Annotated in this window: 43 protein-coding genes, 1 other RNA gene and 1 riboswitch (1 of these 45 running past the window's edge); of the genes, 26 read left to right on the forward strand and 18 right to left on the reverse strand. The window is 71.0% G+C overall.

The window, feature by feature from the left end:
* Positions 1 to 1,021: 1,021 nt before the first annotated feature.
* Complete coding sequence (locus ACIRL2_RS21845; RefSeq protein ID WP_402234080.1) at positions 1,022 to 2,254, reverse strand: IS256 family transposase; 1,233 nt, start codon at positions 2,252 to 2,254, stop codon at positions 1,022 to 1,024.
* Positions 2,255 to 2,889: 635 nt separating this feature from the next.
* Between ACIRL2_RS21845 and ACIRL2_RS21850 the strand changes: the two genes are divergently transcribed.
* Together ACIRL2_RS21850 and ACIRL2_RS21855 are read left to right on the forward strand one after the other, a co-directional pair.
* The gene (locus tag ACIRL2_RS21850) at positions 2,890 to 4,035 is read left to right on the forward strand and encodes a histidine kinase (protein WP_402234082.1); all 1,146 of its coding nucleotides are present in this window, start codon (positions 2,890 to 2,892) and stop codon (positions 4,033 to 4,035) included.
* Positions 4,032 to 4,769 carry a response regulator gene (locus ACIRL2_RS21855; protein ID WP_402234084.1) on the forward strand — a complete coding sequence of 246 codons (738 nt, stop codon included), beginning with the start codon at positions 4,032 to 4,034 and terminating at the stop codon, positions 4,767 to 4,769. The genes ACIRL2_RS21850 and ACIRL2_RS21855 overlap by 4 nt, the downstream gene beginning before the upstream one ends.
* Positions 4,770 to 4,872: 103 nt before the next feature.
* Here the strand turns inward: ACIRL2_RS21855 and ACIRL2_RS21860 are convergent, their stop codons facing one another.
* From ACIRL2_RS21860 to ACIRL2_RS21880, 5 genes are read right to left on the reverse strand one after another with little or no spacing between them, the layout of a single operon-like run.
* On the reverse strand, positions 4,873 to 6,168 hold the full coding sequence (locus ACIRL2_RS21860; protein ID WP_402234085.1) for a DUF58 domain-containing protein: 1,296 nt from the start codon (positions 6,166 to 6,168) through the stop codon (positions 4,873 to 4,875).
* Positions 6,169 to 6,174: 6 nt separating this feature from the next.
* Positions 6,175 to 7,143: an AAA family ATPase gene (locus ACIRL2_RS21865; protein WP_402234086.1), complete on the reverse strand. Its 969-nt coding sequence runs from the start codon at positions 7,141 to 7,143 to the stop codon at positions 6,175 to 6,177.
* Entirely contained in the window at positions 7,140 to 8,282 is a 1,143-nt protein-coding gene (locus ACIRL2_RS21870; protein WP_402234087.1) for a DUF4350 domain-containing protein, read from the reverse strand. Before ACIRL2_RS21870 ends, ACIRL2_RS21865 begins: the two co-directional genes overlap by 4 nt.
* Entirely contained in the window at positions 8,279 to 8,944 is a 666-nt protein-coding gene (locus ACIRL2_RS21875) for a DUF4129 domain-containing protein (RefSeq protein ID WP_402234089.1), read from the reverse strand. Before ACIRL2_RS21875 ends, ACIRL2_RS21870 begins: the two co-directional genes overlap by 4 nt.
* Positions 8,941 to 10,446: a hypothetical protein gene (locus ACIRL2_RS21880; RefSeq protein WP_402234091.1), complete on the reverse strand. Its 1,506-nt coding sequence runs from the start codon at positions 10,444 to 10,446 to the stop codon at positions 8,941 to 8,943. Before ACIRL2_RS21880 ends, ACIRL2_RS21875 begins: the two co-directional genes overlap by 4 nt.
* Before the next feature lie 381 nt (positions 10,447 to 10,827).
* On the opposite strand from ACIRL2_RS21880, the gene mtrA reads away from it, so the two are divergent.
* From mtrA to ACIRL2_RS21910, 6 genes are all read left to right on the forward strand, one after another.
* Positions 10,828 to 11,505 (forward strand): MtrAB system response regulator MtrA, encoded by a 678-nt coding sequence (mtrA, locus tag ACIRL2_RS21885; protein ID WP_026219725.1) that lies wholly within the window; start codon positions 10,828 to 10,830, stop codon positions 11,503 to 11,505.
* A gap of 16 nt (positions 11,506 to 11,521) precedes the next feature.
* Entirely contained in the window at positions 11,522 to 13,294 is a 1,773-nt protein-coding gene (gene mtrB, locus ACIRL2_RS21890) for an MtrAB system histidine kinase MtrB (RefSeq protein WP_395863438.1), read from the forward strand.
* Positions 13,291 to 15,066, forward strand: a complete 1,776-nt coding sequence (locus ACIRL2_RS21895; RefSeq protein WP_395863436.1) for an LpqB family beta-propeller domain-containing protein — start codon at positions 13,291 to 13,293, stop codon at positions 15,064 to 15,066. The genes mtrB and ACIRL2_RS21895 overlap by 4 nt, the downstream gene beginning before the upstream one ends.
* A gap of 681 nt (positions 15,067 to 15,747) precedes the next feature.
* Positions 15,748 to 16,113 carry a phosphoribosyltransferase family protein gene (locus ACIRL2_RS21900; protein WP_402234312.1) on the forward strand — a complete coding sequence of 122 codons (366 nt, stop codon included), beginning with the start codon at positions 15,748 to 15,750 and terminating at the stop codon, positions 16,111 to 16,113.
* Positions 16,001 to 16,681 carry a ribosome hibernation-promoting factor, HPF/YfiA family gene (gene hpf, locus ACIRL2_RS21905; RefSeq protein ID WP_395863432.1) on the forward strand — a complete coding sequence of 227 codons (681 nt, stop codon included), beginning with the start codon at positions 16,001 to 16,003 and terminating at the stop codon, positions 16,679 to 16,681. The genes ACIRL2_RS21900 and hpf overlap by 113 nt, the downstream gene beginning before the upstream one ends.
* A gap of 219 nt (positions 16,682 to 16,900) precedes the next feature.
* Positions 16,901 to 17,611 (forward strand): response regulator transcription factor, encoded by a 711-nt coding sequence (locus ACIRL2_RS21910; protein WP_052174179.1) that lies wholly within the window; start codon positions 16,901 to 16,903, stop codon positions 17,609 to 17,611.
* Positions 17,612 to 17,868: 257 nt separating this feature from the next.
* On the opposite strand, the gene ACIRL2_RS21915 is transcribed toward ACIRL2_RS21910, so the two are convergent.
* Positions 17,869 to 19,077 carry a winged helix-turn-helix domain-containing protein gene (locus ACIRL2_RS21915; protein ID WP_402234094.1) on the reverse strand — a complete coding sequence of 403 codons (1,209 nt, stop codon included), beginning with the start codon at positions 19,075 to 19,077 and terminating at the stop codon, positions 17,869 to 17,871.
* Between the two features lie 28 nt (positions 19,078 to 19,105).
* Positions 19,106 to 19,636 (reverse strand): GNAT family N-acetyltransferase, encoded by a 531-nt coding sequence (locus ACIRL2_RS21920; RefSeq protein ID WP_395863428.1) that lies wholly within the window; start codon positions 19,634 to 19,636, stop codon positions 19,106 to 19,108.
* A 139-nt stretch (positions 19,637 to 19,775) separates the two neighbouring features.
* Between ACIRL2_RS21920 and secA the strand changes: the two genes are divergently transcribed.
* Positions 19,776 to 22,544, forward strand: coding sequence for a preprotein translocase subunit SecA (secA, locus tag ACIRL2_RS21925; protein ID WP_395863427.1), 2,769 nt, complete (start codon positions 19,776 to 19,778; stop codon positions 22,542 to 22,544).
* A gap of 159 nt (positions 22,545 to 22,703) precedes the next feature.
* On the opposite strand, the gene ACIRL2_RS21930 is transcribed toward secA, so the two are convergent.
* Complete coding sequence (locus tag ACIRL2_RS21930) at positions 22,704 to 23,297, reverse strand: Rv3235 family protein (RefSeq protein WP_395863425.1); 594 nt, start codon at positions 23,295 to 23,297, stop codon at positions 22,704 to 22,706.
* Between the two features lie 275 nt (positions 23,298 to 23,572).
* Here ACIRL2_RS21930 and ACIRL2_RS21935 point away from each other — a divergent pair, with 275 nt between their 5' ends.
* The 3 genes from ACIRL2_RS21935 to pruA are packed head-to-tail and all read left to right on the forward strand — an operon-like array spanning position 23,573 to position 26,405.
* Positions 23,573 to 24,034 carry a DUF6912 family protein gene (locus tag ACIRL2_RS21935; protein ID WP_402234097.1) on the forward strand — a complete coding sequence of 154 codons (462 nt, stop codon included), beginning with the start codon at positions 23,573 to 23,575 and terminating at the stop codon, positions 24,032 to 24,034.
* A gap of 26 nt (positions 24,035 to 24,060) precedes the next feature.
* Complete coding sequence (locus ACIRL2_RS21940; RefSeq protein WP_395863421.1) at positions 24,061 to 24,720, forward strand: HAD family hydrolase; 660 nt, start codon at positions 24,061 to 24,063, stop codon at positions 24,718 to 24,720.
* A 56-nt stretch (positions 24,721 to 24,776) separates the two neighbouring features.
* Entirely contained in the window at positions 24,777 to 26,405 is a 1,629-nt protein-coding gene (gene pruA / locus ACIRL2_RS21945) for an L-glutamate gamma-semialdehyde dehydrogenase (protein WP_395863419.1), read from the forward strand.
* Between the two features lie 64 nt (positions 26,406 to 26,469).
* On the opposite strand, the gene ACIRL2_RS21950 is transcribed toward pruA, so the two are convergent.
* Positions 26,470 to 27,033 carry a DJ-1/PfpI family protein gene (locus ACIRL2_RS21950; RefSeq protein WP_395863417.1) on the reverse strand — a complete coding sequence of 188 codons (564 nt, stop codon included), beginning with the start codon at positions 27,031 to 27,033 and terminating at the stop codon, positions 26,470 to 26,472.
* Between the two features lie 360 nt (positions 27,034 to 27,393).
* Between ACIRL2_RS21950 and ACIRL2_RS21955 the strand changes: the two genes are divergently transcribed.
* Positions 27,394 to 32,277, forward strand: coding sequence for an NAD-glutamate dehydrogenase (locus ACIRL2_RS21955; protein WP_395863415.1), 4,884 nt, complete (start codon positions 27,394 to 27,396; stop codon positions 32,275 to 32,277).
* A 79-nt stretch (positions 32,278 to 32,356) separates the two neighbouring features.
* Here the strand turns inward: ACIRL2_RS21955 and ACIRL2_RS21960 are convergent, their stop codons facing one another.
* From ACIRL2_RS21960 to ACIRL2_RS21980, 5 genes are all read right to left on the reverse strand, one after another.
* The gene (locus tag ACIRL2_RS21960) at positions 32,357 to 32,782 is read right to left on the reverse strand and encodes a hypothetical protein (protein WP_395863413.1); all 426 of its coding nucleotides are present in this window, start codon (positions 32,780 to 32,782) and stop codon (positions 32,357 to 32,359) included.
* Between the two features lie 241 nt (positions 32,783 to 33,023).
* The gene (locus ACIRL2_RS21965; protein WP_395863412.1) at positions 33,024 to 33,944 is read right to left on the reverse strand and encodes a carbohydrate ABC transporter permease; all 921 of its coding nucleotides are present in this window, start codon (positions 33,942 to 33,944) and stop codon (positions 33,024 to 33,026) included.
* Positions 33,941 to 35,302: an ABC transporter permease subunit gene (locus tag ACIRL2_RS21970; RefSeq protein WP_395863411.1), complete on the reverse strand. Its 1,362-nt coding sequence runs from the start codon at positions 35,300 to 35,302 to the stop codon at positions 33,941 to 33,943. The genes ACIRL2_RS21965 and ACIRL2_RS21970 overlap by 4 nt, the downstream gene beginning before the upstream one ends.
* Positions 35,303 to 35,311: 9 nt before the next feature.
* On the reverse strand, positions 35,312 to 36,658 hold the full coding sequence (locus ACIRL2_RS21975) for an ABC transporter substrate-binding protein (protein ID WP_402234100.1): 1,347 nt from the start codon (positions 36,656 to 36,658) through the stop codon (positions 35,312 to 35,314).
* Positions 36,655 to 37,866, reverse strand: coding sequence for an ABC transporter ATP-binding protein (locus tag ACIRL2_RS21980; protein WP_395863407.1), 1,212 nt, complete (start codon positions 37,864 to 37,866; stop codon positions 36,655 to 36,657). The genes ACIRL2_RS21975 and ACIRL2_RS21980 overlap by 4 nt, the downstream gene beginning before the upstream one ends.
* Positions 37,867 to 38,024: 158 nt before the next feature.
* Positions 38,025 to 38,113: riboswitch (ZMP/ZTP riboswitch) on the forward strand.
* Between the two features lie 32 nt (positions 38,114 to 38,145).
* On the opposite strand from ACIRL2_RS21980, the gene glyA reads away from it, so the two are divergent.
* Positions 38,146 to 39,426, forward strand: a complete 1,281-nt coding sequence (glyA, locus tag ACIRL2_RS21985) for a serine hydroxymethyltransferase (RefSeq protein ID WP_395863405.1) — start codon at positions 38,146 to 38,148, stop codon at positions 39,424 to 39,426.
* 120 nt (positions 39,427 to 39,546) lie between these two features.
* Here glyA and ACIRL2_RS21990 read toward each other — a convergent pair whose 3' ends face one another.
* On the reverse strand, positions 39,547 to 42,177 hold the full coding sequence (locus ACIRL2_RS21990; RefSeq protein ID WP_395863403.1) for an FHA domain-containing protein: 2,631 nt from the start codon (positions 42,175 to 42,177) through the stop codon (positions 39,547 to 39,549).
* Between the two features lie 345 nt (positions 42,178 to 42,522).
* Here ACIRL2_RS21990 and ACIRL2_RS21995 point away from each other — a divergent pair, with 345 nt between their 5' ends.
* The 4 genes from ACIRL2_RS21995 (at position 42,523) to ACIRL2_RS22010 (ending at position 48,688) form a co-directional block, all read left to right on the forward strand.
* Positions 42,523 to 44,019 (forward strand): serine/threonine-protein kinase, encoded by a 1,497-nt coding sequence (locus ACIRL2_RS21995; RefSeq protein ID WP_402234102.1) that lies wholly within the window; start codon positions 42,523 to 42,525, stop codon positions 44,017 to 44,019.
* Positions 44,020 to 44,168: 149 nt separating this feature from the next.
* On the forward strand, positions 44,169 to 46,235 hold the full coding sequence (locus tag ACIRL2_RS22000; RefSeq protein WP_395863399.1) for a protein kinase domain-containing protein: 2,067 nt from the start codon (positions 44,169 to 44,171) through the stop codon (positions 46,233 to 46,235).
* A 37-nt stretch (positions 46,236 to 46,272) separates the two neighbouring features.
* Positions 46,273 to 47,385, forward strand: a complete 1,113-nt coding sequence (gene prfB, locus ACIRL2_RS22005) for a peptide chain release factor 2 (RefSeq protein ID WP_395863397.1) — start codon at positions 46,273 to 46,275, stop codon at positions 47,383 to 47,385.
* A 346-nt stretch (positions 47,386 to 47,731) separates the two neighbouring features.
* Positions 47,732 to 48,688 (forward strand): hypothetical protein, encoded by a 957-nt coding sequence (locus ACIRL2_RS22010; RefSeq protein ID WP_402234105.1) that lies wholly within the window; start codon positions 47,732 to 47,734, stop codon positions 48,686 to 48,688.
* A gap of 380 nt (positions 48,689 to 49,068) precedes the next feature.
* Here ACIRL2_RS22010 and ACIRL2_RS22015 read toward each other — a convergent pair whose 3' ends face one another.
* Complete coding sequence (locus tag ACIRL2_RS22015; protein ID WP_402234107.1) at positions 49,069 to 49,257, reverse strand: hypothetical protein; 189 nt, start codon at positions 49,255 to 49,257, stop codon at positions 49,069 to 49,071.
* A gap of 236 nt (positions 49,258 to 49,493) precedes the next feature.
* Between ACIRL2_RS22015 and ftsE the strand changes: the two genes are divergently transcribed.
* The 5 genes from ftsE to ssrA all read left to right on the forward strand — a co-directional run bounded on the left by ftsE (position 49,494) and on the right by ssrA (position 53,646).
* Positions 49,494 to 50,183, forward strand: a complete 690-nt coding sequence (gene ftsE, locus ACIRL2_RS22020) for a cell division ATP-binding protein FtsE (protein ID WP_020553326.1) — start codon at positions 49,494 to 49,496, stop codon at positions 50,181 to 50,183.
* 56 nt (positions 50,184 to 50,239) lie between these two features.
* Positions 50,240 to 51,145, forward strand: coding sequence for a permease-like cell division protein FtsX (gene ftsX, locus ACIRL2_RS22025; protein WP_395863391.1), 906 nt, complete (start codon positions 50,240 to 50,242; stop codon positions 51,143 to 51,145).
* 163 nt (positions 51,146 to 51,308) lie between these two features.
* A complete protein-coding gene (locus ACIRL2_RS22030; RefSeq protein ID WP_402234109.1) occupies positions 51,309 to 52,562 on the forward strand; it encodes a peptidoglycan DD-metalloendopeptidase family protein in 1,254 nt (417 codons plus the stop codon).
* Positions 52,563 to 52,656: 94 nt separating this feature from the next.
* Positions 52,657 to 53,136 carry an SsrA-binding protein SmpB gene (smpB, locus tag ACIRL2_RS22035; RefSeq protein ID WP_395863485.1) on the forward strand — a complete coding sequence of 160 codons (480 nt, stop codon included), beginning with the start codon at positions 52,657 to 52,659 and terminating at the stop codon, positions 53,134 to 53,136.
* A 140-nt stretch (positions 53,137 to 53,276) separates the two neighbouring features.
* Positions 53,277 to 53,646, forward strand: a transfer-messenger RNA (tmRNA) gene (ssrA, locus tag ACIRL2_RS22040).
* A gap of 51 nt (positions 53,647 to 53,697) precedes the next feature.
* Here ssrA and ACIRL2_RS22045 read toward each other — a convergent pair.
* Positions 53,698 to 54,312 carry a TetR/AcrR family transcriptional regulator gene (locus ACIRL2_RS22045; protein WP_395863387.1) on the reverse strand — a complete coding sequence of 205 codons (615 nt, stop codon included), beginning with the start codon at positions 54,310 to 54,312 and terminating at the stop codon, positions 53,698 to 53,700.
* Between the two features lie 124 nt (positions 54,313 to 54,436).
* Between ACIRL2_RS22045 and ACIRL2_RS22050 the strand changes: the two genes are divergently transcribed.
* The 3 genes from ACIRL2_RS22050 to ACIRL2_RS22060 form a co-directional block, all read left to right on the forward strand.
* Positions 54,437 to 55,495 carry an ABC transporter permease gene (locus ACIRL2_RS22050; protein ID WP_402234110.1) on the forward strand — a complete coding sequence of 353 codons (1,059 nt, stop codon included), beginning with the start codon at positions 54,437 to 54,439 and terminating at the stop codon, positions 55,493 to 55,495.
* Between the two features lie 439 nt (positions 55,496 to 55,934).
* Positions 55,935 to 57,341, forward strand: a complete 1,407-nt coding sequence (locus tag ACIRL2_RS22055) for an NAD-dependent malic enzyme (RefSeq protein ID WP_395863383.1) — start codon at positions 55,935 to 55,937, stop codon at positions 57,339 to 57,341.
* A 235-nt stretch (positions 57,342 to 57,576) separates the two neighbouring features.
* Positions 57,577 to 57,671, forward strand: the 5' portion of a protein-coding gene (locus ACIRL2_RS22060) for an HU family DNA-binding protein (RefSeq protein ID WP_355539945.1). It continues 187 nt past the right edge of the window; the window shows 95 of its 282 coding nt (coding positions 1–95); the start codon lies at positions 57,577 to 57,579; the stop codon falls past the right edge of the window.

Raw genomic sequence — 57,671 nt, forward strand, 5'->3', positions numbered from 1 at the left:
GCGGTGCCGTGAGGTACTTCGGCGGGCGTTTCCGAAGGGGCCGGGCCCGGGTGGCGCACCTTCGGTGCGTTTGGGAGGTCACCACCCGGATCCCGGGACGACTTCGGGCACCCTGCTCCTCGCCGACCTGGGGTTTTGGCGTCACGAGCCGGTGAGAACGGTGTCGAGGGCGGGTTCGCGTCTCGGGGAGGCCAAGGTCCGCATTCGGCGAGCGTTTCCGACGGGGCCGGGGCCGGGCCCTGTGGAGGCACCTTCGGTGCGTTTGGGAGGTCACCACCCGGATCCCGGGACGACTCCAGACGCGAGCCATCGCTGCTGACCTGGGGTTTTGGCGTCACGAGCCGGTGAGAGCGGGTGTCGAGGGCGGGTTCGCGTCTCGCGGAGGCCAAGACCCGCACCCGAGGCCGCACACTTACGCACCCACTACACGCCGAAGCGCCCTGGCCCACCGCACACGGCACCCCGAAGAACCCGACGGCACCGCCCCCGCCCGAAAACGGGACCCCTGGGCACCCGGGCGGCGAGAAAGCCTCCTACGGAAAGCCGGAGCCCCACCTCCCCGAGACGCAAACCCGCCCACGACACCCGCTCTCGCCCTCCCACGACGCAAAACCCCAGGTCAGTAGGGGCCCTTGCGCCCGAGGCCGTCTCGGGATCCGGGTGGTGACCTCCCAAACGCACCGAAGGTGCGCCACCCGGGCCCGGCCCCTTCGGAAACGCCCGCCGAAGTACCTCACGGCACCGCCCCCGCCCGAAAACCCACCCACCCGGAAACGTCACTTCGGCATACGCAACCCGACCCCCTCCCCCCGCCACCGCCCCTGGATGCTTTTTCTCCCGACCAACACCCACATCTCGCCGGAAGGACCGGGCCTCCATCGGGCCATCGGACGATCGGCAGATGTGATCGGAGTGGGGTCTCTGCTTTTTGGGGAGTATCAGGATTTAGGTGTACGGGGTCTCGTTTGAGTGAGTCTGGGTTTCGACTCGGTTTCGTTCGTTCGGTCGTCGCCGGTTCGGCTCAGGTGCGTCCGGCGGTGACGCGGCCGTCGAAGGCGAGGTCGAAGGCGTTCAGCGCGGCCTTCCACTTGTTGGACCAGCGCACGCGTCCCTTGCCGGTGGGGTCGAGGGCGAGGGTGGCGAGGTAGAGGCGTTTGAGGGCGGCCTGTTCGTTGGGGAAGTGCCCGGAGGCGTTGGCCGCGCGGCGGTAGCGGGCGTTGATCGACTCGATCGCGTTGGTGGTGCAGATGATGGTGCGGATCTCGCGGTCGAACGCGAGGAAGGGCACCATCTCGGCCCAACTGCGTTCCCACAACCGCACGATCGCCGGATACGAGGCCTCCCACGTCGCGGCGAACTCGGCGAGACGTTCGTGCGCCGCGCCCTCGGTCGCCGCCGTGTAGACGGGCTTGAGGTCTCGCGAGATCGCGGACCAGTCCTTCCTCGACGCGTAGCGGAACGAGTTCCGCAGGAGGTGGACGATGCAGGTCTGGACCACGGTGGCGGGCCAGACCGACGCGACGGCGTCGGGCAGGCCGTTCAGCCCGTCGCAGACCAGGACACAGCAGTCCTTGACGCCCCGGTTCTTGAGTTCGCCCAGGACCTGGCCCCAGTACTTGGCGCCCTCGCCGCCGTCGCCGATCCACAGTCCGAGGATGTCGCGGTAGCCGTCGACGGTGACGCCCAGCGCCACGTAGACGGGGCGGTTGGCGACCTGGCCGTCGCGGATCTTCACGTGGATCGCGTCCACGAAGACCACCGGGTAGACCGGGTCGAGCGGGCGGGTGCGCCACTCGTTCATCCCGCCCAACACCTGGTCGGTGACGGTGGAGACGGTCTCCTTCGAGGTGGTGATGTCGTAGACCTCGGCCAGGTGCGCGACGATCTCCCCGCCGGTCAGGCCCTTCGCCGTCAACGAGATCACCATCTCGTCCAACGCGCCGGTGCGGCGGGAGTGGACCGGGACCAGGCCCGGGCGGAACGTCCCCGCCCGATCCCGCGGGATGTCCAGGGTGACCGGTCCGACCTCGGTGTTCACCGTCTTGCGACGGGTGCCGTTGCGGGCGTTCCCGCCGCGGCGTGCGCTCGCCGCACCGGTCCGGGCCTGCTCGACACGGAGATGCTCGTCCATCTCGGCGTCGAGTGCGTCCTCCATCAGGTGCTTCGCGAGTGCCTGCAACAGGCCGCCCTCACCGAGCAGACGCACCCCGCCGGCCCTGGCCTGCTCGGCCGCCTTCTCCGCGAGTTCGGCCACGGGGCCGCCGTCAACGTAGTGTCCACGCCCTGCCCGGTAGCCGGCGCGGACGTTCCCAAAACGCCCTCCACCGCACTCGACCCGGTCGTCGTAATCGCCACATCGGTCATCGGATACTCCCTTTGCTCAGGGTGTACACCGAGTCCTTGATAGTCCCGCTTTTTGGTAGAGGCGCGTGGAAAGTGGGCGCGTCTACGCTCTCTGGTGATCATGGCGATGGATGGGGGAGACACGCCGATGGGCACTGCTGCCGATGGAGGGTTCCGAGTCGAGGTCGGCGCTGAAGTCCGCACCGGAGGCCATGTCGCCGTCAGTGGGATTCGGGGTGGGATATGACGCTCGGGAACAGGACCGGGACCAGGACCAGGACCAGGATCGACAGGCTCGGGATGTCCGGCGGTCGTGCTTTGGCGGTTGTCTGTGTGGTTGCCGTCGTTGGTGTCGGGCTCGGGATTGGTTTTGGGCAGAGTTCCTTTGCGGTGGTGCCGACCGTGGCCGGCGGTGCGGTGGCGCTGTGGGCCGTGTTGTGTCGGCCGCGGCCGGGGGCGTGGCTTTCGTATGTGTGTGTCGGGCTGGGTGGGCTCTGTTTGATCTCCCTCCTGGGGCAGGTGTGGTCCTCGTCGACGGAGTCGGGCATGTGGGGGCTCGCCCGGGTGGCCGTACTGCTGGTTCTGGTCGGGGTGTGTGCGCGTTGGGAGCCGCGGCGATCCGCAGGGGGAGCGATCGGGGCGATGGGGGCGGCGGTCGCGCTGTGGTCGCTGCCGTTGGCGGAATGGCGGGGTGGCCCCCTGGAGGCGTTCGGCGCGGCGGTGTTCTGGGGGCTTCCGGTGGTCGGGGCGGTGGTCTTGGGCGGGTATCCGCGACTGGTCGAGCGGCGGCGGGTGGCCGCGGTCGCGTCGGCTCGCCGTGAGCAGCAGCTCGACATCGCCCGGGACTTGCACGACTACGTCGCGCACGACGTCAGTGGCATCGTCGCGCAGGCCCAGGCGGCCCGCTTCGTCGGTGCGTCGGACCCCGCTCAGGCGCTGGTCGCCCTCGAGCGGATCGAGCGGGCCGGGTTGGCGGCGTTGGCGTCGATGGACCGGATGGTCACCACCCTGCATGTCGGCGATTCGGATCGGGCGGCATCTCGGGCGGCCTTGCCCGGTATCGATCGGTTGCCGGAGTTGATCGCCGACTTCACCACCTCGGTCGGTACTCGTGCGGCCCTGACCATCGCTCCCGAACTCATGACCGTCGCCGGCGCCGTTACCACCGCCGACCCGACCTCGGACATCCCGGTGACCGCTGTGTCCCGTGAGACGTCGGCCGCCGTCCACCGGGTGGTGGTCGAGGCACTGACCAATGTCCGCCGACACGCGCCGAACGCGGTCGGCGTGGACGTCGCGGTCACCGCGACGTCCCGATTCGGCCGTCCGGCCGTGGCGGTACTCGTAGTGGACGACAACGACAACGACACCACGGGCGCCAAGGGCGCCACGGGCGCCGCCGGCGCCGTCACCGACGACCTCGCGCGCCGTCGCACGGGAGGCGGCGGGCGCGGGCTCGCCGGGCTGCGTGAGCGGGTGCGCGAGGCGGGTGGCGAGTTCCATGCCGGACCGCTCGAACACGGCTGGCGCGTCCACGCGATCCTGCCCGCCGACCCCGCCGACCCCGCCGACCGCGCCGACCGCGCCGACCGCGCCGACCGCGCCGACCGCGCTCCACACTCTGTCGACCCGCCCCAACCCGGGCCCACGGCCGGAACCGCTCGCTCGACCCAGGAAACGAGGAACCCGTGACCACGCGCATCCTGATCGCCGACGACCAGGACGACATTCGCAGCGGGTTTCGGCTCGTGCTGGATTCGCAGCCGGACATGACCGTGGTCGGTGAGGCGGCCGACGGTGTCGCGGCCGTCGAGGCGGCGGCACGGTTGCGTCCGGACGTCGTGCTGGCGGATATTCGCATGCCTCGGCTTGACGGGCTCGAACTCACCCGGCGGCTCGCCGGCCCGGACGTGGCCACGCCCACGCGGGTGATCGTGGTGACCACCTTCGAACTCGACGAGTACGTGCACACCGCGCTGCGCAACGGGGCCTGTGGGTTCCTGCTCAAGCGGTCCGGGCCCACGCTGTTGATCGAGGCGGTCCGGGCGGCGATGGCGGGTGACACGTTGATCAGCCCGCAAGTCACCGTCCGCCTGCTTGATCGGCTGTCGGCGAACCCGAACCCGCACCCGAACCCGCACCCGCACTCGAACCCGAACTCGACGTCCGCTGCGGCCTCGACCTCGGCCGCGAGTCCCACCCCGGCCGGGCACCCGGTCCCCGATCCGCTCACCATCCGGGAGCACGAGATCGTTCGGCTGGTCGCCCGGGGGTACACCAACGCCGAGATCGGCGCCGAGTTGTACATCACCGCCGGCACCGCCAAGACGCACATCGCGAACATCCAGGCGAAGTTGCGGGTGCGCAATCGGGTCGGGATCGCGGCGTGGGCGTGGGCGAACGGGCATGTCACCCCGGGTGGTTGAACACCCCTACTCGCTCCGTCCGACGTCCCGCAGGGCAGGGCGGTCCGCGTCCGCCGGCGGAATCGGCTGGAGCTGGAAGCGGCCGGGGGACTCGTTCTTCGAGCTACAGCCGTCCGGCCAGCTTCAAGGCCAGGTACATGTCCGTGAGCGCCGAGGCCAGTTCACCGGGTGGAGCGTCCACGACGGTGATCCGTTTGCGGCGCAACTCGGCTGCGGTGGAGCGGCGTTCGGCCAGTTCGCGCTCGGCGGCGGCCGCTTCGTAGACCGCCGTGGCGTCGCCTCGCCGGCCGGCCATGGCGGTGATCGCCGGGTCGGCGACCGCCGCCACGATCACCTCGTGACGCGCGGCCAGGCCGGGCAGCACCGGAAGGATTCCCTCCTGGACCGCCTCTCGTTCCAGGCCGGTGAGCAGCACGATCAGTGAGCGGCGCGGGGAGCGGCGGAGGACCTCGGCGACCAGACCTCGGGCGTCCGGTTCGATCAACTCCGGTTCCAGGGTGGCCATTGCCTGGACGAAGGCGGGGAGTATCCCGTTCCGGGGTGCCCGGCGGACCTCGGCGCGAACGCGGCGGTCGTAGGCGAGCAGGTCGACCCGGTCGCCCGCGTGATTGGCGACCGCCGTCAGCAGCAGGCTCGCGTCCATCGCGGCGTCCAGGCGCGGGATGTCGCCGATCCGGCCGGCCGAACTGCGGCCGGTGTCCAGCACGATCAGGATGTGCCGGTCGCGTTCGGGGCGCCAGGTGCGTACCACGACGCCCTGGTTGCGGGCGGAGGCGCGCCAGTCGATCGACTTGGCGTCGTCGCCGGGGACGTACTCGCGCAGTGTGTCGAACTCGGTGCCCGCGCCGCGGGTGAGCAGGGCCGAGCGACCGTCGAGTTCGCGCAGGCGTTCCAGCTTGGAGGGCAGCAGCCGGCGGCTGGGGAAGCCGGGCAACACGCGCAGTCGCCACGGCACCTGGTGTGAGCCCTGGCGGGCGGCCAGGCCCAGCGGGCCGATCGAGCGGACGGTGACCCGGTAGGCGTTGCGGTCGCCGCGGCGGGTGGGGGTCATCGTGGTGGTGAGCCGGCGGCGTTCGCCGGCGGGGATGTCCAGGTCGTGCCGCTGTGTGGCGGTGCCGGTGCTCGGCGGCCACGCGTCGCGCAGTCGGCCGCGCAGGGGGCGGGTGCCGGGGTTGGTGACGGTCAGCGTGACCTCGGCGCGTTCGCCGAGGCGGACCGCGGTGTCGCCGCCTCGTTCGAAGGCCAGGCCGCGGACGCCGGCGGCGAGCAGCAGGTCGGTGAGGATGCCGAGCAGCAGCGCGCCCTCGACCACCGCCAGACCGACCAGGGACGGCAGGAGCAGGCCGACCACCAGGATGCCCAGTGTTGCGGCCAGGACGGCACGACCGGTCAGGGCCATCGGCGGTTAACGCGGGACCGGCGTGTGGGCCAGGACGGCGTCGATCGCCACGTCGGGCGTGACGCCTTCCATCTCGGCCTCGGAACGCAGTCGGACGCGGTGTCGCAGGGCCGGGCGGGCCAGTGCCTTGACGTCGTCGGGGGTGACGTAGTCGCGGCCGGCCAGCCAGGCCCACGCGCGGGCCGCGGCGAGCAGCGCGGTGGCGCCGCGTGGGGAGACGCCCATGGCCAGGGACGGGGAGGTCCGGGTGGCCCGGCACAGGTCCACGACGTAGGCCAGGATGTTCGGGTCGACGCGCAGCGCGCTCACCGCCCGGCGACCGGCGGCCAGGTCCGCGCCGCCCGCGACCGGGCGTACGCCGGCCGCTTCCAGGTCGCGTGGGTCGAAGCCCTCGGCGTGCCGGCGCAGCACCACGATCTCGTCGTCGCGTTCGGGCAGCGGCAGCGTGAGCTTGAGCAGGAAGCGGTCCAACTGGGCTTCGGGCAGCGGGTAGGTGCCCTCGTACTCGATCGGGTTCTGCGTTGCCGCGACCATGAACGGGTCGGGCAGCGGTCGGGTGGTGCCGTCGACCGAGACCTGGCGCTCCTCCATGGCTTCCAGCAGCGCGGCCTGGGTCTTGGGCGGCGTGCGGTTGATCTCGTCGGCGAGCAGCAGGTTGGTGAACACCGGGCCCTCGCGGAAGGAGAACGCGCCGGTGCGCGCGTCGTAGACCATCGATCCGGTGACGTCGCCCGGCATCAGGTCCGGGGTGAACTGCACGCGGGTGGTGGTCAGCTCCAGGCTGCGGGCGAGGGCGCGCACCATCAGGGTCTTGGCGACGCCGGGGACGCCTTCCAGGAGCACGTGGCCACGGCACAGGAGGGCGATCACCAGTCCGGTGACGGCGGCGTCCTGGCCGACCACGGCCTTGCCGATCTCGCCGCGCAGGGCTTCGAGGGCGTCGCGCGCCTCGCGGGTCTGCTCGGGTGCGCTCACGTCGTGCGTACCTGCCTTATCAGCGCGTCGAGTTCGTCGGACAGGGTGACGAGGGCCTCGTCGCTCTCCGGGTTCGCACCGTACAACAGGGCGTGCAGGTGCGCGGACGTGTGGTCGGTGCGGGCGGTGATCGAGGCGATCAGGGCGGCTTCGCCGGCGTTGCCGCCCAGGGCGCGCGCGAGCTGTTCGCGGGCGGCGGCGCGCAGCAGTTCGGCGGCGGTGTCGCGGGCTCGGCCGCGCTGGTACAGCCGGGCGCGGCCCTCCACGGTCTCGGCGGCGCGCACCACGACCGGGAGTGGTTCGGCCACCACGGGGCCGAGTCGGCGGGCCCGCCACAGGGCCAGCAGGACGGCGGCGACGGCCAGTTGGGCGGCGCCCCAGCGCCAGCCGGAGGGGAGCAGGTCCCACAGTGAGTCTTCGGCGGGCGGGAGTTCGCCGGAGCCGGGCAGGTACCAGACCAGGCGCGGGTGGGCGCCGAGCAGGTTAAGCGCGAGGGCGGCGTTGCCGCGGTCGTCGAGCCGGTCGTTGACCAGCGGGCTGCCGGAGCCGAGCACGACCGTGTCGTGGCCGGTGCCGATCGGGGCGAGCACGAGCGTCGGTCGGCCCGCGTCCGGGTAGCAGCCGGTGGCGCCGGGGAGCAGCGAGGTGTCGTAGCGGCCGCCGCCGATGTCCGCGTCGCCCGCGCGCTCGGCGGCGGGCAGTGCGCAGCCCGGTTGCAGGGTGTGGCGGCCGGCGTCGCGGGCGGTGTGCACGCCGGGCGCCAGGATCGCGAGCGCGTCCTCGCCGGGGCGGACCAGGACGGTGCGGGCCGGCGCGGCGGCGGCGAGGGTGCGCAGGCTCTCTTCGGTGAGCAGGTTGGGGAAGGGCAGCAGGAGGGTGGTGTCCGGGCCGACCGAGCGGGCCGCCTCGTCGGCGGAGCGGACCATGCTCACCTGGACGCCTTCGGCCCCGAGCAGCCGGGCCAGGGCCTTGCTGCCCTGGCCGCCGGTGGAGCGGGGGTCCAGGCGGCCCTCGTGTCGGTCGCCCTGGAGCAGTACGAGCGCGGAGACCACGATCAGGACCAGGGCGACCAGGGTCAGGGGGAGGCGCATGCGCCGCCACAGCTGTTCGGTGGTGGGGCTGAGCGCGGTGTCGCTCATCGGGGCACCCGCTCGTCGGTGTGCGGGCGGGCGGCGGCGCAGCGGGCGTCGAGTTCGCGCAGGGTGCGGTCCAGCTCCCGGTCGGCGGTACGGCCGCCGTAGTGCACGTCGTCGAAGGTCGCCGCGGCGGTGCGCAGGTCCGCCGCGGCTTCGGGCAGCGCTCGGCCCGCCTCGGCGGCCGCCTCGTCGGCGGTGCGGCCGGCGCGTACGTCGAGCACGGCGCGTTCCTCCAGGGCGCGCACGATGGCGCGGAAGCGTTCGCGGACCGCCTCGTCCCAGCGGCCCTCGGCGGCGTGCCCGTCGGCGGCGGCGCGGTGTCGGGCGGCCGACATCGGCCCCTGGTCGCCGTAGAGCGGCAGGTCCGCGCGGCGGCGGGCCGCGCGCAGCGGGCCCAGCCGGATCCGCAGCAGCACGATCGCGGCGATCAGCACGAGCAGGATCACCACCAGGCCGATGCCGCCGCCGGGGCTGTTGGCGCCGGCCCGGGAGAGCAGGTCGCCCAGGTGGTCGAAGAACCAGTCCAGGGCGCGGCTGAGCAGGCTGGGGTCGTCGCGGTGGTATTCGCTGCGGGAGAGCTCGTCCCGGGCGGCATCCCGCGCGTCGTCGCGCGGGATGTCCACCGGTTCCCAGTCCCGGGCCGGGATCGGCATGTGGCGGGTCACGCCGGCGTGGGTCCCGAGGTCGTGTCGCTGCCGGGCTCGTCGAGGACGCCGGCCGCGCGGGCGAGGTCGAGGTCCAGTGCCTCGCGGCGGATGCGCTGGTCGATGTAGAGCAGCGCGGTGGCGCCGGCGGCGAAGGGGAACAGCAGTGCGGAGGAGATCACCGCGCCGACGCCGGTGATCAGCAGGTCGAGGAAGGAGGGTTCGGGAATGTCGGAGGCGTCCGAGGCGGTGATCGCCGAGAAGCCGTCGGAGGCGAGCAGGAACGGTGTCTGGATGATGCCGCCGACGATCGCCATGATCAGCGCGATCAGCAGCATGATCCCGCACACGCGCCACCACGAGCCGGTGACCAGCTTGCGCGAGCGTTCCAGGGACTTGCGGACCGACTGCTTCTCCAGCATCAGCGTGGGGCCGGCCAGGGCGAGGCAGACGTAGAGGTAGATCGCCGCGACGATGCCGCCGATCATGCCGGGGAGCAGCAGCAGGGCGCCGAGGCCGTCGGCGCCGACGGCCAGCAGGACCAGGCCGGGCAGCAGGGCCACCAGCAGGGCGCCGACCGGGATGAGCCAACTGGCGAAGGTGACCCCGAGCAGCCGCGGGAACAGCGGGCGGACCGCCGCCCAGGCCTGGCCGGCGGACATGGTCTTGGCGATCACGGCGCGGCTGACCACGACGGTGAGCATGGCGGTGGCGGCGATCTGGCCGAGGGTGGAGACCACGATCGGCACGAGCACCAGTGCGGCGGTGTCGCGCAGGTAGTGCCGGATCTCCTCGCCGGTGGGGTCGTCGCCGAGGTCGCTGGGCGAGAACTCGCGGTTGAGCAGCCACGTGATGGGGACTTCGAGGCACTGGGTGAGCAGGGCGACCACGACGGCGATGCCGATCATGACCTTCCAGTGCGAGCGCATGGCGGCGAAGGCGCCGTCGAGGATCTCGCCGACGCTCAGCGGGCGCAGCGGGATCACGCCGGGCTTGGCGGCCTGGACGTAGGGGCCGTTCCAGCCGGGAGGCGCGCCCCACAGGGGCTGCTGGTTGCCGCCCCAGCGCGGGTCCGGGCCGGGGCCCTGCTGCGGGGGTCCCCAGCCGTTGCCCGGGCCCTGTTGGGGCGGGCCCCAGCCGGCGGCGGGGGGCTGGACGGGTGCCCAGCCGGGTGCCGGGGCCTGCGGGCCGGGCTGCGGGGGCCGGTCCTCGGCGGGCGGCTTGTCCAAGGATGTCGGCGCGTTCGCGGCGGCGGGCGTGTCCGAGGACGCGGGTTTGTCCAGGGACGTGGGTCGGTCCGCGGGCACGGGCTCGCCGGTGGTTTCCTCGGCGGCCTCCTCGGCGGTCTCGTCCGGGGACGAGCCTGCGGCCGGGGGCGTGGCGGGAGGCGTGACCGGGGGTGTGGCCGGGGTTTGCGAGGCAGGCGCGGGTGCGGTCTGGTCGGGTGACGTGGCGTCGTCCGACGGGCGTTCTCCGTCCGGCCCCGGGGCGTCCGGGGTGGGCGGGCCGGGCGAGTCCGTCATGCGTTTGCGCTCCTCGTCCTGATCGGGTGGTGACTCATCGTGGCATGCCGGCGCGGGGCTCGGATGAACGGGCGGTCACGGGATGCGGTTCCCCGTACGGGCGCACCGATCGCGTGGACAACGTGGAGGGCTCCGCACGCGTTCCGGGGCCGGCCGGCGCGACGTCGGCGGGTGGTCGCGGCGGTCGTACTCGTGGCTGAAATGTCCGTTGCGTGAGTCGGCGGGCCGGCGTACGTCTCGGTACTCGACCGGTATTCGCGGTGATTCCACCTTCTCGATCATGTCGATTGCCCCGAAAAAGGGGGATTTGCCGTGCGTGGACGCGGCCGGAATCGGTCGGATGAGTGCAGGTCACAATCCGGTAATGCGACGATGATGCACATGAAGGGACGCGTCCTCATCGTTGACGACGACACCGCACTGTCCGAGATGCTCGGCATCGTGCTGCGTGGCGAAGGGTTCGAGCCGTCGTTCGTGGCGGACGGCGACAAGGCACTCCAGGCTTTCCGGGACGTCAAACCGGACCTGGTGCTGCTGGACCTGATGCTGCCCGGCCGCGACGGCATCGACGTCTGCCGCCAGATCCGTGCCGAGTCCGGCGTGCCGATCGTGATGCTCACCGCCAAGAGCGACACGGTCGACGTCGTGGTCGGGCTGGAATCCGGAGCCGACGACTATGTGATCAAACCGTTCAAGCCCAAGGAGCTTGTCGCTCGTGTGCGGGCCCGCCTGCGCAGAGCCGAAGAACCCACACCGGAACAGTTGGTGATCGGCGATCTGGTGATCGACGTGGCCGGCCACGCCGTGAAGCGGGACGGGCAGAACATCGCGCTCACCCCGCTGGAGTTCGACCTCCTTGTCGCACTCGCCCGCAAGCCCTGGCAGGTGTTCACCCGCGAGGTGCTTCTCGAACAGGTCTGGGGTTACCGACACGCGGCCGACACCCGCTTGGTGAACGTGCACGTCCAGCGGCTGCGCTCGAAGATCGAGCGCGATCCCGAGCGCCCGGAGACGGTGGTCACCGTGCGCGGGGTCGGCTACAAGGCGGGACCGGCCTGACCTTGAGTTCGTACCGGTGAGCACCGCACAGCGGCCGCCCTCCCCGTCGGCCTGGTCCCTCGCCCTGCGTCGTGTGCGCGGTGGCGTGGGCCGGGTCATCGCGCTGTGGAACAGATCGATCCAGTTTCGCGTGGTGGCCACCACGCTGGTCCTGTCCGTAGCCGTGATGGTGCTGCTCGGGGTGGTGGTGGTCGGCCAGGTCCGCAACGGCCTGCTCGACGCGAAGGTGGCCTCCGCCCGGTCCCAGGCCCAGGGCGGGTTCGAGGATGCCCGCGCCCAGGCCGACGAGATCGCCACCAGTCCGGGCCGGCATGTCCAGGTGCCCACCGGCACCCCGGCATCCGGCAACCGGGTGAACACCGGCGACTGGCTCAACGCGCTGGTCAAGCAGCTCTCCAGCGGCGGTCAGGGGGTCTACGACGTGGCCGCCACCAGCCAGGACACCGCGGACGATTCCCCCGGGTCCGGCCGCAGCCCGCGCGCGTCCGGCGACGTGGTCCCGGACGCGAGCGTGCCCGCCGAGTTGCGCCGCGAGGTCGGCCTCAAGCGCGGGGTGGCGCTGTTGCAGTACACCCAGATCGTCCGCGAGGGGCAGCGCGGCGACGGTCCGGCGAAGAGAACCCGCGAGGCCGGTCTGGTGGTCGGAGCCCAGTTGGAGGACCCGGACGGGGGGTCCTATCAGCTCTACTACTTCTTCTCGTTCGGACCGGAGGAGAAGACCCTGGGGCTGGTGCGCAGCACGCTGGCCACCGCCGGGGTGTTCCTGGTGCTGCTCCTGGTGGCGATCGCCGCGCTGGTGACCCGGCAGGTGGTGACGCCGGTGCGGATGGCGGCGCGGATCGCCGAGCGGCTGGCCGCCGGGCGCCTGGAGGAGCGCATGCGCGTGGTCGGCGCGGACGACCTGGCCCGGCTGGGGTCCTCCTTCAACAAGATGGCCTCCAACCTGCAGAACCAGATCAGACAGTTGGAGGAGCTCTCCCGGGTCCAGCGCCGGTTCGTCTCGGACGTCTCACACGAATTGCGTACGCCGCTGACCACCGTGCGGATGGCCGCCGACGTGCTGCACGAGGCGCGCGAGGACTTCGACCCGGCCACCCGGCGATCGGCCGAGCTGTTGCAGAACCAGTTGGACCGGTTCGAGGCGCTGCTGTCGGACCTGCTGGAGATCAGCCGGTTCGACGCGGGCGCGGCCGTGCTCGACGCCGAGCCGGTGGACCTGCGCGATTTGGTGCGCCGGGTGGTCGAGGGCGCCGAACCGTTGGCCGAGCGCCGCGGCAGCCGCCTGGTGGTGCGCGTGCCGGACAAGCCGTGTGTGGCCGAGGTGGACCCGCGTCGGATCGACCGGGTGCTGCGCAACCTGGTGGTCAACGCGGTCGAGCACGGCGAGGGCCACGACGTGGTGGTCAGCGTCGCCGGCGGCGAGGACTCGGTCGCGGTGGCCGTGCGCGACTACGGCGTGGGCCTCAAGCCCGGCGAGTCCTCACTGGTGTTCGCGCGGTTCTGGCGGGCGGACCCGGCCCGGGCGCGGACCACCGGTGGTACCGGCCTGGGCCTGTCGATCGCGTTGGAGGACGCGAACCTGCACGGCGGCTGGCTCCAGGCGTGGGGCGAGCCCGGCGGCGGCTCGCAGTTCCGGCTGAGCCTGCCCAAGACCGCGGGCGGCGAACTGGTGCGTTCGCCGCTGCCGCTGGAGCCCGAGGACTCGCGGGCCAATCGGGGCCTGGGCCCGGCCGGCTCGCCGTATCGGCGCACCGTGCGCGCGGCCGGCTCCCCGGGAGGCAGTCGATGAGGCGGATCACCCCGTTCCTGGCCCTGCTGTGTGTGCTGTGCACGCTCAGCGCGTGCGCGTCGATGCCGCACAGCGGCAGCGTGCGCGAGGCCGGCAAGGGCGGCACCAAGGACCAGGGCCCCGAGCAGCAGGTGCGGGTGTTCGCCGTGCCGCCCAAGCCCGGCGAGCAGCCGCACGGCATGGTCGCCGGCTTCCTGGAGGCGGTCACCAGCGACGAGCCGGACTACACGACGGCGCGGACCTATCTGACCCCGGAGGCGCGGGCCAAGTGGGTGCCCGCGCGCGAGATCGTGGTGCTCGAGTCGATCGCCCGGATCGAACTCGTGCCCGGCGCCGACGAGCGGACCTACCAGGCCGAGGTGTCCGGCACCCGGGTGGGCACGGTCGACAGCCGCAACGCCTACCAACCCGAGCAGCAGCCGAACGCGCAGTACCGGGCCACCCTGCAACTGCGCCTGGGCACCGACAACCAGTGGCGGATCGCCGACCTGCCGGACGGGTTGATCCTGTCCCGGGCCGAGTTCCACCGGATCTACCGGTCGGTGAACACCTACTGGTTCGCCACCGCGATGCCGATGGGCAAGGACATGCTGGTGCCCGACCCCGTCTACCTGCGCAGCCGGGTCGGCCTGACCTCCGCGCTGGTGCGCCAACTCGTGGAAGGCCCCACCGACTGGCTGCGGCCGGTCGTGGACACCGCGTTCCCGCCGGGCACCGCGCCGGCCGACCGGGTGGTCTCGATCGAGGACAACCGGATCGCCCGGGTCCAGCTCAACCGCGAGGCCAGACTCGCCCAGACCAAGGGCTGCGAGCGGATGGCCGCGCAACTGCTGTACACGCTGCGCCAGGTCTCCGGGGTGGACTCCGTCTCGATCACCGGCGGCGGCGCCCCGATGTGCTCGCTCTCCGACGACGACGCGGCGCAGTACGACCCCGGCCGGGCCGCCAAGACGTCCTCGCCCACCGGCTACTTCATCGCCAAGGGCAACGTGGTCAACGTGGTGCCCGGTCCGAACGGCAATCCGCCGGTGTTGCCGGGACCCTTCGGCGACGGCACCTACAAGGTCGACCAGATCGCCGTCTCGCGCGACCCCTTCCGCCGCCGGATCGCGGGCATCGACACCAACGGCCGCAAGTTGTGGGTCGGTGACGTGGACGGCCACGGCGAGGTCCAGGAGTGGCTGAGCACGGGTCCGGCGTCGCTGCTCAGCCCGACCTGGGACGGCCGGGGTGTGCTGTGGGTGCTGGACCGGACCAGGAACGCCGAGCGGGTGCTCGCGCTGTACGAGGACGAACGCAAGCAGATCACCCGGGTCGAGGTCGACGTGCAGGGCATCGCCGCGTCCCGGATCACCGGCCTGCGGCTTTCCCCGGACGGCACGCGCGCCGCGCTGATCGTGGACAACGGCAAGGTCCTGATCGGCCGGGTCGAGCGGCGGGTGAGCAACGGCACGGTGGCCATGACCATCGCCGCGCCGCGCTCGGTGATCCCCTCGCTGGTCGAGGTCAAGGCGATCTCCTGGAACGGCGCCGACCGGCTCGTGGTGCTGGGCAAGGAGGGCCAGGGCGCGCTCCAGCCGCAGATCGTGGACATCGACGGCGGCATCTCGGTCTCGGTCGCCTCGGTCAACGGCATGCTGCGCATCGCGGCTCCGGACGGTGCGGACCAGCCCCTGCTGGCGGACTCCGGCGAGGAGAACATCTACCAGTTGTCCCAGGGCAACAACTGGACCAAGGTGCACAGCGGGCTGTACCCGGTCTATCCCGGCTAGGGCGTGCCCGCCGTTCCGGCGGGCCGCGTGGCGTACCGGTCGGCTGTGGGCGGGGCCGGTCGGGCCCGGGCGGGTTCGATCGTTCGCCACGGCGCGCCATGACCGGATCGGGTGGTCGCGCCCGCGACGGGTCCGTTTCCGGGCCGGACGTGCGAGCTTGGGGACATGGAACGGCGTCGGGTGTTCGCGACATGGGCCGACCTGGTGCTGCCCGTGCGCTGCGCGGGCTGCGCCGAGCCGGGCGCGCTGCTGTGCGCCGAGTGCCACGGGGTCTTCGCCCCGGAGCCCGCGCCCGCGCGGCCGACCCCCGCACCCGAGGGCCTGCCGCCGGTGCACGCGATCACCGGGTACGAGGGACCGGTGCGCTCGGTGCTCGCCGCGTACAAGGAACACGGCGCGCACAGCCTGGCCCGTCCGCTCGGCGACGCGCTCGCCCGGGCCGCGGCGGCCGGGCTGAGCGACCCGGTGGGGCCCTGTCTGCTGGTCCCGGTGCCCTCGACCCGGGCCGCGGTGCGCCGCCGGGGTCGGGACGCCATCGGCGAGCTGGCCCTGCGCGCGGCCGGCCGGCTGCGCGCGGGCGGGACCCGCACACGTGTGCTGCTGGCACTGCGACATACCCGTCGAGTACGGGACCAAGCCGGTCTTTCCGCACGTGAACGGGGGATGAACGTCCACCGATCAATGATCGTTTCGGACAGGTTGGCGCCCTTGTTTACGGGCATTAGTGTGGTGATCGTCGTCGATGATGTTTGCACCACCGGCGCAACTCTCGCGGAGGCGACCCGTGCGGTCCGAGCCGTGGGAGGGCGAGTCGAGGCGGCGGCCGTGCTGGCCGCGACCGCCCGGCGGCGCCGGCCGGAGCAGGGCCATCGGCGACCTGGTCGGTCGGTTGGGTGCCCACCCCTCCGGCATGGCGCAATGGATGGAGTTCTGCGTGGACATTGTCGTCAAGGGCCGCAAGACCGAGGTACCCGAGCGTTTTCGCAAGCACTGCGTCGAGAAGCTGGAGAAGATCCGGAAGCTCGACGACAAGGTGATCAGCGTTGACGTCGAGGTATCCAAGGAGCGGAACCCGCGGCTGGCGGAGCGTTCGGACCGGGTGGAGATCACGCTGAATACGCGTGGTCCCGTCATCCGGGGCGAAGCCGCCGCGTCCGACCCATACGCCGCACTCGACATGGCGTGCGCGAGGCTTGAAGCGCAGTTGCGCAAGGCCGCCGACCGGCGGCGCGTGCACCATGGTCACCGCTCCCCCGTATCGGTGGGCGCGGCCACTGCGGAGATCAATCACGCCGATCGGCTCAACGGGGCCGTGGTGGCGTCCGCGGAAGACATCGAGGCTGTGAAGAACGGCGAATTGAGGCCCCAGCCGCACATGGCGGGCCCGATCGAGGTAGACGGCGAAGGCCCCCTCGTGGTTCGCGAGAAGGTACACGCCGGGCGCCCGATGGCGCTCGACCAGGCGCTGTACGAGATGGAGTTGGTAGGCCACGACTTCTATCTGTTCATCGATTCGAGCACCAGGTGGCCGAGCGTGGTGTACCGCCGGCACGGCTACGACTACGGTGTGATCCACCTCAAGCCCGAGGACCGCGAGGACGGCGGACCGCAGTAGCAGCGGTCGGGCCGTTCAGGCGCGCCCTCGGTCGGTGATCCGGCGCCGAAACCCTTCGGGGTTTCGGCGCCGGTTGCGTCCTCGACCCTGGCGTTCCCTGGCGAAAGTTCCGCTTCGCAAGTACGTTCCGCACATAACACCCATCAGGGCCTGGCGTCGTGGCGATCACGTGGGATCATGTCCTGGACACGGATCGTGCCGACCCAGGGGGGAAACACGGTGGGTGAACAGTCTGTTCCGACCCGCGTGGACCACGGCTCAGCGGGCGAACCGATTCGCGTGCTGGTGGTCGACGACCACGATCTGTTTCGCCGGGGTCTGGACATCGTGCTCGCGCCCGAACCGGACATCACGGTGGTGGGCGAGGCCGGGGACGGCGCCGAGGCGCTGGAGGCCGCGCAGGATCTGCTGCCCGACATCATCCTGATGGACGTCCGGATGCCCAGGCGCGGCGGTATCGAGGCGTGCACGGCGATCAAGGAAGTCGCGCCCAGCACGCAGATCATCATGCTGACGATGAGCGAGGAAGAGGCCGACCTCTACGACGCGATCAAGGCCGGCGCGACCGGCTACCTGCTGAAGGAGATCTCGCACGGCGAGGTGGCCTCGGCGATCCGCGCGGTGGCCGACGGGCAGTCGCAGATCAGCCCGTCGATGGCGGTCAAGCTGCTGACCGAGTTCAAGTCGATGAGCAGGCGCGACGACGAACGACGCCTGGTGCCCGCGCCGCGGCTGACCGATCGTGAGATCGAGGTGCTGCGGCTGGTGGCCACCGGCCGCAACAACCGCGATATCGCCAAGCAGTTGTTCATCAGTGAGAACACGGTCAAGAACCACGTGCGCAACATCCTGGAGAAGCTCCAGTTGCACTCGCGGATGGAGGCCGTGGTCTACGCGATGCGGGAGAAGATTCTGGAGATCGGCGACTGAGGCTCGGGCGCACTCGGGCCATGCGGCTTCCGTGTTGGCCTCATGCGCCGGCCGGGCTGTTTGGCCTCATGCGCCGGCGGGGCTGGTTCGCCTCAAGCGCCGGCGGGGCTGTTTGGCCTCATGCGCCGGCGGGGCTGGTTCGCCTCAAGCGCCGGCGGGGCTGGTTCGCCTCAAGCGCCGGCCGGGCTACTTGGCCTCAAACGCCGGCCGGGCTGTGGGTGGCTCGGCCGGCGGATGGGATCGGCGTGGTCTTCGGGTCAGGTTGTGAGTAGGGCGTTCAGGGGGGCGCGGGTGGTTTCGTGGGTGAGGTGTTCGATGCGTATGTTTTCGCAGCCCACCCAGGTTGCGGCCTCGCGTAGGGCGTCGGCCATGGCCGTCAGGGCGCGCTCGGTGACTTTGGGGCCGGCTTCGAAGGACAGGCGTCGGGCCACCAGGGTGCGGCCCTCGCGGGCCGGGTCCACCCGGCCGATCAACCGCCCGCCGGCGAGCAGCGGCATCACGAAGTAGCCGTGGACGCGCTTGGCGGCCGGCACGTACGCCTCCAGGCGGTGCTCGAAGCCGCCGAACACCCGGGCCGTGCGCGGCCGGTCCCACACCAGCGCGTCGAACGGGGACAGCAGCGTGGTGCGATGGCGGCCGCGCGGTGCGGCGGCGAGCGCGGCCGGGTCGGCCCAGGTGCCCTCCTTGGCAGCCCGCTCGCCCCAGCCCGCGACGGTGACCGGGACCAGGCCGCTGTCCGGCAGCGCGGCGTCGACCTGGGCCCGGGTCAACCGGTACTGGTCCATCAGGTCGGCCCGGGTGGCCACGCCCAGTTGGCGGCCGGCCAGGGCGACCAGGCGGCGGACGCATTCGGCGTCGTCGGGCTCCTCGGCGAGCAGGGCCGCAGGGATCACCCGCTCCGGGAGGTCGTACACCCGCTTCCAGCCCTCGCGGCGCACGCAGACCACGTCGCCGAAGGCGAGCGCGCGCTCGGCGGCGACCTTCGTCTCGCTCCAGTCCCACCACTCGCCCCGGTTCTTGGCGCCGCCCAGGCCGGTCGCGGTGAGCGGACCCTCGGCGCGCAGTCGGTTCAGCACGTTCGCGTACGCCTCCGGGGTGACCTGGTGGCCCCACAGGTGACCGCGTTCGCGGTGGTGCCGGCGGCGGAAGGCGAAGTCCGGCCAGGTGGACATCGGCAGCACGCAGGCCGCGTGCGACCAGTACTCGAACGCGGTGTCGCCGCGCCAGTAGGCGGCCTCGACGGCCGGGCGGCCGACCGGGCCCAGGCGGGCGTACGGCACCAGTTCGTGCGAGCGGGCCAGCGTGGAGATGGTGTCGAGTTGGACCGCGCCGAGCGAGCGCAGCACGCCGGGTACGCCCGCGCGGCGGTCGGGGGCGCCCAGGAGGCTCTGCGCGGCCAGCACGATTCGGCGGGCCTCGTCGGCGGTCAGCTCGGTGCCCGGCAAGAAGGTCGGCTGTGTGGTCATGACCGCCACCTTAGAACGTGTGTTCGCATCAGGTGTCCGTGGCGAGCCGGGCGTGCAGATGTACGTCGGTGAAGGGCTCGGCGGCGCCGATGACGCAGTCCCGGAGAACTCCTTCGAGTGCATATCCGGCCGCGCTCGCGACCGCGCACGAGGCGGTGTTGGTGACCGCGTGCCGCAGTTCCACCCGGTGCACGTCCAGCGCGCCGAACGCCCACCGGGTCACCGCGCCCACCCCGTGCCGGGCCACGCCCAGGCCCCGCGCGCCCTTCAGCGTCCAGTAGCCGATCTCGCCCGTGCGCCACCGCGGGACGAGGTTCTTGAGCGCCACGTGGCCGTGGACCTCGCCGGTCACCGCGTCCATCACCGCGAACGAGGGGCTGTCGCCCTCGTCCCAGCGCTCCCGGCGGGCGGCCAGCCACGCGCGCGGGTCACCGTCCGTCGGCACCGACATCCAGCGGGTGATCTCGGGATCGGCCAGCGCCTCGCGGACCACCTCGACGTCGTGTTCGTTCCAGGGCCGGAGCTGAAAGCGCCCCGCCGCGATCTCCACAGGTTCCATGCCGGTTACTGTGCCGGCCCGCGAGGCTCGATCCCGGCTTGCCTCCTCGCATACGATGGCCGTATCGGCGGGACGGGCCCCGCCGTGCCGTCACGTCCGAAAGGCGGGCGGGCGCCGTCGGGCAAGGAGCTCATCCAGCGTGTCTATCTTCGACAAGGTCCTGCGCGCCGGCGAGGGCAAAATCCTGCGCAAGCTCAACCGCATCGCAGATCAGATCGAGTCGATCGAAGATGACTTCAAGGACCTCTCCGATGCCGAGCTTCGGGCACTGACGGACGAGTACAAGCAGCGCTACGCCGACGGGGAGACCCTCGACGACCTGCTTCCGGAAGCCTTCGCCACCGTTCGCGAGGCCGCGCGCCGCACGCTGGGCCAGCGGCACTACAAGGTGCAGCTCATGGGCGGTGCCGCGCTGCACCTGGGCAACATCGCCGAGATGCGCACCGGTGAGGGCAAGACCCTCGTCTCCACGCTGCCCGCCTATCTGAACGCGATCGCCGGCGAGGGCGTGCACGTGGTCACGGTCAACGACTACCTCGCCGAGCGCGACTCGGAGTGGATGGGACGCGTCCACCGCTTCCTGGGCCTGAGCGTCGGCTGCATCCTGGCCAATATGCCGCCGCACGAGCGTCGCAAGGCGTACGGGTACGACATCACCTACGGCACCAACAACGAGTTCGGCTTCGACTACCTGCGCGACAACATGGCGTGGTCGGCCGACGAACTGGTGCAGCGCGGCCACTTCTTCGCCGTGGTCGACGAGGTCGACTCGATCCTGGTCGACGAGGCCCGCACGCCGCTGATCATCTCCGGCCCGGCCGACCAGGCCACGAAGTGGTACGCCGACTTCGCCAAGATGGTCAAGCGGCTCAGGCGCGGCGAGGCGGCCAACCCGCTCAAGGGCATCGAGGAGACCGGCGACTACGACGTCGACGAGAAGAAGCGCACCGTCGCGATCCACGAGTCCGGCGTCGCCCGGGTCGAGGACTACCTCGGCATCGACAACCTCTACGAGGCGGTCAACACCCCGCTGGTCGGCTACCTGAACAACGCCATCAAGGCCAAGGAGCTGTACAAGCGGGACAAGGAGTACGTGGTCGTGGACGGCGAGGTGCTCATCGTCGACGAGCACACCGGCCGCATCCTCGCCGGGCGCCGCTACAACGAGGGCATGCACCAGGCGATCGAGGCCAAGGAGGGGGTGGACATCAAGGACGAGAACCAGACCCTGGCCACCGTCACCCTCCAGAACTTCTTCCGCCTGTACAAGAAGCTCGGCGGCATGACCGGTACCGCGATGACCGAGGCCGCCGAGTTCCACCAGATCTACAAGCTCGGCGTGGTGCCCATCCCCACCCACCGTTCGGTGCAGCGCGTGGACCAGTCCGACCTCGTGTACAAGACCGAGGAGGCCAAGTTCGACGCGGTGGTCGAGGACATCACCAAGAAGCACGAGAAGGGCCAGCCGGTTCTGGTCGGCACCACGAGCGTGGAGAAGTCCGAGTACCTCTCCGCGCAACTCCGCAAGCGCGGCGTGCCGCACGAGGTGCTCAACGCCAAGCACCACGAGCGCGAGGCGCAGATCGTCGCGCAGGCCGGCCGCAAGGGCGCGGTCACGGTGGCCACCAACATGGCCGGCCGAGGCACCGACATCATGCTCGGCGGCAACCCGGACCACCTCGCCGCGGCCGAGCTCGCCCAGCGCGGGCTCACCCCGACCGAGACGCCGGAGGAGTACGAGAGCGCCTGGCCGGACGCGCTGGAGAAGGCCAAGAAGGCGGTCAAGGCCGAGCACGAGGAGGTCTCCGACCTCGGCGGCCTGTACGTGCTGGGCACCGAGCGGCACGAGTCCCGCCGGATCGACAACCAGCTTCGCGGCCGCTCCGGCCGCCAGGGCGACCCCGGCGAGTCGCGCTTCTACCTCTCGCTCGGTGACGACCTGATGCGCCTGTTCAAGGCCAACATCGTCGAGCGCGTGCTGACCCTGGCCAACGTGCCCGAGGACCAGCCGATCGAGTCGAAGATGGTCTCCAACGCGATCAAGTCCGCGCAGACCCAGGTCGAGCAGCAGAACTTCGAGATCCGCAAGAACGTCCTCAAGTACGACGAGGTGCTGAACCGCCAGCGCGAGGTGATCTACGGCGAGCGCCGTCGGGTGCTCGCGGGCGAGAACCTGCAGGAGCAGATCGGCCACTTCATCGACGACACCGTCGAGGCGTACGTGCACGGGGCCACCGAGGGCTTCGCGGAGGAGTGGGACCTCGAGAAGTTGTGGGCCAACCTCAAGCGGCTGTACCCGGTCAGCGTCACGATCGAGGAGGTCGAGGAGGAGTTCGGCGACCGCTCCGACCTGGACACCGAGCAGCTCGTGGAACTGCTGCGGGCGGACGCCCAGGCCGCGTACGCGCTGCGCGAGGAGAAGCTCGGCGAAGAGGTCATGCGCGAGCTGGAGCGCCGGGTGATCCTGTCGGTGCTGGACCGCCGCTGGCGTGAGCACCTCTACGAGATGGACTACCTGCAGGAGGGCATCGGCCTGCGGGCGATGGCGCAGCGCGACCCGCTGGTGGAGTACCAGCGCGAGGGCTTCGACATGTTCAACGCCATGATGGAGGGCATCAAGGAGGAGTCGGTCGGCTACCTCTTCAACGTCGAGGTCGAGATCGAGCAGGTGCCCGAGGCGCCGAGCATCTCGATCGACAAGGCCGCGCCGCTGCCGGAGATCCACGCGAAGGGCCTGGACGCGCCCCAGCGGCCGGCGCACCTGCAGTACAGCGCGCCGACGATCGACGGCGAGGGTGGTGTGATCACCTCCGAGGAGACCTTCGACGAGGACGACGTCGAGGTCGACGAGGGTGCGACTCGGGCCGAGCGCAGGCGCGCGCAGCGCGCGAAGCGCAAGAAGAAGTAGACCCGGCTCGACTCGGCCGGCCTGCGGCCGGCCTGTCCTCGAACGCCGGACGGGCTGGATGGCCGACGTGCAGCCTGGTGGCCGACGGCTTGTCCGAAGTGATGGATCGACCCGAGGGTCCGGACCGCGACTGTGGTCCGGACCCTCGGGTCTTCCGCGTCACGTGCGGCCGTCGTGTTCCAGCGCGGTGCACAACCACGTGTCGGTGGGTCGGCGGGTGGGGGCGTCGCGTTCGAGACGGAAGGCGAGGGTCAGGACCCAGGAGGCCGCGCGCAGCCGGGCGTAGCCCTCGGCGACGCCGTCGGCGGGGGCCCGGCCGCCGCACGATTCCACGCTCAGCCGGCCGACCCGGCGGGCGGCGAGTCGGCGGACCAGGTGGTGTGTGGTGGCGTAGACGGCGGCGGAGGCGTACGGCCGCAACTGGGTGACCGCGCGCAGGCCGGAGCCGATCTCGGCGAGCGCGTGTGCCAGCCGTCGTGCGCGCAGCCTGGCCTCGGCCGGGTCGGGCTCGTCCAGGGCGCGGATCAGCCGCAGTGCCGGGCGTGGTGCGGGTGGCGGGTCGAAGGCCGGATCGGGCGCGAGCGCGAGCGAGCCGTGCACGAGCGCGGCCCGGTGCGCGGGCGGGCGAAGCGGGAGGATGCCGCGATCGGCTCGCCCGGCCGGGGCCGGATCGAAGGGGCTCTCGCCGGCGGGTGCCCGCACCACGTACAGGTGCGGTGGCGTCGTGGTGCGGACGGTGTTCGTGTGGACCATGGGTCCTCCCCGTGAAGCTGTGCGAAGACGTGCGAAAGGCGTGCGAGGACGCGAGCGTCGGGTGTGGCCGCGCACCCGTTCCGCTCGTTCCCCCGACCGGGACGTGTGCAGGCACTTCCTAGCCGGCTCGCGGCGCCTGGTCAACCATTCGTCTGGCCGGTCCGGGATTACGCTGACGCGCGTCGACTCACGCAATGTGGCGGTAGGTCGACCGTCGCCCCGGCGTTCGGCGAACTCGAACGGATGCCGGGATTTCACTCGATTGGAGTCGCCCGATGCGTGTGTTCATCCCCACCACGCCCGCAGGTCTGGCCTCGGTGCACGCCGAGGGCGCGATCGTGTCGGCACCGCTGCCCGCGTACGCGGTCACCGACGCGTTTCGCGCCTGGTACGAGAGCGAGGACGAGGAGGAGTTGGAGTACGGCGCGCTGACCCGGGCCGCCGAGACCTCGCTGCGGCTGCTCGCGGGCGAACCGGGCGGCACGCGTCGGATCGTGCTGGCGGCGGACGTACCGGACCACCTGGTGAGCGTGCGCGCGCAGGACGGGCCGGGAGCGGTGCTGGTGGACGCGACGGTGCCGCGCAAGCGGATCGCGGCGGTGCACATGGACACCGCCGAGGCCGAGGAGGCGATCGCCGCGGCGCTGGCCGGCGGGCTCACCGACGATCTGATCGAGGCGACCGAGGAGCACGAGCTGTTGTGGTTCGCGACACAGGAGCTTGCCGATCTGCTGTGAGCGTGCCCACGGCACAATGAAGGTCCATGAAGAGTCGACCTCCGCACCTGGTCTGGGACTGGAACAGCACGCTGTTCCACGACATGGACGCGATCATCGCGGCCACCAACGCCTCGTTCGCGCTGCTGGGGCTGCCGCCGATGACCCTCGAGCGTTATCGCGAGCTCTACTGCGTGCCCGTGCCGAAGTTCTACGAGAAGGTCACCGGCCGGGTTCCCGATGCCGCCGAGTGGGTGTTGCTCGACGACGCCTTCCAGCAGGTCTACGCCACACACAGCGCGCTGTGCGAGCTTGCCGGCGGCGCGGACGAACTGCTGCGCAGGTGGCAGCACGAGGGCGGCACCCAGTCGTTGTTGTCGCTGACCGAGCACGAGTCGCTGATGCCGTTCGTGCGCCGGTTCGGGATCGAGGAGCGGTTCGTCCGGGTGGACGGGCGGGTGGGTCCGCCCGGCGGCGGCAAGGCCGAGCACCTGGTCCGGCACCTGGCCGCGCTGGGCCGGGAGCCGGATGAGGTGGTGCTGATCGGCGACGCCGCCGACGACGCGGCGGCGGCGCTGCACGTGGGCGCGCGGGCGGTGTTGTACACGGGCGGATCGCACGCGCGGGCCAGTTTGGAGGGGGTCGGCGTGCCGGTGGTGGACTCGCTCGCGGACGCGGTGGCGCTCGCGCGTACGTATCCGGGCTGACCCTCGCGTCGGTGCCCCGGCGCATCGATTGTCGAATTCGCGGGCACTGCGCATCCATGGATGCTGTGACCCGGGTGCCCCGGCCGAGCAATGAACCCGTCCACGGCTACGCGCCGGGCTCTCCCGAGCGGGAGCGCCTGACGGCGCGGCTGGCCGAGTTGTCCGACGCGCCGGTGGACCTGCCGCACGCGATCGGTGGCGAGCACCGGATGGGTGCGGGCAAGCGTGTGCAGATCGTGCAGCCGCACCGGCGGGCGGGCGAGTTGGGCACGCTGGCCAACGCGACGCACGAGGACGCGCGGGCCGCGCTGATCGCCGCGAAGGAGGCCGCGCCCGACTGGCGCGCGATGGACTTCGACGACCGCGCGGCGATCCTGCTCAAGGCGGCCGACCTGCTGGCCGGGCCGTGGCGCGAGACGATCGCCGCCGCGACCATGCTCGGTCAGGGCAAGACGGTGCAGCAGGCGGAGATCGACGCGCCGTGCGAACTGGTCGACTTCTGGCGGTTCAACGTGCACTTCGCCCGGCGGATCCTGGCCGAGCAGCCGATCGACTCGCCGGGGGTGTGGAACCGGCTGGACCACCGGCCGCTGGAGGGCTTCGTGTACGCGGTCACGCCGTTCAACTTCACCGCGATCGCGGGCAACCTGCCCACCGCGCCGGCGCTGATGGGCAATGTGGTGGTGTGGAAGCCCGCGCCCACCCAGGCATTGGCCGCGCACCATCTGATCCGGCTCCTGGAGGCGGCGGGGCTGCCGCCGGGGGTGATCAACCTGCTGCACGGCGACGGTGTCGCGGTCTCCGACGTCGCGCTGGCCGACCCGGACTTCGCGGGGCTGCACTTCACCGGGTCAAGCGCGACGTTCAAGCACCTGTGGCGCACCATCGGCGCGAACATCGACACCTACCGCGGCTATCCGCGGATCGTCGGCGAGACCGGCGGCAAGGACTTCGTGGTCGCGCATCCCAGCGCCGATCACGACGTGCTGCGCACGGCGCTGGTGCGCGGCGCGTTCGAGTACCAGGGGCAGAAGTGTTCGGCCGCCTCGCGCGCCTACATCCCGCGCTCGATCTGGGAGAGCGAGTTCCGGGACGCGTTCCTGGCCGAGGTGGACGGCCTGTCCATGGGCGACGTCACGGACCTGCGGCACTTCATGGGCGCGGTGATCGACGAGCGCGCGTTCGCCAAGCTCAAGGCGGCGATCGATCGCGCGCACGCCGGCGACGGCCTGCTGGTGCTGGCGGGCGGCACCTACGACGACTCGGTCGGCTGGTTCGTCCGGCCCACCGTGGTCCTGGCCGAGGATCCGTGGGACGAGGTGTTCACCACCGAGTACTTCGGGCCGCTGCTGGGCGTGCACGTGTACGAGGACGGCGACTGGGACGCGATGTTGCGGCAGATGGAGTCGGCCGCGCCGTACGCGCTCACCGGTTCGGTGATCGCGCGCGATCGGCGGGCGCTGGCGCAGACCGCGGGCTTCCTGCGCTTCGCGGCGGGCAACTTCTACCTCAACGACAAGCCCACCGGCGCGGTGGTGGGCCAACAGCCGTTCGGCGGCGCGCGGGCGTCGGGGACCAACGACAAGGCGGGCGCGATGCAGAACCTGATGCGCTGGACCAGCACCCGCACGATCAAGGAGACGTTCGACCCGCCGACCGCGTACCACTATCCGCACATGGGCTGACCGGCGCGGAGCCGACCGCCGCGCGGCCGACCACCGAGGGCCGGCCGCCGCGGGTGCCGACCGCTCAGGCCGGCGCCTTGGCCCGCAGCACCTGGACGAACTCGCGCATCCAGGCCGGGTGGTCGACCCAGGTGCGGGCGGAGACCAGGGTGCCGTCGACGACCGCCTCGCCGTCCACCCACGTGCCGCCGGCGGCTCTGATGTCCGGCGCGATCGCCGGGTAGGCAGCGGTGCGCCGCCCGGCCAGCATCCCCGTGGCGGCCGCGATCAGCGGGCCGTGACAGATCTGCGCGATCGGCTTGTCCGCCTCGAAGAAGTGCCGCACCAGGCGCAGGACGACCGGGTTGTTGCGCAGGTATTCCGGAGCCCGCCCGCCCGGCAGCACCAGGGCCACGTAGTTCTCCGGCCGAACCTCCACGAACGCGAAGTCGGCCGGCCACGTGTAGCCGGGCTTCTCGGTGAAGGTGTCGAAGCCTTCGACGAAGTCGTGTACGACGAAGGCGAGCTTCTTGCGCGAGGGGCCGGCGACGTGCACGTCGTAGCCCTCCTCGCGCAGGCGCTGGTACGGATACAGGACCTCCAGCGACTCCGCCGCGTCGCCGGCGATCAGCAGCACCTTCTTGGCCATGACGATCGTCTCCCCACCGAGTCCGTCCCGCCCGTGCGTTGCGTCGTTCGTCCCGCGTCCACGGTGCCCCGAGCGCCGCCTTCGAGGCAATGGGTACGAGGTGTCCGGACCGAGCCGGAAATTCCTTACAGGGTGATCCGAGATCCCCTCTCGGCGGCCGGGAGGCACGCGAGTAGCCTGACGATGCGGCGACGCCGCGTGGGCCGCGAGCCGGGACGACGGAGTCCCGGAACCACCGTGAGCCCGCGCACGTCGCCTGAAACAGGTACTCGCGACAAAGCGGGTACCGGCAGTACACAGCCGGGCACGCCCGGGGACGGCAATGGTCACGCAACGGCGCGCGACAGGAGCGGCAGCATCATGCAGAGCAAGCTGGACGAGGCGAAGGCGGAGCTTCTCGCCCGAGCGGCGGAAGCGGCACGAGCGGCATCGTCACAGCACGGAGGCGGCGGGCCCGAGGGCCCGAACCGGGTGGACCTCGATGTCCTCCTGTCCCGCTATTACCGGCACACCGCACCCGACGACCTGATCGATCGCGATCCGGTGGACGTGTACGGTGCGGCGATCTCGCACTGTCGACTCGCGGCGGAGCGCCCTCAGGGCACCGCGCGGGTCCGGGCGTACACGCCCACGGTGGAGGAGAACGGTTGGGCCTCCGGCCACACCGTGGTCGAGATCGTCACCGACGACATGCCCTTCCTGGTGGACTCGGTCACCAACGAGCTCTCCCGCCAGGAACGCAGCATTCACGTGGTGATCCACCCCCAGCTCATCGTCCGGCGCACCATCGCCGGCGAGCTGCTGGAGATCGTGGACACCACCGACGCACACGGGGTGCCCGAGGACGCGATCGTCGAGTCCTGGATGCACATCGAGATCGACCGGGAGAGCGACCGTGAGGACCTGCGCTCGGTCGAGACCGGGTTGCAGCGGATCATCAGCGACGTGCGCGAGGTGGTCGAGGACTGGACCAAGATGCGCGACACGTCGCTGCGGCTTGCCGACGAACTCGCCAACGACCCGCCGGCCTCGCTGCCGGAGGAGGAGATCGGCGAGGCGTGGGAGCTGCTGCGCTGGCTCTCCGAGGACCACTTCACCTTCCTCGGCTACCGCGAGTACGACCTGGTGTGCGAGAACGACGAGGACGTGCTGCGCGCGGTGCCCGGCACCGGCCTGGGCATCCTGCGTGCCGACCAGGACCTGTCCGCGTCCTTCAGTCGGCTCTCCACCCGGGCTCGCGCGAAGGCCCGGGAGAAACAGCTGCTGATCCTGACCAAGGCCAACTCGCGGGCGACCGTGCACCGTTCGGCCTACCTCGACTACATCGGTGTGAAGAAGTTCGACGCGGCCGGCAACGTGGTCGGCGAGCGTCGTTTCCTGGGACTGTTCAGCTCGGCCGCGTACACCGACAGCGTCCAGCGCATCCCGGTGGTGCGCCGCAAGGTGCACGCGGTGCTGGAGAAGGCGGGCTTCCCGCCGGTCAGCCACGACGGCCGGGACCTGTTGCAGATCCTGGAGACCTACCCGCGCGACGACCTGTTCCAGATCGCCGTGGACGAGCTGCACGACATCGTGATCAACGTGCTCTACCTCCAGGAGCGACGCCGGCTGCGGCTGTTCCTGCGCAAGGACGAGTACGGCCGGTTCTACTCGGCCCTGGTCTACCTGCCGCGCGACCGGTACACCACCGAGGTCCGGCTCAAGATGCAGGACATCCTGCTCGCCGAGCTGGCCGGTTCGGTGGTCGACTACACCGCGCGCAACACCGAATCCGTGCTCGCACGCCTGCACTTCACCGTGCGCGTGCCCACCGGCGCCGAACTCGGCGACCCGGACGTGGACTACATCGAACGACTGCTGTCCGAGGCCACCCGCTCGTGGATCGACGACTTCGGCGAGGCCCTCGTCGCCGAATGCGGCGAGGAGAGCGCGGCCGAACTGTCCCGCCGCTACGCACACGCGTTCGGCGAGGGCTACAAGTCCGACTTCCCGCCCCGGACCGCGGTCGCCGACCTCAAGCGGGTCGAGGAGTTGACCCCCGAGGCGGACTTCAAGCTGCACCTGTACGAGCCGATAGGAGCACTGCCCGGCGAGCGGCGCTTCAAGATCTACCGCACCGGTCGGCACGTGTCACTGTCCGAGGTGTTGCCGATCCTGCAGCGGATGGGCTTGGAGGTCGTCGACGAGCGGCCCTACGAGCTGCGCCGCGCCGATGGGACCGTGGCGTGGGTGTACGACTTCGGTCTGCGCTACGACGCCGCGGCGATGTACGGGCAGCCCGAGGACGTCAAGGAGTTGTTCCAGGACGCGTTCTCGGCGACCTGGACCGCGCGTGCGGAGAACGACGGGTTCAACGCGCTGGTCTTCCGGGCCGGGCTCACCTGGCGCCAGGCGATGGTGCTGCGCGCCTACGCCAAGTACCAGCGGCAGGCCGGGACCACGTTCGGGCAGGAGTACATCGAGGACGTCCTCGTCTCCAACCCGCACACCACGCGGCTGCTGGTGAACCTGTTCGAGGCCCGCTTCTCGCCGGGCCACCAGCAGGCCGGCACCGAGCTGGTGGACGGCATCGTCGAGGCCATCGAAGGTGCCCTGGACCAGGTGGCCAGCCTGGACGAGGACCGCATCCTGCGCTCGTTCCTGGCGATGATCAAGGCGACCCTGCGGACCAACTTCTTCCAGCACCGCGAGGACGGCGAGGCGCACGACTACCTCTCGCTCAAGTTCGACCCGCAGGAGATCCCCGACCTGCCCGCGCCGCGGCCCAGGTTCGAGATCTTCGTCTACTCGCCCCGGGTCGAGGGCGTGCACCTGCGCTTCGGCGCGGTCGCGCGCGGCGGGCTGCGCTGGTCGGACCGGCGCGAGGATTTCCGCACCGAGATCCTGGGCCTGGTCAAGGCGCAGATGGTCAAGAACACCGTGATCGTGCCGGTCGGCGCGAAGGGCGGATTCTTCTGCAAGCAACTGCCGGACCCCGCGGACCGCGAGGCCTGGCTGGCCGAGGGCATCGCCTGCTACCGCACCTTCATCGGCGCGCTGCTGGACATCACGGACAACCTCGTCGACGGCGAGGTCGTGCCGCCGGCGGACGTGGTGCGGCACGACACGGACGACACCTACTTGGTGGTGGCCGCGGACAAGGGCACCGCGACGTTCTCCGACATCGCCAACGAGGTCGCGCAGGCGTACGGCTTCTGGCTGGGCGACGCGTTCGCCTCCGGCGGCTCGGCGGGCTACGACCACAAGGGCATGGGCATCACCGCGCGCGGCGCGTGGGAGTCGGTCAAGCGGCACTTCCGCGAACTGGGTCACGACACCCAGACCGAGGACTTCACCGTGGTCGGCATCGGCGACATGTCCGGTGACGTGTTCGGCAACGGCATGCTGCTGTCCGAGCACATCCGGCTGCTGGCCGCCTTCGACCACCGGCACATCTTCCTGGACCCGAACCCGGACGCGGCGGTCTCCTTCGCCGAGCGGCGCCGGTTGTTCGACCTGCCGCGCAGCTCGTGGGCGGACTACGACAAGGAGCTGATCTCGGCCGGCGGCGGGGTGTACCCGCGCACCGCCAAGTCGGTGCCGATCAACGCGCAGGTGCGGCAGGCACTGGGGCTGCCGGACGCGGTGATCCGACTCACTCCGGCCGATTTGATGAAGGCGATCCTGCAGGCTCCCGCTGACCTGTTCTGGAACGGCGGGATCGGCACCTACATCAAGTCGAGCGGCGAGTCGCACGCCGACGTCGGCGACAAGGCCAACGACGCGATCCGGGTCAACGGCGCCGACCTGCGGGTCAAGGTCGTCGGCGAGGGCGGCAACCTGGGTTGCACGCAGCTCGGTCGGGTCGAGTTCGCGCTCGCGGGCGGCCGGATCAACACCGACGCGATCGACAACTCGGCGGGCGTGGACACCTCGGACCACGAGGTGAACATCAAGATCCTGCTCAACCAGGTCACCGCCGCCGGCGACATGACCCTCAAGCAGCGCAACGAGCTGCTCGCGGCCATGACGGACGAGGTCGGGCACCTGGTGCTGGCCGCCAACTACGGCCAGAACTGCGCGCTGGAGAACGCGGTCGCCCAGGCCACCAGCCTGCTGCACGTGCACATGCGGTACATGCGCCGGCTGGTGCGCGACGGGCACCTCAACCGGGAGATCGAGTTCCTGCCGACCGACCGGCAGTTGCGCGAGCGGCAGCAGAACGGGCAGGCGATGACCCAGCCCGAGCTGGCCGTGCTGCTCGCGTACACCAAGATCGTGATGGCCCAGGACCTGATCGCCTCGGACCTGCCGGACGACCCGTTCCTGGCCCGGGAGTTGTACCGCTACTTCCCCAGCGCGCTGCGGGCGCGGTTCGCCGAGCAGATGGACCGACACCCGCTGCGTCGGGACATCATCACCACGGTCGTGGTGAACGAGGTGGTCAACCTCGGCGGCCTCTCGTTCATGTTCCGCATGCGCGAGGAGACCGGCGCGTCGGCGGAGGAGGTGGCCCGGGCGCACATCACCGCGCGGGAGATCTTCGGCGCGGACCGGGTCATGGGTGCGATCGCGGCGCTGGACAACAAGGTCCCGGCCGAGATGCAGACCAAGCTGCGGCTGCACAGCCGGCGGCTGATCGAGCGCGCGACCCGCTGGTTCCTGGGCAGTCGGCGCGAGATCGACATCGCCGCGCAGGTGGAGTTCTTCCGCGACGGTGTGGCCGAGGTGGTCGCACACCTGCCCAAGGTGCTGCGCGGCTCGGACCTGGCCTGGATGGACGGGCTGTACGAGGAGTTCACCGAGGCGGGCGTGCCCACCGAACTGGCCACCGCGGTGGCCGGGATGTCCTCGGCGTACGCCGCCCTGGACATCGTCGAGGTGGCGCACGAGTCCGAGCGCGCGGTGCTCGACGTCGCGCAGGTGTACTTCGACATCGCCGACCGGCTGCCGATCGCGCACCTGCTCGACCGGATCATCGAACTGCCGCGCAGCGACCGGTGGAAGTCGATGGCACGGGCCTCGCTGCGCGAGGACCTGTACGCGGCGCAGGCCGGGCTCACCGCGGAGGTGCTCGCCTCCGGCGAACCGGAGGACACCCCGGAGCTGCGGTTCAAGGCGTGGGAGCACCGGAACGCGGCCGTGCTCACCCGCGCCCGGTCCACGCTGGACGAGTTGCAGGAAGCGGAGAACTACGACCTCGCGACGCTCTCGGTCGCGATGCGGACGATCCGTACGCTGCTGCGGACCGGCAGCAAGAGCTGATCGGTGCGAGAAGGCCGCCGGCCCGGAACCCACGCGGGTTCCGGGCCGGCGGCCTGTGCGGTTCGCTTGCGTCGACCCGCTACGGTTCGAGCATCAACAGCTCGTGGTGACTGCGCTCGCGCACCGCCCACCAGCACGGCAGGTAGATCATCGCGGGCAGGCCGGCCACCAGGACCGTCCACGGCGGAGTGGTCATCAGCGTGGCCACCAGCGCCACGAACACGTGGATCAGGCCCACCGCGGCCGCGCGCCCCAGCGCCCCGGTGCCGCGCCGCATCGCGTCGCGCACGCCGGCCACGCCCATGCCGCTCACCACCGCGATGCCCGCGCACAACACCGACGCGATCAGCAGCAGATCACCGAGGCCCTCCAGGCTCTTGCGGTCGTCGCGCACGGCGAACGACATGACCGCCAACGTGATGGCGGTCGCGCTCATCAGCACGGTTTCGACGACCAGCGCGATCAGCAGGGTCCGTAGAAAACCGGTTCGGCGATTTCCCCTCATTGTTCCCCCGAAATGACGTATGTCCCCCGTTTGGTGCACCCCCGAGCCGGTTTCGAAGCGGCGGGGAGCACCCTACGCCTTCGGACGATGTCACATGGAATTCCGTTCCCGAAGTCGGATCCGTAACGATGGCGGCACGAAACACACAGGCCGCGGGGCCGCCCGGACTTCGCCGGACGGCCCCGCGGCCGTTGCCCAGGACGCCTGTTCGACATCGAGGGGATGTTCGCCTCCTCGACGACTACTTGACGGCGCCTGCCATCACGCCCTGGACGAAGTAGCGCTGGAAGCTGAAGAAGACGACCACCGGGACGATCAGCGACAGGAACGCGCCGGGGGCCAGCACGTCGATGTTGGCGCCGAACGCCCGGGACTGGGACTGCAACGCGACGGTCAGCGGCGCCGATTCGGTGTCCGCGTAGATCAACGCGATGAGCATGTCGTTCCACACCCACAGGAACTGGAAGATGCCCAGCGACGCGATCGCGGGCAGGCCCAGCGGCAGGATGACCCGGAAGAAGATGGTCAGGTCGGTGCCGCCGTCCATCCGGGCGGCCTCCAGCAGGTCGCGTGGAATGCCCGCGAAGTAGTTGCGCAACAGGAACACCGCGAACGGTAGGCCGAACGCGACGTGGAAGAGCACCACACCCAGGATGGTGCCGAACAACCCGGTGTCGCCGTACAGCTTCGAGATCGGGATCAGCGCCACCTGGACCGGCACCACCAGCAGCCCGACCACGATCAGGAACAGCCAGTCCCGACCGGGGAATTCCAGCCAGGCGAAGGCGTAGGCCGCGAGCGAGCCGATCAGGATCACCAACAGCGTGCTGGGCACGGTGATCCAGATGGTGTTGAAGAACGCCCGGGTCATGTCCTTGTTGTCGAGCAGCTTGTCGTAGTTGGAGAAGGTCAGGTCGCTCGGCTTGCCCAGCACCTTCCACCAGCCGGACTTGCTCATCTCCTGCGGATCGCGCAGCGAGGAGACCAGCAGTCCGAAGGTGGGCATCAGCCAGAACAGCGCGATCAGCACCAGCAGGACCGCCGCCAGACCGCCGCCGGTGCGGCCGACGATGCGCGAGGCGAGGCCGCGCTTGATGCCCCCTTCCGGGGGCGCCGGCGCTTTCCGAGGCTTCGTCAGGTCGGGGGTCACGGACGTGCTCACCGGTTCTCCCTTCGGAAGCGACGGATGTTGAACAACATCGCCGGCAGCACCAGCAGGAAGAGCAGGATGCCGATGGCGCTGCCCAGGCCCTGGTTGTTGCCGCCGCCGAAGGAGGCGATGTACATCTGCAGGGCCAGCACGTTGGCCTCCTTCTGGGACGAGCCCAGCGAGATGATGTACACCAGGTCGAAGATCTTCAGCACGTTGATCACCAGCGTGACCATCACCACCACCAGCACCGGGGCCAGCAGCGGGATGGTGACCCTGCGGAAGACCTGCCACTCGGTCGCGCCGTCCACGCGCGCGGCCTCCAGCGCGTCCCGCGGGATCGCGGCCAGGCCGGCCGCGATCAGCACCATCGCGAAGCCCGCCCACATCCAGATGTAGGCGCCGATGATCGCGGCGGTGACCAGGTTGGGCCCGAGCCAGTCGTAGCCGCCGAAGGACTTGGCGAAATTGCCTTCGGTCAGCCGTAATTGCACCGGGCCGCCCTCGGCGGCGGACGCGGGCATGGTGAACGAGCCGTCCTTGCCGGTGCTCGCGCTCGCCACCGTCTTCCCGTTCCGGACCGCCTCGACCCGTACCCCGGGCAGGCCCTTCTCGCCGGGGTCGACCACTCCGGCCTTGCCCGCGTTGCCCTTGGTGAAGTCGACCCACACCACGCCGCCGAGGCCCCCGGCGGGCGGCACGGCGGGCTTGGCGTCCCGCGCGTCGGTGGGGATCTTGTCCGCGGGCAGCGCGACCAGCGGCAACAGCGCGGTACCGCCGGGCGCGGTACCGGCCTTGGTGATGAAGCCGCCGCCCTGCGGCGCGAGCACGGTGTCGTTGCGCGGTCGGGCGCCGGGATACGGCGCGCCCTCGTCGAACATGTCGTGCACGCTGGTGATCACCGCGTTGGCCACGCCCTGATCGGGATCGCGGTCGTAGACGAGCCGGAAGATGATGCCCGCGGCCAGCATGGACACGGCCATCGGCATGAAGACGATCAGCTTGAACGCGGTGGCGAACCTGACCCGTTCGGTCAGCACCGCGAAGACCAGACCCAGCGAGGTGACCACGGCGGGCACCACCAGGACCCAGATCAGGTTGTTCTTGAGCGCGGTGAAGGTGTCGTCGTCGGTGAACAGTTCCTTGTAGTTGTCGATCCCCACGAAGTCCGACCAGCCGTCCGCGCCGAACAGGCTGCGGATCAGCGACCACACGATCGGATAGGCGACCAGGACGGCGAGCATGACGATGGCCGGCAGCAGGAACAGCCAGCCCAACAGGGCGCCCGAACCGAGCCCGCGCGACTCGCGCGCGGGCGTCGGCTTCGTCTTCTCGGGCACCGCGACCTGTACGGGTGCCTTCTCACTCATCGACGTCGGTCACCCGCCCGCGTAGGCCTTGGCGGCGTCCGCTTCGAGCTTGCTCTGCGCCCCGGCCACGTCCGAGGGGTTGCGCAGGAAGTCCTGGAGATCGCGCCACTCGCCCTCACCCTTGGTGCCACCGAACGCGGCGGGCGCCTGGTCGGAGAGGTCGAAGCGGAAGTCGTCGCCCGCGGCGATCAGGTTCTTGGCGATCCCACGCGTGGTGTCGTCGCGGTAGGACGCCATGTCCAGGTTCTTGTTCGGCGACAGGTAACCGCCCTGCTGCGCCCACACCTTGGCGGCGTCCGGCGAGGCCAGATACTTGAGCAGGGCCTGGGCGCCGGGGGAGTCCTTCATCGCCACGGCCACGTCGCCGCCGGTGACCACCGGTGCCTTGCCGGTGCCGACCGCGGGGAAGCCGAAGAACTTCGCGTCGGTGCCGATCTTGGCCTTGGTGTCCTTGATGATGTTGGTGCCGATGAAGTCGCCGCCCGAGATCATCCCCGCCTTCGGCGGATCGCCGAACGCCTGCGGTACGGACGCGGGGAACTCGGTCTGGAGCACGCCGCCGCTGCCGCCGGGGAACCAGTCGTTCTTGCCGAAGACCTGAGCCAGCGTCTCCAGGGCGGTCTTGACCGAGGGGTCGGTCCACGGGATCTGGTGCTTGGCCAACTGGTCGTACTTCTCCGGGCCGGCCTGGCTCAGGTAGATGTTCTCGAACCAGTCGGTGAGCACCCACCCGTCGGCGCCGCCGATGGCGAACGGCGGGGTGCCCGAGTCGGAGATCAGGCCCGCGTTCTTGAGCAGGTCGTCCCAGGTCTTGGACTCGGTGGCGCCCGCGTTCTCGTAGACCTTCGCGTTGTACCAGATCAGCGACTTGTTGGCGCCCTTGTAGTAGACGCCGTAGAGCTTGTCCTGATACGAGCCCAGCTTTTGCCACTGGGTCGCGAAGTTCGCCTGCACGGCCTGCTGCACGTCGGCCGCGAGTGGCTTGATCCAGCCCTTCTGCGCGAACTGCTGGAGTACGCCCGGCTGGGCCAGGAACGCCACGTCCGGCGGCGCGTTGCCCTCGACCCGCTGGCCCAGGAAGGTGGAGGCGCTGTCGCCGGTGGGGATGAACTCGGTCTTGGCCCCGGTGCGCTTCTCGAAGTCGGCGAGCACCTTCTTGAAGGCGGCCTGCTCGTCACCGGTCCACACCGCCGCGACGCTCACCGTGGTGCCGTCGAGGCGGGGTACGGCCGGCGCGCCGCTCCCGCCGGGGGTCGCGTCGCTCTTCTTGCCCTTGTCGTCGCCGTCGTCGCTACAGGCCGCGAGACCCATGGCGAGCATCGAGGCGACCGCCAAGGCGCCCACGAACCGCTTCACGCGTCCTCCGTAATGGACAGACCCGTCTCCGGGTCGAAGAAGTGCAGCCGGTCGGTTGCCACCCGCATCACCACATCGGCGCCCTCGCGGGCCCGGGTACGCGGCCCGAAGCGGGCCACCAGCTCGGTATGGGCCGCGCCCGGGTCCGGCACCGTGTCCTCCGCGCCCACGTCGCGCGCGAGTTCCTGGACGTCCTCGGTGACCGCGGGCGGCGCGTCCACGCGCACGTGCACGAGCACCTCCGAACCCATCGCCTCGACCAGGTCGGCCTCGGCCCGCAACACCGCGCCCTCGGCGGGCTCGGCGCCCTCCAGGGCGGTGTCGTACAGGTCCTCGGGGCGGATGCCGACGATCAGCGGGCGACCGTGGTAGCCGGCCAGCGCCGGGCGCGCGGCGAGCACGTCGGGGTGCACGGTCAACCGCTGGCTGCCGATCGCCACCGTGGTGCCGTCCGCGTCGTCGCGGTTCAGCGTGCCGGTCATCAGGTTCATCGCGGGCGAGCCGATGAAGCCGGCCACGAACAGGTTGACCGGGTGGTCGTACAGCTCCTGCGGTGGGGCGACCTGCTGGAGGACGCCCTTCTTCATCACCGCGACCCGATCGCCGAGGGTCATCGCCTCGGTCTGATCGTGCGTCACATACAGCGTGGTGACCCCGAGTTCGCGGGTCAGTCGGGCGATCTGGGCGCGCATCTGCACGCGTAGCTTCGCGTCGAGATTGGACAGTGGCTCGTCCATCAGGAACGCCTGCGGCTCCCGGACGATCGCCCGGCCCATCGCGACCCGTTGCCGCTGACCGCCGGAGAGTTGCCTCGGCTTGCGGCCGAGGTGCTCCTCCAGGCCCAGGGTGCGGGCCGCCTTGGTGACCCGTTCGCGAATCTCGTCCTTGGGCAACTTCCGCAATCGGAGCCCGAATCCGATGTTGTCCCGCACATTCAGATGCGGATACAGGGCGTAGCTCTGGAACACCATCGCCACGTCCCGGTCACGCGAGGGCACCCGATTGACCACTCGGTCGCCGATGCTGATCGTGCCCTCGCTGATCTCCTCCAGGCCGGCGACCATCCGTAACGCGGTCGTCTTCCCGCATCCGGACGGGCCGACCAGAACCAGGAACTCCCCGTCCGCGACGGTCAGATCGAGTGAGGTGACCGCTCGAGTGCCGTCCGTATACAACTTTCCAACCGCATCCAGTACCACTTCCGCCACGAATTCCCCCGATGGTGGACAGATCCCGCCTGCTGATGTCCTGTGGTACGCCTGGTGTGGCGTTGGCCACAACCCCTGCCCCGTGCAACGAGCCTTATTCGTGACTTTCGATCATCGCTGCGTAATGAGGCGGCGGGTGACCGTCGCGCTCCGTATGCTGAACGGGCCGCGACTGGCGTACGCGTGGGATCGACCACGAGGAAGCGGCGGTTCCACCGACGAGGTGTCGTCCGCCTGGGCACCCGGATCACATTCGCTGTGAACCGAGCCGGAGAACACATGGACATCCACGGGCACGTGACCGATCGCCACCCGGAACTGCGCCGCACCGACCCCGAGATCGCCTCGTTGGTGCGTGCCGAGGAACTGTTGCAGCAGGACACGCTGCGGCTGATCCCGAGCGAGAACTACGTCTCCGCCGCCGTGTTGGAGGCGACCGGGACGGTACTGACCAACAAGTACTCGGAGGGCTATCCGGGCCGTCGGTACTACGAGGGCCAGCAGAACATCGACCCGATCGAGATCATCGCCCGCGAGCGGGCCAAGTCCCTGTTCGGCGTCGAGCACGCCAACGTGCAGCCGTACTCGGGCTCACCGGCCAATCTCGCGGTCTACCTCGCCTTCGCCCGGCCCGGCGACACCGTGCTGGGCATGGCGCTGCCGATGGGCGGGCACCTCACCCACGGATGGGGGGTGTCCGCGACCGGGACCTGGTTCCGCGGCGTGCGCTACGGCGTGCGCGCCGACACCGGGCGCACCGACCTGGACGAGGTGCGCGATCTCGCGCTGCGCGAGCGGCCGCGGATCATCTTCTGCGGCGGTACGGCGGTGCCGCGCACGGTGGACTTCGCCGGGTTCGCGGAGATCGCCCGCGAGGTGGACGCGATCCTGGTCGCGGACGTGTCCCACATCGCCGGGCTGATCGCGGGCGGGGCGCATCCGTCCCCCGTCGGGCACGTGGACGTGGTGTCCACGACCACGCACAAGACGCTGCGCGGGCCGCGCGGGGCGATGCTGATGTGCCGCGCCGAGCATGCCAAGGCGATCGACAAGGCGGTCTTCCCGGGCCTTCAGGGAGGGCCGCACAACAACACCACGGCGGCCATCGCGGTCGCGCTGCGCGAGGCGGCGACCGACGAGTTTCGGACATACGCCCACGCGGTGGTGGCGAACGCGAAACGGCTCGGTGAGGAACTCGTCGGGCGCGACTTCGAGTTGGTGTCGGGCGGGACGGACAACCATCTGCTGCTGGTGGACCTGACCCGGCGCGGGGTGCCCGGGAAGGTCGCGGCGAAGGCGCTGGATCGGGCCGGGATCGTGGTGAACTACAACACCGTGCCGTTCGACACCCGGTCGCCGTTCGACCCCTCCGGGATTCGGATCGGGACGCCGGCGCTCACGTCGCGTGGGCTCGCCGAGGAGCACATGCCCGCGATCGCGCGGTGGATCGATCAGGTGGTGACGGCGGCGGGGGTCGGAGCCGAGGACGTGATCGTGCGCGTGCGGGGCGAGGTGCGGGAGCTTTTGGGTGGGTTTCCGGCGCGGGGGTTGCCTGTGTAGGCGCGGGATTTGTTTGCCCACCCGCTCCACCCGCTCCACCCGCTGCGTCTGGTGGGGAGGTTGGGGTTTTACCGCGGCGCGGGGTGCCTGGTGGGGCCCCGCGGCCTGGTCGGGTGGGCGTTACCGGGCTTTGCGGGCCAGGTGCTCCAAGGGGGCCGGGGGCCACAGAGGGGTTTGGAGCGGGGTACCGAGTTGTTCCGCGGCGCGGCGGACGGCACCGGTGAGCAGGGCCAGGTCGGTGGGGCCCTTGCCGCCGCCCACGGGGGTCGGGCGGCGGGCCAGGCGGTTGCCCATCTCCTGCCACTCCTGGCGGACCACGGTGGGGCGCAGGGTGGCCGTGCGCGGCATCCGGCCGGTCACCCGGCCGGCCTGGAACGGGACGACGGCGCCGTCCCGGCCGCGCACGAACCCGCGCCCGGGATAGTCCTCGTCCACGCCCGCCGCGTCCTCGACGTCGATCAGCACGCGCGAGGCCTGCGGATCGTCCACCCGCAGGGCGATCCGCAGTTCGGCGCCCGCCGCGGCCTCGATCTCCGGGGTCCGGGCGGGCTGACCGGTGGTCACCAGCAGGTGCACGCCGTGCGCGCCGCCGCGATGGGCCACGTCGGCGAGGCTCTTGACGAAGCCGGGGTACGCCTCGGCCAGCAGGTCTATGTCGTCCACCGCCACCACGAGCCGGGGCAGCGGCCGGTCCGAGCCGGCCCGGTACGCCTCGAACGGCGTGCCGCGCAACAGCCCCTCACGGCGATCCAGTTCGTCCCGCACGGCCGCGACCGCGTCACCGGCGGCCGGGATCTCCGCGTCGGTGAGGTGTCCCACCACGTGCGGCAGCTCGGACAGCCCCTCCGGGCCGTGCACCAGCGCGATGGCGAGCTCGTCCGGCCGATTGGCCACCGCGAGCGAACACAGCACGGACGCGAGCAGTTCGGAGCGGCCGGAGCCCGCGGCGCCGCCGATGACCACGTGCGGCCCGTCGGTGGACAGGTCCACGGTGACCGGGCCGCGCGCGTCCGAGCCGAGCACCGCGCGCGGCGAGCGGCCCGCCTCGCGCCAGCCCGCGAGCAGTTTGGCGGGGGTGAGCAGATCCAGGTTGAGCAGGTCCAGGAGCCGGACCGACTCCGGCAGCGGTGAGGTGACCCGACGGGTGGCCTCGCGCAACGGGGCCAGGGCACGGGCGAACCGGTCCGCCCACGCGGACGACACCGCGTCCGCGACCACGTCCTCGACGCGCCGGGTGCCCGGCCCGATCAGGTCGATCCGGGTGCCGACCTCGCCGGCGATGTGCGCGACCGCCGAGCACTGCGGCGGCAGTTCCTCGGCCCGCTCGTCCAGACACAACGCGTGCACGCCGGCCGCGGGTCCCTCGACCAGAAGCCGGACGATCTCCGGACGGGCGGCCAACCGGCCCGCGCCGTCCAGGACCACCACGGTGCGCCGGACCGGGACCCGCTCGGCGGTGTCGATCCGGTCCAGCAGTTCGCCCGCGCGGGCCCGCACCTGATCCGCTCCCAGGCCGACCAGGAGCCGGCAGTCCTGACCCTCGCCCGGCCGCAGGTGCGGCAACCAGCGGGCCCAGGACCAGTCGGCGGCGGTGCCCGGGTCGGCGCACAGCACGACCAGTTCCACATCCTGCGGTCCGTGCAGTCCGGCGAGTTGGGCCACCACCGAGCGGGCCAGGCCCAGCAGTCGGGGGCGGTGCCCGGTCAGGCCGAGCACGGTGTCCTTGAGCGAGACGGTGACCGGGACCGAGAACGCGGTCAGTCGGCGCTCCTCGCCGCCCGTGCCGGCGACGGTCGAGGGTTCCACCAGGGTCACCCGCGAGGGCAGGTCGCCGACGCCCAGACGCACACCCAGCGCCTCGGGGTGGCCGGCCGCGCGCTCCCACAACCGGCCCGCCGGGCCGGGCTCGCCGGTGGCCAGCGCGTCCAGGAGCAGGGTCGCCGGATCGGGCGACTGGTCCCGTCGCCAGCGCACCTCGTCGAGCAGCGCCGAGCGGGCGGCCGCCTCGATCGTCTCCCGCTCGGTCCCGGCGGCCCGGCGGCGCAGCGCGAACGGGCGGCGCCGGCCCGCCGTCTCCTCGGGCAGTTCGAAGCGGGCGCGGGCGGGCACCGGCAGTTGTGCGCGGGCGGTGCGACGCACCTCGATGTGCCCGGTGCCGTCGGCCCGGGCGCGGGCTCCGGAGCCGTCCTCGGGCGAGCCGTAGGGCGGCGGCAGGAAGGTCTGGAGGGTGGATTCGCCGACCCGCAGCAGCGAGCCCGGAGGCAGGTCGACCGGTTCGCGGCCGATCGGCATCCCGTCCACGGTGGTGCCGTTGGTCGAGCCGAGGTCGGCGACGCGGATCCGGCCGGGCTCTATCCACAACTCGGCGTGCAGGCGGGACAGATCGGGGTCGCCCAGGCGCACCTCGGCCTCGGGCGCGCGGCCGATCCGTACCCCGCCCTGGTGCAGCAGGTGCACGCCACCCGCGTCCGGCCCGCCGACCACCCGCAACTGCGGGGATCCGGCGGAGGGCGAGGGGGAGCCGAGCGCGTCTACGGTGACCAGCGCGCCGTCCACCAGCGGCGGTCGGCCCACGGGGGTGTCGTCGCGCAGCCGGATGTCGCCCACCCAGAAGCGTTGGCCCTCGGTCCCGGAGGCGGTCCGCAGCGCGCCCGCGATGCCCGCGAACGTCGTCCCGGACGGCGCGGTGACGAGCACGTCGGCGCCCGGTCCGGTCCGCTGCGGTCCGTGCACGGTGAGCCGGATCTGCATGCGCGCCTCCCTCCTCCGAGCAGAAAACAAGAGGCATCCTCGCACCCGCGACCGTCATGTCGCCTACAGCCGGACAGACGATGGATCTTGTCCGAATTTCGACCGAAAAAGACCGAGTCGCCGGCGAATCGCCCGAACACGATGCCGCCGTCGAGTCGCTCCGCGTCATCGAGTATCCGCCGCGCGGGCCCGGCTTGGATCCGGTCCGGGTTCGGCCCGGGTTCGGCCGGGTTCGGACCGACACCGCCTCGGGTTCGGCCGCGACGTGGCGAACCGTACCTGGGGTCGATGCGTCTGTAGCCGAGTACCACCTAGGGTGGACGGCAACCCGGCACCACCGCCCAGGTGGCGGACAGGACAGTGGGGAGCGTCGTGGACCGGCCGGTCGGCAGCAAGTATCTGCTTCAGGAAACCCTGGGGCGCGGAGCCAGTGGCACCGTCTGGCGCGCGAGCGTGCGCGATTCGGGCGAGACGGTCGCGGTCAAGGTGCTGCGCGAGGAGTTGGGCACCGACCCGGACGTGGTCACCCGCTTCCTGCGCGAGCGCTCGCTGCTGCTCAATCTGCGCCACCCCAACCTCGTGCACGTACGCGACCTCGTCGTCGAGGGCGAGACGCTCGCCCTGGTGATGGACCTGATCGACGGCCCGGACCTGCGCACCTACCTGCGTGACAACGGCCCGCTGCCGCCGGCCGCCGCAGCCCTGACGATGGCTCAGATCTGCGACGCGCTGAGTGTGACGCACGCGGACGGGGTGATCCACCGGGACCTGAAACCGGCCAACATCATGCTCGCCCGCAACGGCGACTCGCTCTACCCGATGCTGACCGACTTCGGCATCGCCCGGCTCGCCGACTCGCCCGCGCTCACCCGCACCCACGAACTCGTCGGCACCCCCAGCTACGTCGCGCCCGAGACCGCCGAGGGCCGACCGCTCACCCCGGCCGTGGACGTCTACGCCGCGGGTGTCGTGCTCTACGAACTCGTGGCCGGGCACCCGCCCTTCCGGGACACCAACCCGATCGCGCTGCTGCACCACCACCTGACCGAGGCGCCGACCCGCCCGGTCGGCATGCCCGACGCGTACTGGCTGATCACCGAGCGCTGCCTGGCCAAGCAGCCCGAGATTCGGCCGGACGCGGCGGGTCTGGGCCGCGCGCTGCGGCTGGCCGCCGACATCGTCGCCGGCGTACGGCCCGACGACGGCTCGCTCGCCCAGGTGCTGGCCGCGAGCGCGTTCGGCGCCCGCCCCGGCGCCGGCGACCCCACCCGGGTCATCCCGCAGGCGCAGAGCGGCTATCCCGCGCCGCCGCCCACACCGCCGAGCACACCGCCGCCGAGCCCGCCCAACGCGACCCGGGTGATGAGCACGCAGCCGCCCGGCTACCCGCAACCACCGCGGCAGTACCCGCCGCAGCCGGCGTACGCCGAGCCGGTGCGACAGGCCGCCGCGCCGCCCGCCCCGCCGCTCGCCGATCCCGGGCCGCCGCCGCCACCCCCGCCACCGCGCTATCGGCGCGAGGAGGCACCCGAACGCGAGCCGCGCCGCCGGGAACGGCCGGCGCGCGAGCCGAGGGAGCGCGAGCCGGAACCGCGCGAGCGCGAGCCGCGCAGGCGACGCGGGTTCCGGCTGACCAGCATCCCGGGAGTGGGCTGCACCATCGGCTGCCTGCTCCGGCTGGTGATCATGGCCGCGATCCTGTTCGCCATCTACTGGTTCAGCCCGCTGCGCGACTGGGTGAACTCCGCTATCGACTGGTTCGATACCGTTCGAGGCTGGTACGACAACGTCAAGGACTTCGTCTCCGGCAACGACGGCGGCGGCGGTGACACCAAGAACTGACGCATAATCATCCCCCGGTCGCCCGTGTCGAGGACGACCTCGTACACGCCGTCCTGCCCGACGGTCCCCGGATCCGGGGGTCGGCCGCGTAGGGTGCGGTCGGGGAAGTCCGCTGTGAGCACCACGCTCGCTGGGTCCACGGAGCTGCTTTGGCACGCAAGATCGGTAGCCGATACGTCGCCCTGAAGGTGCTCGGGCGCGGCGCCAGCGGGACCGTCTGGCAGGGCGAGGGACCCGAGGGACCCGTCGCGATCAAGCTGCTGCGCGAAGACCTCGCGTCCGACCAGGTGTTGGTCGCGCGCTTCGTGCAGGAGCGCACCGCGCTGACCAGCCTGGACCACCCCAACATCGTGGGGGTGCACGACCTGGTCGTGGACGGTACCGACCTCGCGCTGGTGATGGACCTGGTCATCGGTCCCGACCTGCGGGCCCGGCTGGAGCGCGAACGTGTGCTCACCCCCCGACTGGCGGCCGCGATCGTGGCCGACGTCGCGGACGGGTTGTCCGCCGCGCACGCCGAGGGTGTGATCCACCGCGACGTCAAACCCGAGAACATCCTGATCGACAACTCCGCCGGGGTCTCCCGGGCCCGCCTCACCGACTTCGGCATCGCCCGCCTGGTCGACGCGCCGCGCCGCACCCGGGCCACCCGGATCATCGGCACGCCCGACTACCTGGCGCCCGAGATCATCGAGGGCCTGCAACCCACCGCCGCCGTGGACGTGTACGCGTTGGCCACCGTCCTGTACGAACTGCTCACCGGGTGGACGCCGTTCGGCGGCGGGCACCCCGGCGCGGTGCTGCGTCGACACGTCACCGAACCGGTGCCGGGCATCCCCGGCCTGCCGGATCCGCTGGCCGCGGTGCTGGCGTCCTGCCTGTCCAAGGCGCCCGCCGCCCGGTTGACCGCCCGCGAGTTCGGCGAACGGCTGCGCTCCGCGTTGCCGTCGCTGATCGGCCTGCCCGCGTTCGACGTGCCCGACCCCAACGGGAACGTCGGCCGCCAGGACACCCCCGTACCGCGCCCGGCAGGCGTGGTCCCGCTGGTCTCGGGGACCTCGGAGGCCGCCGACGGCAGCCGGGACACGCACACCAACCTGACCCGCCCGGTGTTCGACGACGCGGCCCCGGTGCAGTCGCACCGCCGGAGCAAACCGGCCCGCCGCGCAGGCGCCGCGCGCCGCCGACTGATCCTGGTGATCTGCGGTGTGCTCGCCATCGCGGCGGTCTGCGCGGTCGCGGTGTGGTTCACCCGGGACAAGGGCACCTCGACCCGACCCGCCGGGCAGACCTCCGGCGTCACGCAGCAGAGCACCCCGGGTCCCGCGGGCGGCTCGGGTGGCCCCGCCCCGCAGCGCGCCGGCGCCGGCTACGCGTGGCCCGCGTTCGTGCCGCTGCCCGCCGCGCCCGTACTGCTCCAGGGCGGCCCGGCGGCGGCCCGGGCGGACGCCGAACACGCCTGGGTGGTGCAGCGCGACGGCGAGGGCGGGCTCTGGTACATCGGCGGCGAAGGCCCGCGCTGGGGGGAATGGCGCCGGCTGCCCACCTTCCGCACCACCGACGATCCCGCCGCGGTCAGCGCCGCACCCGGACGCCTGGACGTGTTCGCGGTCGGCGCGACCGACAAGTTGCTCTACCGCTCGACCCTGGCCGACGGCCGGTTCGGCGAGTGGACCAGGACGGACGCCAAGACCAAGCTCGGCGGCGCGCCCGCCGCGGTCGCCACCGGCGATCGCATCGACATCGTCGCGCGCACGAGCACCGACGGCCTGGCCGCCGGATCGCTCACCGGGACCTCCTGGAGCGGCTTCACCACGGTGCCCAGCGCGGGCCGGATCGAGGCCGCGCCCGCGCTCACCGCCGGCGCCCCCGGCACGCTGGCCGCGTTCGTGGTGCGCGCCGGCGACCACGCGGTGCTGCACATCCCCTTCCTCGACGGCACCTGGCGCGAGCCCGAGCGGGTCGGCCTGGCCGCGTCCGCCCGCCCGGCCGCCGCCTACACCCAGGGCCGGGGCCTGCTCGTGCTCGCCCGCGACGGCAACGGCCGACTGCTCGGCGCGGTGCCCGGCGAGGGCGGCTGGCGGCCGGTCGACCCGAACACCGCCACCGCCGACGCCCCGGCCGCGACGGCCGCCGGAACCGACCGGGTGGACGTGTACATCCGCGCCGACAACGGCCGGGTCCAGGCCGCCGGGTCGAGTCCGGACCCGGGCTGAGTCCGAGACCGGGCCGCGATCCACTTAGGATGGTGGCGTGGCTGCCGTTGATCCTTCCGAAGAGCTCAAGTCCGTCGAGTCGACCATGACGTCGATCGAGGCCGTCCTCGACCTCGACAAGATGCGGGCCGATGTGGCCGCGCTCAACGAAAAGGCGGCGGCGCCGGATCTTTGGGACGACCCCGAAGCCGCCCAGAAGGTGACCAGCCGGCTCTCCTTCCTGCAGGGTGAGCTGCGCCGCGTCGAGGACCTGCGCCGGCGTCTGGACGACGTCAACGTCCTGTTCGAGCTCGCCGAGGCCGAGGACGACGCGGACACCCGCACCGAGGCCGAGAACGAGCTCGCGGCGGTGCACAAGGCGGTCGGCGAACTGGAAGTGCGCACGCTGCTCTCCGGCGAGTACGACTCGCGCGAGGCGCTGGTGACCATCCGATCCGAGGCCGGTGGCGTGGACGCCGCCGACTTCGCCGAGATGCTCCTGCGGATGTACACCCGCTGGGCCGAGCGGCACGGCTACCCGACCGAGGTCTACGACACCTCCTACGCCGAGGAGGCCGGCATCAAGTCGGCCACCTTCGCGGTCAAGGTGCCGTACGCCTACGGCACGCTGTCCGTCGAGCAGGGCACGCATCGCCTGGTGCGGATCTCGCCGTTCGACAACCAGGGCCGCCGACAGACCTCGTTCGCGGGCGTCGAGGTGCTGCCGGTCGTCGAGCAGAGCGACCGCGTCGACATCGACGAGTCCGAGCTGCGGGTGGACGTCTACCGCTCGTCCGGTCCCGGTGGCCAGGGCGTCAACACCACCGACTCGGCGGTGCGCATCACGCACATCCCGACCGGCATCGTGGTGTCCTGCCAGAACGAGCGCTCCCAGATCCAGAACCGCGCCTCCGCGATGGCGGTGCTCTCGGCCAAGCTGCTCGAGCGCCAGCGCCAGGAGGAGCAGGCCCGGATGAACGCGCTCAAGGGCGAGGGCTCGTCCTGGGGCAACCAGATGCGTTCGTACGTCCTGCACCCGTACCAGATGGTCAAGGACCTGCGCACCGAATTCGAGGTGGGCAACCCGCAGTCGGTGCTCGATGGCGAAATCGACGGCTTCATCGAGGCCGGAATCCGCTGGCGCAAGCAACAGCAGACCGCCGCCGCGTAGTCGCCGCGAACGGCGGGGTCCGCCGAGCGAAAAGCCGGTTCATACCCGATTCCCGAGCACGAAGACCCCCACGTATTCGCGGGGGTCTTCGTGTTGTGACGCGTTGCGCTTTCGTGCCGATTTTCGCGGCGAATCGGAATTAACCCCGCAACCCTCTCCGAACGCCCTTGACGCGGCATCCGCCCGGTTACCAGTCTGAACGGCGGCATTGCCGCGACGCATCCGATCGGAGTCCGAGTGCCATCCACGGATGGCACGGGCGCGCGTCGAAGTGATGCCCAACGGCGTTTGGGACCCCACCCGCGCCGGCGCGGATACGGGGATCCCACCAACTGGGGGTTAATTGATGACAACCAAAATGCGCGTCCGGACGGCTCGGATAGCCGCCGCCGCGCTGTTCGCGGCGGGCGCGTCCTTCGCGGTCGCGGGCGTCGCGAGCGCGGCGGACCCGGGTCCGGACGACGGGTGCGAGCAGACGCACACGTGCCCGCCCGGCGAGACCTCCGGCAGCACGACCGGTACGACCACGGGCACCACCACGGGTACGACCACCGGTGGCACCGTCGTCGGCGCAACCACCGGCGGCACGATCGTGGGCGCCACGACCGGCAACACGTCGGGGTCGACCACCGGCACGACCACGTCGGGTTCGACCACGGGTACGACCACGTCGGGTTCGACCACGGGTGAGACCACGTCGGGCTCGACCACCGGTACGACCACGTCGGGTTCGACCACGGGTGAGACCACGTCGGGCTCGACCACGGGCACCACCACCTCGGGTTCGACCACGGGCACGACCACGTCCGGTTCGACCACCGGTACGACGACGTCGGGTTCGACCACCGGCACTACCAGCTCGGGCAGCTCGAGCGGTACGTCCTCCGGCTCGCAGGGCACTTCGGCCGGATCCACGGGGACCTCGTCCTCGGGCTCCACGAAGGGCAACTCGGGCGGTTCCGGGACCACCACGAAGGGCAACTCGGGCGGCAGCACCGGTGGCGGCAACACGTGTGACGCCACGCACGCCACCGGCGGGCTCGACCTGAACTGCGGCGGCGACGGGAACACCCGGACGAGCAGCGGCAACGGCGACCAGCAGAACGCCCCCGTTCGCGACTTCGGCGGAGGCGACACCGCTCCGGCGGCGCAGCAGCCCGCGAACAAGGAACTGGCCTCGACCGGCTCCGGCGCCAACATGGCGTTCCTGGTCGTCGGCGGCGCCGCGATGGCGGCCGGTGGCTTCACCTTCACCGTGCTGCCGGCGCGGCTCAAGCGCCGTCAGCAGGCCTCCGCGGCCTGAGTCGAAGACTTGTGCCCCGGCGCGGCGGTGCCGGGGCACTGAATCCGCCGTCCAGCCGTTCCGGGCCGGGCGCACCGCGTCATCGCGAGTGCGTCTGTGAAACGGTCGGCTCGGAATCACGGACGGTGGGCGGCACCGCGGTACGACGCCGGGCCCTGTGCCCGGCCTCGACAACGGGGCGCCCGCTCGGTTCGGTCCGCGTCGGACAGCTGCCGACAATGCCCGATCCGGGTTCCGGAAGCCGCGGAATGCCGCTGTACGACGCGAAGGCCCTGGGGGCACCCAGGGCCTTCGTGTCGTTTCGCAGTTGTTCGGGGATGGTGGGGGTCCTGCTCGGGCGAGCGGGGCCGCATCCGGCCCGGCGACTCGTGCTCCGCGGCTCAGCCGCCCACGCGGGCCAGCAGCAGCGCGCACACCAGGACCAGCAGTGCGAGTGCCGCGAGCATCGCGGGTTGGAGATTGAGTCCACCGGAACGCTGGAGCCGTTCACGACTGGCCCGGCACGTCGGGCAGCGACCCTCCGCGACCAGGCCGGCACAGTTCGCGCACACCAGGCGGTCCAAGGTCATCTCGACGCCTCCGCCTCGATTGCTCCGCTATCACGCATCGACACGCATAACGCTCACGACGCGGTGGGAAGTTCCCGTCCCCTTCCACTGTGCCGCTTACACTCACGGAATGGCCATGCCCGACGACCACTCCGTTCGAGCCTGGGCGCCCGGCTCGCGACGGCGTGGTCCCTTGGCCACACCTGTGCCCCCGGCCGGATGCCCTGCCCCCTACACTGGCGCACCGTGATGCAACCGTGATCCGATTCGACAACGTCAGCAAGACCTACCCGAAGCAGCCGCGCCCCGCGTTGCACGACGTCTCCCTCGAAGTGGAGAAGGGTGAGTTCGTCTTCCTCGTCGGGTCCTCGGGCTCGGGTAAGTCCACCTTTCTGCGGCTGGTCCTCAAAGAGGAGCGGCCGTCCCTAGGCAACATCTTCGTGGCGGGCAAGGACCTCGGCCGGTTGTCCAACTGGAAGGTGCCGGCGCTTCGCCGCCAGGTGGGCACCGTCTTCCAGGACTTCCGCCTGCTGCCCAACAAGACGGTTTATCAGAACGTCGCGTTCGCGCTCGAGGTGATCGGCAAGCCCCGAGGCACGATCCGCAAGGTGGTACCGGAGGTGCTGGACCTGGTGGGGCTGGGCGGCAAGGAAGACCGCATGCCCGGCGAACTGTCCGGTGGTGAGCAGCAGCGTGTGGCGATCGCCCGTGCCTTCGTGAACCGGCCGATGATCCTCATCGCCGACGAGCCGACCGGCAACCTCGACCCGCAGAACAGCGTCGGCATCATGAAGCTGCTCGACCGGATCAACCGGACCGGCACCACGATCCTGATGGCCACACACGACCAGGCGATCGTGGACCAGATGCGCAAGCGCGTGATCGAGCTGGAGCAGGGCCGCCTGGTCCGCGACCAGTCTCGCGGCGTGTACGGCTACCAGCACTGATCCACCGGACCACCACGGCGCGGCAGTCCGGCCGCGCCCCTAGCGACTAGGACATCATGCGCGCCCAGTTCGTCCTCTCGGAGATCGGAGTCGGTCTCCGCCGGAACCTGACCATGACGATCGCGGTGATCGTCAGTGTCGCGCTGTCCCTCACGCTGGCCGGAGCGGGTGCGCTGCTGCGGGTTCAGGTGAACGAGATGAAGGACTACTGGTACGACCGGGTCGAGGTCTCGATCTTCCTGTGCGGCAAGAGCGACCACGACGCCGGATGTGCGGGCGGCGAGGTCTCCAACGAGCAACGCGATGCGATCAAGGCCGAGCTCAGCCGAATGCCGCTCGTGGAGAAGACCTACCAGGAGTCCAAGCAGGAGGCGTTCCAGCACTTCAAGGAGCAGAACAAGGAATCCCCGCTCTCCGGCAGCGTCACCGCCGACCAGTTGCCGGAATCCTTCCGGGTCAAGCTCAAGGACCCGACCAAGTACAACGTCGTGGCGAGCGCGTTCGCCGGCAGACCGGGCGTGCAGTCCGTCCAGGACCAGCGCAAGATCCTGGAGCCGTTCTTCAAGCTGCTGAAGAACGCGCAGTACGCGGCCTACGGCGTGATGGGATTCATGCTCCTGGTGGCGATCCTGCTGATCGTCAACACGGCGCGGGTGTCCGCGTTCAGCCGGCGGCGGGAGACCGGCATCATGCGGCTCGTCGGCGCGTCGAATCTGTACATCCAATTGCCGTTCATCATGGAATCCGCCATCGCCGGCCTGCTGGGCGGTGTGCTGGCCTCCGGCCTGTTGAGCACCGGGTTCTTCTTCGGCGTCGAGAAGGGCCTGGGTCAGCAGTTCAACGCATTCGAGTTGATCGGCTGGGGACCGGTGCTGGCGACCCTGCCGCTCTTGATCCTCTTCGGGGTGCTGATGTCGGCGATCGCGTCGTTCTTCACGCTCCTGAAGTACCTCAAGGTCTGACCCGGGATCCGTTCGCGGAACTCGACCCGACGGCCCCGACGGCCCTGTTCCGCCACCGCGGAACGGGGCTGTCGAACGTTTGTACGCAGCCGGATGGGTTCGTATTACTTCCATACCGGTGTGGGTCGTGGCAATTTCTGGCAATTACGCGTTTCTTGTGATCATGCGCAGAATTCGGACCAGGCGACTCGGCTTCTCCGCGCTCGTGGTGATCACGGCCGCGGTCGGTTTTGTGCCCGCGTACGCCGACGGCGACGGCGGTGACGCGCGGGCCCGTCGGCAGCGCGCCGACGCCGCGGCCCGGGGCATGCGGGCCGACCTGGACGCGTCACTGGCCCGCCTGGCGACCGCGGAGACCGCGTACGCCGAGGCCGAGGCGGCCGGGCCGGGCGCCCGAGCCGCCCTCGAGGCGGCCCGGGCGCGCGTGGCCGAGGCGCGAACCCGGACGGTCGACCTGAGCCACGGCGTGGAGCTGGCGGAGGCCGCGGTGCGCACGGCGGAGGCCGAGCTGCACGACGTGGCGGCCTCGACCCAGGCGGTGCGCGACGACGTGACCCGGCTGGTGGGCCGGGCGTACCGCAACGGCGCGATGGCGCAGTTGTCGATGATCCTGCGCGCGCAGACCCCGGCGGAGCTGCTCAGCAGCCTCCAGAGCTATCGGCAGATGCTTCAGGCGGACCACGAGACGATCGCCCGGCTGGAGCGCACCCGGGACGCGATCGACGCCCGCCGGGCCGAGCTGGAGCGGCGTCGCGCGGAGGCCCGGGTGCGGCACACCGAGGCCACTCGGCAACTCGCCGAGGTGGTCGCCCTGGAGAAGACCGCGACCGACGCGGAGGCGAAGGTGGCCGCGCTGGCGAAGCAGCGCGAGGCCGCGCTGGCGACCGCGCGCGAGGAGAAGGCGGCCGACCAGCAGCGCTACGAGGCGACCCGGTCCGAGCAGAAGCGGTTGACGGAGCTGGCGAACCGGAGCAACGCGCCGGCGGGCGCGGCGGGCAGAGCGTCCTCGTCCGCGAAGCAGGGCGGTGCGCTCTCCTATCCGGTGCGCGGGCCGGTCAGCTCGGGCTTCGGGATGCGCTACCACCCGATCCTGGAGTACACGAAGCTGCACACCGGCACCGACTTCGCGGTCCCGCAGGACACCTCGGTGACCGCCGCCCGCGCGGGCACGGTGGTGCAGACCGGCTACAACGCGGCGTACGGCTACCGCGTGGTGCTCTCGCACGGGCGGGTCGGCGGGGTCGCGCTGACCACGACGTACAACCACCTGTCCCGGATCACCGTGCGCGAGGGGCAGCGGGTGGCCCGCGGCGACCAGGTCGGCCGGTCCGGCAACACCGGCTGGTCCACCGGCGCGCACCTGCATTTCGAGGTGCTCGTGGATGGCGAGTTCGTCGACCCCGCGCTGTGGTTGTGACAGCGGACCCGGGGGCCGCGACGGAATCGGATCGGAAAGGCCGGCCACCCGGGCGGGTAATGAGCTTGCGGCCATGCGCGAGAATGCAGGGATCATGGCGAAAGAGACCGGGCGCAAGCTCATCGCGCAGAACAAGAAGGCGCGGCACGACTACCTCATCGAGGACACCCTCGAAGTCGGCCTCGTCCTGACCGGCACCGAGGTCAAGTCGTTGCGAGCCGGCAAGGCGTCCCTGGTGGACGGCTACGCGAGCATCGACGGCGGCGAGGTGTGGCTGCACAACGTGCACATCTCGGAGTACTCGCAGGGCACGTGGACGAACCACGCGGCGCGGCGCAAGCGCAAGCTGCTGCTGCACCGCCACGAGATCGAGAAACTGGTCCAGGCGACCCAGGAAACCGGTCACACCCTCGTGCCGCTGAGCCTGTACTTCAAGGACGGTCGGGCCAAACTCGAACTGGCGCTGGCCAAGGGCAAGAAGAACTACGACAAACGACAGACCCTGCGCGAACAGCAGGACCGGCGCGAGACGGAGCGCGTGATGTCGAAGTACGTGCGTGGCCGTCGAGGATGACCCGCCGGGAATGAAGTGGACCGGTCCGACGTTGGACCGTACGATGTGGCTGGTTCGGGCCGAGCAAGTGTGGCGGTTCGGGCCGTCGAGCAGGGCACCAGGGTTCCTCGGAGCCTCGGTGGTTGCTTGAAAACTCAATAGGGGGTGATCGGTTTCGACTGCGGCTGTCGAAGCAGAGGAAGCGAGCCGAGGAAGCGACAATGATCTCGTTAACCACCTGTCGCAAACAAATAATCGCCGATACCAAGCGCGATTCCTTCGCCCTCGCTGCCTAAGCGAGTATCCGAAGGTGTCAGACCGGGTGCGTCCCCGCCCCGGACCCTGGCATAATCTAGGGGACTCCACCGCAAGACCCGGTTACGGGGTCGTGCGGGACAATAAACAGTAACTGGGCCCGTCGGTGTCTTGTCCACGTGAACACCGGGGCCGAGAAAATCGTTGTGGACTGCGCTCGGAGAAGCTCTGGTTCCGCACCGTAGGACGCGGGTTCAATTCCCGCCACCTCCACCCCTGTTGACGAGAAGGCCCGGTGTGCTCGCACACCGGGCCTTCTCGCGTGTGTCACATGTCGTCGCGCGCGCCGAGCAGCGCGCGGATGCCCGCCTTGAAGTCGGCCTCCGAGGTGTGGCCCAACACCGTGCGCTGGATCGTGAAGCCCTGGAGCAGTGCCATCACGGCCAGTGCGACGACCTTGGGATCCACGGTCGGGGGCAGTGCGCCGGCGTCGAGGTAGAGCGCGCAGACCGCGACGAGGCGATCGAGTACGGCGTCGTACTCGGTCCGCACGTGCGTCCTCAGTCGCGGGTCGCGGATGGCCTCGCCCCAGACCTGGATCGCCACTCGGCCGATGCCCTCCTGGCCGTCGAGTTCGACGACGGCGTCGACGAGCCGATCCAGAGTCGCCGCGAGCGGGGGCGGTCCGACGTCCCCTTGCGCCAGCGTGTGCGGGTCCGGTAGCGCCGCGGCCACCGCCTGTAGCGCGTCGGTGCAGCAGGCGGCGATCAGTTCGTCCTTGCCCTTGAAGTAGCGATAGACCGCGCCCGCGGACAGCCCGGCCTCGGCGAAGACGTCGGGCATCGACGTGCGGTGGAAACCGTTGCGCGCGAAGCAGCGCCGCGCGGCCTCCAGGATCTGGCGGTGGCGGGCGTCGAGGTGTTCCTGGCTGACCTTGGGCATGGCTCGATAATAAAACGAACATTCGTCTTGACAGTACGCCGGCGCGCGCCCAGGATCGGATTCATCGATCGATGAATTGCCCGGATCCCGAACGGGATCGTGTGCGAGGGAGCGTGGAGTCGCCATGCCGTACAACGCCTCGGAGGAGCGGACTCCGGGAACGGCCGAAGAGATGGCGCCCGCGGGGTCGGGGTCGGGCCCCGAGACGGCGCCGCGGAGCGCGCGACCGACGTCGCCGGTGCGGATCGCGGCCGCGGTCGCGGTGGGGCTCGTGGTTCTGCAACTGCTGATGGTGACGCTCTTCGCGTGGCCGGGCGCCCGCAGCGAGCCGCGGGACCTGCCGATCGCCGTGGCGGGCGCGCCGGCCGAGGCGAGCGCGCTGGCCGATCGCCTCGAACGCGCGCATCCGGGCGCGTTCACGGTGCACGCCGTGGCCGACGAGGCGGCGGCGCGGGCCCGGATCGAGGATCGCCGGGACTACGGCGCGATCGTGCTCGGCCCGGCCGGACCGCGCCTGCTGACCGCCTCCGCCGCGAGCGCCACGGTGGCGCAGTCGCTGCCGCGATACGTGGCCGCGGTGCACGAGGGCCGGCCGGTACCCGTGGTCGACGTCGTACCGGCTCCCGCGGACGATCCGCGCGGCGCGGGCCTGGGCGGCGCGGTGCTGCCACTCGTGATGACCGGGATGTTCAGCGGGATCTTCCTGACCCTGTTCGTGCCCCGACTGCGGCTGCGACTCGCGGGAGCGGCGCTGTTCGCCGCGCTGGGCGGGCTCGCGGCCACGGGATTGCTCCAGGGGTGGGTCGGTGCGCTGTCGGGCCCCTACGCGGTCGACGCCGGTGCCGTGGCGCTGCTGCTGCTCGCGGTCAACCTGCCGATCATCGGCCTGGCCGCGGTGCTGGGCAGGCCGGGCATCGTGCTCGGCGCGGTCACCATGTTCCTGATCGGCAATCCGCTGTCGGGCGCGACGAGCGCACCGGAACTGCTCCCCCAGCCGTGGGGCAAGCTCGGCCGACTGCTGCCGCCCGGCGCGGGCGGCAACCTGCTGCGCTCGACCGCCTTCTTCGACGGCAACGGCGCCGGCGGGCACCTCGTGGTGCTCGGCGCGTGGATCGCCCTGGGCGCCGTGCTCTCGGCCGCGAGCGGCCTCGGCCTCGGCCTCGGGCGAACGCGCGCGGCATGAGCGTCACCGCGGCCGACTCGCCGACGAGCGCCGGACCGCGGCCGGTGAGCGGCGCGAGGCGCGTCGGGCGTCGTGGGGGTGTCGGCGGGACGAGGCCGCGCATACGAAACCGGCGGCCCCTGGGGGACCGCCGGTGTGATGTCGAGGACACCGACCCGCCAATGCTCGCCTCTCGGCAAGTGGTCCCTCGTAGGGACTAATGGTTGGGCCCGGGGGCTTGGATCGAGCCGGTGTCGTAAAACAGCGTAACCGACCGGCCGCCCGGCGCCGGAATGAACGGCGAAGGACGAGGATCACAGTTTGCGGTGGCGCCCGGCCCGGGTAAGGCGGGCGCCCGGGACGGCCCGCGGACCCGCTCGTGTCCACGAAGTGAGACCATCGGGAGCGATGCGGCGCCGTGGCAGACGGGGTGCCGCAGCGATCGGAGGAGAAAGAGTTCATGCCCGCAGCGCCCAGCGCCTCGTACTCGATCACGGCTCGACTGGAGGTCCCCGCGGGGGGCCGATCGGTCAGTCGACTCACCAACACGGTCGAATCCGCCGGGGGGTCGATCACCGCGCTCGACGTCACCGCGTCCGGCCACGAGCGCCTGCGGATCGACGTCACGATCGCCGCGACCTCGACGGAGCACGCCGACCGGCTCGTGGAGGCGGTCCGGGAGATCGAGGGCGTCAGCCTCGGCAAGGTCTCGGACCGAACCTTCCTGATGCACCTCGGCGGCAAGATCGAGATGCAGTCCAAGCATCCGATCCGCAACCGTGACGACCTCTCGATGATCTACACCCCGGGCGTGGCGCGGGTGTGCATGGCGATCGCGGAGAATCCGGACGACGCGCGCCGGCTGACCATCAAGCGCAACACCGTCGCCGTGGTCACCGACGGCTCCGCGGTGCTCGGCCTGGGCAACATCGGCCCCAAGGCCGCGCTGCCGGTGATGGAGGGCAAGGCGGCCCTGTTCAAGCGCTTCGCCGGGATCGACGCGTGGCCGATCTGCCTGGACACCCAGGACCCGGACGAGATCGTGCGGGCCGTCCAGGTGATGGCCCCGGGCTTCGCCGGGATCAACCTGGAGGACATCTCCGCGCCGCGCTGCTTCGAGATCGAGCGCCGGCTGCGCGAGACGCTGGACATTCCGGTCTTCCACGACGACCAGCACGGCACCGCGATCGTGGTGCTCGCCGCGCTCACCAACGCGCTGCGGGTGGTCGGCAAGAAGATCGAGGATGTGCGCATTGTCATGTCCGGCGCGGGCGCGGCGGGCACGGCGATCCTCAAGCTGCTCCTGTCCGCGGGCGCCGGCCACGTGGTGGTCGCGGACGTCCAAGGCGTCGTGCACACCGGTCGCACCGACATGGGCGAGGACCTGCGCTGGATCGCGGAGCACACCAACGAGCAGGGCCTCACCGGCACGCTCAAGGAGGCCGTGGTCGGCGCGGACGTCTTCGTCGGGGTGTCGGCGCCGAACGTACTCGCAGGCACCGACATCGCCGCGATGGCGCCGGACTCGATCGTGTTCGCGCTGGCCAACCCGGATCCCGAGGTGGATCCGGCGACGGCCCTGGAGCACGCCGCGGTGGTCGCCACCGGCCGCAGCGACTTCCCCAACCAGATCAACAACGTGCTGGTCTTTCCGGGTGTCTTCCGCGGTCTGGTGGACGCGCAGAGCCGGCACATCACCAACGACATGCTGCTCGCCGCCGCGCGGGCGCTGGCGTCGGTGGTCTCCGACGACGAAGTCAACCCGAACTACATCATTCCGAGTGTTTTCCACCCGGAGGTGTCCGCCGTGGTGGCCGCGGCGGTGCGGGACGCGGTGTTGGCGGAGCGTCAGAACCCTGCGGGATGATCGTCGTACTGTCCGTACGTATCCCGGTTGCAGGGGCCCCCTAACGGCCCCGTAATCTGCCGGAACCGCGAAATCACGGGGCTTTCCCAGTGATTTGGCGTGTCCTTGATTAGCTTCCGGGCATGGATGAGTGCAGGATTCGTCCCCGGGGCAAGAACAGCGAGTTGGACTGAACCACGTTTGCGACCACGTTCCGTGGTCGTCGGCGGAGGTCAGCAAGACACGGGAGTGACACATGAACCGCAGTGAGCTGGTGGCCGCCCTCGCGGAGCGCGCCGACGTGACCCGCAAGGACGCGGATGCCGTACTGAGCGCGCTCGCCGACGTCGT

Source organism: Embleya sp. NPDC127516 (assembly GCF_044765325.1).
Lineage (GTDB): Bacteria > Actinomycetota > Actinomycetes > Streptomycetales > Streptomycetaceae > Embleya.

Bases quoted from the DNA above. Each gene is read 5' to 3' on its own strand.
- ACIRL2_RS21850 (WP_402234082.1), top strand. From the start codon at position 2,890: ATGTGGGGGCTCGCCCGGGTGGCCGTACTGCTGGTTCTGGTCGGGGTG.
- ACIRL2_RS21860 (WP_402234085.1), bottom strand. From the start codon at position 6,168: ATGGCCCTGACCGGTCGTGCCGTCCTGGCCGCAACACTGGGCATCCTG.
- ACIRL2_RS21870 (WP_402234087.1), bottom strand. From the start codon at position 8,282: ATGAGCGACACCGCGCTCAGCCCCACCACCGAACAGCTGTGGCGGCGC.
- ACIRL2_RS21880 (WP_402234091.1), bottom strand. From the start codon at position 10,446: ATGACGGACTCGCCCGGCCCGCCCACCCCGGACGCCCCGGGGCCGGAC.
- mtrA (WP_026219725.1), top strand. From the start codon at position 10,828: ATGAAGGGACGCGTCCTCATCGTTGACGACGACACCGCACTGTCCGAG.
- ACIRL2_RS21895 (WP_395863436.1), top strand. From the start codon at position 13,291: ATGAGGCGGATCACCCCGTTCCTGGCCCTGCTGTGTGTGCTGTGCACG.
- ACIRL2_RS21900 (WP_402234312.1), top strand. From the start codon at position 15,748: ATGATCGTTTCGGACAGGTTGGCGCCCTTGTTTACGGGCATTAGTGTG.
- ACIRL2_RS21915 (WP_402234094.1), bottom strand. From the start codon at position 19,077: ATGACCACACAGCCGACCTTCTTGCCGGGCACCGAGCTGACCGCCGAC.
- ACIRL2_RS21920 (WP_395863428.1), bottom strand. From the start codon at position 19,636: ATGGAACCTGTGGAGATCGCGGCGGGGCGCTTTCAGCTCCGGCCCTGG.
- ACIRL2_RS21930 (WP_395863425.1), bottom strand. From the start codon at position 23,297: ATGGTCCACACGAACACCGTCCGCACCACGACGCCACCGCACCTGTAC.
- ACIRL2_RS21935 (WP_402234097.1), top strand. From the start codon at position 23,573: ATGCGTGTGTTCATCCCCACCACGCCCGCAGGTCTGGCCTCGGTGCAC.
- ACIRL2_RS21940 (WP_395863421.1), top strand. From the start codon at position 24,061: ATGAAGAGTCGACCTCCGCACCTGGTCTGGGACTGGAACAGCACGCTG.
- pruA (WP_395863419.1), top strand. From the start codon at position 24,777: ATGGATGCTGTGACCCGGGTGCCCCGGCCGAGCAATGAACCCGTCCAC.
- ACIRL2_RS21950 (WP_395863417.1), bottom strand. From the start codon at position 27,033: ATGGCCAAGAAGGTGCTGCTGATCGCCGGCGACGCGGCGGAGTCGCTG.
- ACIRL2_RS21955 (WP_395863415.1), top strand. From the start codon at position 27,394: ATGCAGAGCAAGCTGGACGAGGCGAAGGCGGAGCTTCTCGCCCGAGCG.
- ACIRL2_RS21960 (WP_395863413.1), bottom strand. From the start codon at position 32,782: ATGAGGGGAAATCGCCGAACCGGTTTTCTACGGACCCTGCTGATCGCG.
- ACIRL2_RS21970 (WP_395863411.1), bottom strand. From the start codon at position 35,302: ATGAGTGAGAAGGCACCCGTACAGGTCGCGGTGCCCGAGAAGACGAAG.
- glyA (WP_395863405.1), top strand. From the start codon at position 38,146: ATGGACATCCACGGGCACGTGACCGATCGCCACCCGGAACTGCGCCGC.
- ACIRL2_RS21990 (WP_395863403.1), bottom strand. From the start codon at position 42,177: ATGCAGATCCGGCTCACCGTGCACGGACCGCAGCGGACCGGACCGGGC.
- ACIRL2_RS22010 (WP_402234105.1), top strand. From the start codon at position 47,732: ATGACAACCAAAATGCGCGTCCGGACGGCTCGGATAGCCGCCGCCGCG.
- ACIRL2_RS22015 (WP_402234107.1), bottom strand. From the start codon at position 49,257: ATGACCTTGGACCGCCTGGTGTGCGCGAACTGTGCCGGCCTGGTCGCG.
- ftsX (WP_395863391.1), top strand. From the start codon at position 50,240: ATGCGCGCCCAGTTCGTCCTCTCGGAGATCGGAGTCGGTCTCCGCCGG.
- ACIRL2_RS22030 (WP_402234109.1), top strand. From the start codon at position 51,309: ATGCGCAGAATTCGGACCAGGCGACTCGGCTTCTCCGCGCTCGTGGTG.
- smpB (WP_395863485.1), top strand. From the start codon at position 52,657: ATGGCGAAAGAGACCGGGCGCAAGCTCATCGCGCAGAACAAGAAGGCG.
- ACIRL2_RS22045 (WP_395863387.1), bottom strand. From the start codon at position 54,312: ATGCCCAAGGTCAGCCAGGAACACCTCGACGCCCGCCACCGCCAGATC.
- ACIRL2_RS22050 (WP_402234110.1), top strand. From the start codon at position 54,437: ATGCCGTACAACGCCTCGGAGGAGCGGACTCCGGGAACGGCCGAAGAG.
- ACIRL2_RS22055 (WP_395863383.1), top strand. From the start codon at position 55,935: ATGCCCGCAGCGCCCAGCGCCTCGTACTCGATCACGGCTCGACTGGAG.